The following is a 56,453-nucleotide window of genomic DNA, read 5'->3' as shown; positions in this document are numbered from 1 at the left end:
TGGTCAGAACGAACCTCTCGCAGGCGTCGATTAGAGACCTATTGGCATTGTTCAGTCGCCATCAAATACCGATGGCCCAACTTGCTCAACTACGAACGTTTAGGAACGAAAGCTGGTTTGCCGCACCACAGATGTATTGGCACGCTCGCGTGTTCGGTAAGTCTGCCCGCTAACATCGTTGTGGCCTGAGGTTTGCAGTGGGGCGACAGTCGCCGAGATCGGAGCGCACCGTAGGCGTCGAATACAATCGGCGGGGATCGGCCAATTCGGGACGTTGGCCATCTCCGTTAGAAATCTTCGTTTCTTGTATGCTCTGACCATAATGAACAAAATACCCCGCGTTAACGCAGTATCGGACCAAATGGTTTATGACAAAATCGTTTTTCCAGCCGGTGGAATTGAAAAATTTCGACTCGTCATCTGCCCTGGATTTAAGCTAATTCAGTACTCTTATGAAGGAAAATTTTTGGATCTCATCATTGAAGAGGACGATTTGGCAGATGCAACAATTGCGCTGTTGGAGCGATCTGGTGTACTAGAAATTCCTAGGGAAGCAAGGTAGGAGCATGCCGGTAAGCGTGAGCCTCACCAAACGTTCCGGCTGACGTTGAGTATCTGCTCGGCAGCATCCGAACTTCCGGTTTGGGGCGGAAGCCGCGGCCGGTCAAAAACCGACGATGTCCCCATCCAGCGGCATGCGCAGCTTGCGCCTCTGGGCTCTCGGCGCGACTTGTACAGTCGAGGTGTTGTTCATCGCCTCGCTTTCGGTGGCGTGGCCTGCGCGCGTGTAGCTGTCGAACACGAAGGGTAGGCCTTGCGAATCGGCGAAGGTGGCCTTGTCCGCGACGTGGAAGTGTAGGTGGGGCGCGCCGGCGGCGCCGGTCAGGCCTAAGTGGCCCAGCACCGCGCCGCGCTTGACGCGCTGACCCGGTTTGACCGCGACGCTGCCCTGACGCAGATGCGCGTAGTGCGCGAACACGCCGGGCGCGACCTCCAGCACGACGAAATTGCCATACAGGCCCCGGGCGCTGAGCTCTTTCGGCTCCTCCTGCGGGGACAAAGGCTTGCGGTCCGCGACGCCGTCGCGCGTGTCGCGCACGATGCCGTCGGAGACGGCCAGTACGTCGCTGTTCCAGCCTGTCCAGTCTTCGACGCGGCTCTCGGCCAATTTCTCCACCGCGACGTTTACCGCGTGTCCGCGCGGGTCCAGGCCGAAGAAGTCAATGGCGTAGCGCTGCGGGATGGTGAGGCGGCCGTTTTGTGCGATCACCCCGCCCCAGTGGTGCGATTGGGCGTGGCCCGGGCCTTCGTCGGCCAGCCACAGGCCGCCGCGCAGAGGCGCACCCAATACGACAGGCGGCTGGAGCGCGACCGTGACGGGAATGTCGTCGGCGGTTTGCACTTCGCCGTTGGCGCTCTTGAAGGTCAGCTTATGGCGTAGCGCTTGCGCCGTCTTGCGTCCATCCGGCAGCTCCGCAGCGATGAAGATCAGCGCTTGGGCGCCCCCTTTGATGGCGAGGCTGTTGTCGGCCTCCAGTTCCTTGTTGGGGCCAAGCAGGCGGGCGAGGTCTGCGCCGCTGTAGGTGGTGAGCGGCTTGGCGCTGTCACCGGCGTAGACCTCGGCCCTGATAAGGTTCAATGTCCCGGTGCCGGCGTAGAAGTTGCCGATGTCTAGCTCGTAGAACAGATAACGCTTGCCGTCGTTGCCCGCCACCGGTTGCGGCGCGTGCAGGGCGTGGACCTCCACCGGTGCCGGGGGCGGGGAGGGCTGGCCGGCCGCAAGGGATGCGGAGAGCAACAAGGCGGACGACAAGGCGGAACGGCGCATGGCGGGTACTCCGAGGGCTGGCGAAGCCCCGACGGTGTCATATTTAAACTGTACTTGTCAATCGACAGTGACCTTGAAGTAGTGTCATACATGACGATCATCATGTATGATGATGCCGATTGGTGCAGCATTTGGGAGTCGCATATGAAAGTCAGCAGGGAGCAAGTGGCGCTCAACCGCGAGCGCATCGTCGAGACGGCGGCGCGGTTGTTCCGCCAGAAGGGCTACGACGGCATCGGCGTGGTCGATCTGATGAAAAGCGCCGGGTTGACGCATGGCGGGTTTTACGGTCACTTCGCCTCCAAGGAGGATTTGCTGGCCGAAGCGACCGCGCATGCGTTCAAGAAGTCGGTCGGGCGCTGGCGCGAGAGGGCGGCGGCAGCCCTCAACGCACCGGAGACGGCGATGGCGAGCATCGGCGATAGTTATTTGTCGGTGCGTCATCGCGATGGGCCGGAATCGGGTTGTTCGATTACCTCATTGGGTCCGGATATCGCGCGGTTGGGGCCCAAGGTGCGCCAGGCGCTGACCGAGGGGGCTAAGGGACAGATCGCGGTGCTGGAGGAGTTGGTGCCGGGTGAGGACCAGGCGGCGAAGCGTAAGCAGGCGTTGACCACTTACGCGGCGATGGTGGGAGCGATCGTGCTGGCAAGGGCGGTCGATGACGAGGAGATGTCGCTGGAGATTCTGGAGACGGTTCGCGCGTCTTTGCCAGGGACTTGACGGGACCGGTGCAAACATGACACCACAACAACTGTCGTCGTTTAACGAGCAAGGGTATCTATTCCTTCGAGGAGCGATACCGAAGAAACAGCTAAGTAACGTGCGAGACGACGTTTGGGCTGAGTTAAAGCGATTGAACCTGTGGTCGTCGGGCAAACGTTTGTCGGCGGTGAACAAGACCCTTACGCCATTTCAGGAAACGGTAAAGATATCCTCCGCGATCAGGGACGAGCATCTGCACAACCGACTTTTGCCAGAGCAAGTCGTCTCCATGCTGCCTAAGCTGGCGGGACGGGAGCTAGCTTTCGCCCACCAACAAATGCTGATTTCCTTGCCAAATCAGGGCGCCTGGTCGCTAACCGGCTTGAACTGGCATACCGATGTCGCCTCGTCGTCTTCTGAACTCGTCCCGGGCATCCAAGCCTTTATTCTGATCGATCAGGTAAAGAGTCATGGTGGTGGCACGCTGGCATTGGCAGGTTCACACCTCTTCAATCGTCGCAACAATCTACGCGGACAAGCTTGCGAAATTTTGCGCGCTGGCGGCGATGTGACGCAACTGGCACCTAATATTTCTATCGTTGAAATGTCGGGCGACGCAGGTGACATCTACTTAATGGATATGCGTGTGTTGCACACACCATCGATCAATGCGACGCATAACGTCAGAATCATGGCCACGGCGCGTTATCTCAGGAAGTAAGGTCGCCCGTCGGGCTTCGGGCATCGCCCGGTGCTGCTTATGTGTTTTTCGCATTACGTAATGTAAAAAACGAGTTTGGCTCTGGACCGGCTGTGCCCGATCGCGTACGCTGGCGGTTTTCAGTTTTCCGGAACCACGATGCTGCATTGGTTGAAGCACTACCGGCGCGCGCTGCTGCCTGGCGATATCAGCGCCGGCCTGGTGGTCGCCATGATGATGATCCCGCAGGGGATGGCCTATGCGCTTGTCGCCGGAGTGCCGCCGGTGGTCGGTATTTATGCCAGCATCCTGCCGCCGGTGGTCTATGCGCTGTTCGGTAGCAGCATGACGCAATCGGTCGGGCCGATGGCCATCGTGTCGCTGATGACGGCGGCCGCCATCGGGCCGCTGGCGCCGGCCGGCTCCGCGCTGGCCACCGTGCTGGCCGCGCAACTGGCGATGGTCTCCGGCGCCGTGCTGCTGCTGTGCGGCTTGCTGCGCATGGGCTTCCTGGCCAATTTCTTCTCCCGCCCCGTGATGAGCGGCTTCACCGTCGGCTCGGCGATCGTCATCGCCTTCGATCAAATTCAGACCCTGCTTGGCGCGCCGCTGCCGCATTTCCACACCCCGAGCGCGGCGCTGGGCGTCGGCTCGCTGCTGCTGCTGGTGCTGTCGAAGTTTTATCTGGCCGGCCTGCTGCGCCGCTGCGGCCTGCCGCCGGCCGCCGCCGATATCGGCGCCAAGCTGGCGCCGATGCTGGTGGTCCTGGGCGGCATCCTGCTGATGGCGACCACCGGCCTTGCCGAAATGGGCGTGCGCACCACCGGCTCGGTGCCGCCAGGCCTGCCGCGCCTGAACCTGGCCACCTCCAGCGCCCACTGGCCGCAGTTGCTGCAACCGGGGCTGCTGATCGGCTTCATCGTGTTCCTGATGTCGATGTCGGCGGCGCAGTCGCTGGCGCTCAAGCGCAACGAGAAACTGGTCAGCAACCATGAACTGGTCGGCCTCGGCGCGGCCAACGTCGCCAGCGCGCTGTCGGGCGGCTTTCCGGTGACGGGCAGCCTGTCGCGCTCCGCCGTCAACTTCGCCGCCGGCGCCAACACGCCGCTGGCGAGCCTGATCACGGCGGCGCTGCTGGCCTGCGCGCTGCTGGCACCAACCGGCTGGCTGGCGCTGCTGCCGCTGCCCACGCTGGCCGCGACCATCATCGTCGCCGTGCTGGGCATGCTGGAACTGGGCATCCTGCGCACCGCCTGGCGGTACGACCGCAGCGACGCGCTGGCCTGGGGCGCGACCTGCCTGGGCGTGCTGGCCATGGGCGTGGAGGCCGGCGTGATCGTCGGCGTGGCGCTGTCGATGGGCACCCTGATCTGGCGCGCCAGCCGGCCGCACATCGCGGTGTTGGGGCGCATCGCCGGCAGCGAGCATTTCCGCAATATCGAACGCTATCCCGCCGAAACCAGGCCGGAACTGCTGGTGCTGCGCATCGACGCCAATCTGTTCTTCGGCAACGTCGAGGCGGTGTCCGAGCGTATCGAGTGCGAACTGGCGACCCACCCGAGCGCGCGCCATCTGGTGCTGGTGATGACGGCGGTCAGTTCGATCGACACCACGGCGCTGTTCGCGCTCTCGGAGCTCAATCAAAGCCTCAAGCGGCGTGGCATCGGCATGCACCTGGCCGAGGTGAAGGGGCCGGTGATGGACCGCCTGCGCCAGAGCGAACTGCTGCGCGAGCTGAACGGCAAACTGTTCCTCAGCACGGCCATGGCGTCCGACCATCTGCTGGCGGCCGGAAAGGACGGGTGAGGCGTTGTGCAAATAACCATTATGAATATTATTTATACATTTAATGCCTGTGGGTAATAATACGCATGGACTTCCGGTCGGTTTGAAACTATGATTTAACTCCTGGGTTCTCGGCCTCGCCAACGGAGCCCCACAGACTAACTATCGACTGGTTGCCGATGCTGTACCGACTTGCCCGCCGCGCAGGCAGAATCTCCATCGCCATGTTTGTCAGCGTCACGCTGACGGCCGTGGTGACCTTGGTATTGACCACCTTCGCGCTGTATTTCTACCAGGTGGAGAGGGCGCATCGTTGGGAGCAGCTGCGCCAGACGCTGTCCAACAGCGCCGACGAACTGGCGTCCGCCGTGGCCCTGCCGGCCTGGAACTTCGACGAGACCCAGATCACCACCATCATGCGCAGCGGTTTGAGCAACCGCGATCTGTACGCCAGCGCGGTGGTGCCGGCCGCCGGCAGCCGTCCCTTCATCCTCACCCGCGACAACGCCGGACATCTGGTGGAGGTGGCGCGCGAGCCGGACAACCCGGAGCTGCTGTCGGAGCGGCGCCCCATCGTCGCCGCCGGCCGCAACATCGGCACCATCACCGTGTACGCCTCGCCGGTGCTGCTGCTCGAGCAACTGCGCCAGCGGCTTTACACCATCATCGGCATGATCTTCGTGCTCGACGTGACACTTGTTTTCAGCCTCTATCTGCTGCTGTCGCAGCTGATTTTCAAACCCATCACCACCATCGAGCGTTACGCCGCCAACGTCAAGGCGGGCCAGAATCCGGGCGCCTTGCCGCCGCGCGACTGGTTTTTCGGCGAGCTGAAAACCCTCAATTCCTCGATCCGCGACATGGTGCGCCTGATGGACAGCCGCTACGTGGCCATGCACGCCAGCGAGGAGCGGCTGCAGATCGCCAGCAGCGCGGCGGCCATCGGCATCTGGGACTGGAACATCGTCAGCGACGAATTGGTGTGGGACGAGCAGATGCACCGGCTGTACGGCATGGACCACGCCACACCCGCCGGCGCGGCCGGCTCCATGGACGATTGGATCGCGCGCATACATCCGGACGACGCCATCCCGGTGCGCGCGCTGCTGGACCGCGCGATGAGCGGGCGCGGCGACTTCGACGTCGAATTCCGCGTGGTCTGGCCGGACGGCTCCTTGCACTACATGAAGGGCGAGGCGATGATTTTCCGCGACGCCGACGGCCATCCGGCGCGGGTGGTGGGCGTCAACTACGACATCACCGGGCACAAGGTGGCCGAGCAGGAACTGCGCCGGCACCGCATCCATCTGGAGGAGCTGGTGGCCGAGCGCACCAACGCGCTGTCGGTGGCGGTGCGCCAGGCGCAGGCGGCCAACCAGGCCAAGAGCATCTTCCTGGCCAATATGAGCCACGAGCTGCGCACGCCGCTCAATTCCGTGATCGGCTTTTCGCGCCTGATGGCCGATTCGAAGAACATGCTGCCCGAGGAAAAACGCAACCTGGCGATCATCCACCGCTCCGGCGAGCATCTGCTTACCCTGATCAACGATATCCTGGAGCTGTCCAAGATCGAGGCCGGGCGCGCGGTGCTGCAGACGGAGATCATGAGCATCGACGAGATCCTGCAGGAAGTGATGGACATGGTCAGCATGCGCGCCGGCCAGACCGGCGTCGAGCTGGAGCTCGACAGCGCCGGCGTGCCGGCCGGGGCGCGGGTGGACGGCACCAAGCTGCGCCAGGTGCTGCTCAACCTGATGTCGAACGCGGTCAAGTTCACCGGCCAGGGCAAGGTCACCTTGCGGGTGCGCGGGGCCATGGGCAAGGTCGACGGGACCTGCCAGTGCGAACTGGCGTTCGCGGTGATCGACGACGGCCCGGGCATCGCGCCGATCGACCAGACCCGCATTTTCGAACCCTTCGTCCAGGCCGAGGGGCCGGGCGCGAAAGAGGGCACCGGCCTGGGACTGGCCATCTCGCGCGAGTTCGTCCAGTTGATGGGCGGCGTGCTGTCGGTGCAGTCGGTGCGCGGCGACGGCGCCACGTTCCAGTTCACCATCAAGGTGCCGGTGGCCGACGCCGAGGCGGACGAGGACACGCCGGCGCTGGAGGCGCCGCAGCGCGGGCGCCGCGTGGTGGTCGCCGACGACGGCGCCGACGCCAATGCGCCGCTGTCGGGCGCCGACCTGGCGCGGCTCGACCCGGCGCTGCGCCGCCAGCTCAAGGTGGCGTTGCAGGAGCTTAACCTGGGCCGCGTGGCGCTGCTGTTGCGGCCCTTGCCGGCGCAACTGGGCGGCGTGGTCGTGCGCATCGAGCATATGGTGCGGCTGCACCAGTACCCGCAGCTATGCGCCTTGCTGGACCAGGCGGATAGCGAACTGGAGGCATAGGCCCGACAGGTATATGATAGTAGTTAGTATATATATTAGTAATATTAATAGTACATGTTAATGGCAAGAGTGTAGAGGCGGGCATCAGAGGCAAATAATAGAGGCAAGTAATAGAGGTAAGTAATCGAGGCAAATAAGCGGGGCGATGCGTGACATGACATCGCCGGTATCCTTTGGCGGACAGCGGCGGCGAAACAAGGCGAGAGAGTTTTACATGCACCGGGATTTATCGGAACAACACACCAAGGGCGAAGTGCTGATCGTGGAGGACACGCCGGCCTCGCTCAAGCTGCTGAGCGACCTGTTGACGGAGGCCGGCTATTACGTGCGCCAGGCCCCCAACGGCGAGCTGGCGCTGTGGACCGCCCAGTCGCGCCCCCCGGAGCTGATCCTGCTCGACATCCGCATGCCCGGCATCGACGGCTTCGAGGTATGCCGCCGCCTGAAGGCGTCGCCGGAGCTGTGCAACGTGCCGGTGATCTTCCTGTCGGCGCAGCACGACACCGACGACAAGGTGCGCGGCTTCGCGCTCGGCGCGGTCGATTTCATCGCCAAGCCCTTCCAGGCCGAGGAGATCCTGGCCCGCACCGACGCCCATGTGCGCCTGAGCCGCGCGCAGCACGCGCTGGCGGTCGAACGCTCGCTGCTTGAGCAGCGCGTGGCCGAGCGCACCGAGGAACTGGCCAAGGAGGTCGAGCAGCGCCGCGCCAACGAGGAGTTCCTGCGCCTGGCCAGCCAGGTGTTCGAGGCCACGCAGGACGCCATCGTCGTCACCGACCGCGAGGCGCGCATCGTCGCCACCAATCCCGCCTTCACGCAAATCTCCGGCTACGAGGCGCAGGAGGTGATCGGCAAGAACGTCGTCATGCTGCACGCCGGCGGGCAGGACGCGGCAGCCTTCGACCAGATGCTGCAGTCGGTGATGAGCACCGGCCTGTGGTCGGGCGAGATCATGGCGCGCCGCAAGAACGGCGACGTCTATCCCGGCCTGCTGAGCGCCTCCGTGGTGCGCGACGACGCCGGCCAGGTGGTCAACCACGTGGCCGTGTTCATGGATATCACCGAGCGCAAGGCCGAGCAGCAACTGATCGACTTCCTGTCCAACCACGACGCGCTCACCGGGTTGCCCAACCGCCTGCTGGCGCGCCAGCGCTTCGACCAGACCCTGGGCACGGCGCGCCGCGAGGGCGGCTGCGTGGCCGTCATGTGCCTGGACATGGACCGCTTCAAGGGCATCAACGACTCCTACGGCCACGATGTCGGCGACAAGGCGCTGCAGGTGATCTCGCGCTTCCTGACCGATTGCGTGCGCGAGGGCGACACCGTCACCCGCCAGGGCGGCGACGAATTCCAGATCATCGTCGCCGACGATGCGCAACTGAGCGCGACGATGCCGATGGCGCAGAAGATCCTGGCCGGACTGCGCAAGGAGCTGGTGATCGAGGGCCAGCAGATCACCGTCACCTCCAGCATCGGCATCGCCGTCAGCCTGACCGACGGCGACAGCTTCGATGAACTGGTGCGCAACGCCGACACGGCGCTGTTCCGGGCCAAGGAGATCGGCCGCGACAATTACGCCTTCTTCACCGAGCGCATGGACGCCGAGATCCGCGACAAGCTGGCGATCCAGGGCCAGCTGCGCGGCGCCATCGCCCGCAACGAGTTCGAGGTCCACTACCAGCCGCAAATGTGCCTGAAAAGCGGCGTGATGGCCGGCGCCGAGGCGCTGCTGCGCTGGAACAACGCGGTGCTGGGCCGGGTACCGCCGAACCGCTTCATCCCGCTGGCCGAGGAGTATGGCCTGGTCAACTCGATCGGCGAGTGGGTGCTCGAAAGCGTGTGCGCGCAGATCAAGGTGTGGCAGGACCAGGGGCTGGGCGACATCAAGGTGGCGGTCAACCTGGCGGCCGGGCAGTTCGCCAACGATGCCACGGTGCCGTATGTGGAGGGCACCTTGCGCAAATACGGCATCGCGCCCGCCTGCCTGGGCCTGGAGATCACCGAGGGCACGGTGATGGGCGATCCGAACAAGGCGGTGGCGGCGCTGCGCAAGCTCAAGGACATCGGCGTCAGCATCTCGCTCGACGACTTCGGCACCGGCTATTCCAGCCTCAGTTACCTGAAACGCTTCCCGATCGACGTGCTCAAGATCGACAAATCGTTCGTCGACGACGTCACCACCAGCGCCAACGACGCGGCGATCGCGCTGTCGGTGATCTCGCTGGCGCACAACCTGAACATGCGCGTGATCGCCGAGGGTGTGGAGACGCGCGAGCAGGTGCGCTTCCTGACCGAGCGCGGATGCGATGAAATGCAGGGATATTATTTCAGTCCTCCGCTCAACGGCGAGGCCTTCACCGCGCTGCTGCGCGAACGACGCAATTTGTTGGACATGTAATCAACCTTCCACCACTGGAGCTCTATGGAAAAGAAGTTCGGCGCAGTCATCGCTGGCGCATGCATGGTCTTATCGTTGAACGCGGCATTTGCTGCCACCCCGGCCACCGCGCCGGCGGCCAAGGCCGGACCGGCCGATGCGCAATTCAAAACCATCTACACCCAGGAGTGGACCTGGCGCCTGGGCCAGAAGATGGAGGAGGGCGAGGACGACGAGAAGGGCGGATCGACGACTTTGCCCCGCATCGATCCGGCCACCCAGCAAAAGCGCCTGGCTTACTGGCAGGACGTGATGAAAAAGCTCGACGGCATCAAGCAGGACAGGCTGTCGGCCGAGGAATTGATCAACTACCAGGTCTACAAGGCGCAGATCGGCGCCCTGATCGACGCCCAGAAGTTCCGCGAGTATGAAAAGCCGCTCAACGCCGACACGGCCTTCTGGTCCAACATGGCGGGCGCCGCGCGCAACGTGCTGACCAAGGAAAAGGAATACCAGGACTACATCAAGCAGCTGTCGGACGTGCCGCGCTACTTCAACGACCAGATCGTCAACATGCGCGCCGGGATGGCGCGCGGCTTCACGCCGCCGAAGGTCACGCTGATCGGCCGCGATGGCTCCATCACCTCGGTGACGGACGCCAAGACGCCGCAGGAGACGGTGTTCTACATGCCGTTCAAGGCGATGCCCGTGACCATCCCGGCGGCCCGGCAGGAGGAATTGCGGGCGGAAGGCGTCAAGGCGATCGAGACCTACGTGCTGCCGTCGTACCGCAATCTGCTGAAGTTCATGCGCGAGGAGTACGTGCCCGCGTCGCGCGAGGACCTGGCGGCGGAGAATCTGCCGGACGGTAAGGCCTACTACCAGTCGAAGATCGTCGAATTCACCACCACGACGATGAGCGCCGACCAGATCCACCAGATCGGCGTGAGCGAAATGGCCAAGATCCGCGCCGAGATGCTGGACGTGATCAAGCAGACCGGCTTCGAAGGCGACCTGCCTGCCTTCCTGCAGTTCCTGCGCACCGACTCGCGCTTCTACGCCAAGACGCCGGAGGAGTTGCTGATGCGCTCCGCCTGGGTCGCCAAGAAGTTCGACGCCAAGGTTGGCCAGTACTTCGGCTATCTGCCGCGCCGTCGCTTCGCCGTCATTCCGGTGCCGGACGACCAGGCGCCGTTCTACACGTCGGGGCGCGGTGGTCCTGGTGTTTATCTGGTCAACACCTACAATCTGCCGTCGCGGGCGTTGTACAGCATGCCGGCGCTGACCCTGCACGAATCGGCGCCGGGCCACGCGTTCCAGATGCCGGTGGCGATGGAGCAGAAGGGCCGTCCGGCGTTCCGCAACGCTTATATTTCGGCCTACGGCGAGGGCTGGGCGCTGTATAGCGAGCGGCTTGGTGTCGAGATGGGGATGTACGAGACGCCGTATGAGGTGTTCGGCATGCTCAGTTACCAGGCGTGGAGGGCTTCGCGGTTGGTGGTCGATACCGGCATCCACAGCAAGGGCTGGACACGTAAACAGGCGCAGGATTATTTGAAGGCCAATACGGCGTTGTCGGAGCACGAGATCGAGACGGAGGTGGACCGGTATATTTCGTGGCCCGGTCAGGCGCTGTCTTATTATTTGGGCGAGATGAGCATCATCAACGCGCGCAAGAAGGCCGAGGCGGCGCTGGGATCGAAGTTCGATATCCGTGCTTTCCACGACACGGTGCTGCAATTGGGTTCGGTGCCGCTGCCGGTGCTGGAGGCGCGTATCGATTTGTTCATCAAGGAGGGTGGCAAGAGTCCTTATCCGAATCTGGATTAAGGCTGCCGACGGCTCGTAGATGGCGGATTACGCTTCGCTAATCCGCCCTACGTGTTTCAGATTTTAGTAAGTGGGGTGGCCACCGCATGTTCAGCATGCGGTGGCCACTCTGGTTATAATCCCTCGTTGATCCACGTAGGGCGGATTAGGCGGTACGCCGTAATCCGCCACAGATCCGCCAGCGGCTCTTGCGGAGTCACGCGCCACCCGCGCGACCCAACATATCCTCGCTGATCCATTCGAGCACCGACGGCCGGTGCGGCTTCCACCCCAACTGCTCGCGCGCCCGCTTGCCCCGCACGCGGCTATTGGACCCCAGCCCGTACGACGCCATCTCATAACCCCATTCCTCCCTGGCCTGCTCCAGCGGCCAATCCTGCGCCTCGCCCAGGCCGAGCGCGCGTGCCATCGCCGCCGTCATATCGCGGAACGACGCCTCGCCGCTTTCGACGAAATAAAACGCGCCGGCCTCGGTCTTCTCCAATGCCAGCAGATACAGGTCAACCACATCGTCGATATGCACATTGGACCAAATGTTCAGCCCCGGCCCCACATGGCGCACGATGCCGCTCTTGCGCGCCTGCTTGAGCAGGCGAGGCAACTGCACGCTGTCGCGCGGCAGCGCGCCGTGGCCGTAGATCAGCGTATTGCATAGCACCGCCGAACGCACACCCTTGCCGGCAGCGGCCTGCACCAGGTTGTCGATGGCCACGCGGGCCGCCTTGTCCGCCGTCGGTTCCGGCAACCGGTCCTCGTAATACACCTTATCGGTGCCCAAACCACCGGAGGCGTCGCCGACGATGCTCGAACCGCTGGTGTGCAGGAACACCTTGCCCGAGCCGGAAAGACCCTCGATGATGGCTTCCACCGCCGTGCGGTTGTCACTGCTGGCCGCGTTGATGACGGCGTCCGCCGACCGCGCCTGCGCGATCAGCAGTTCGCGGTCGTCGAGCTTGCCGACCACGCCGGTCACGCCGATTTTTTTGAGCTCCTCGATTTGCTCCGGTTGGCGAACCAGCCCGATAACTTGATGGCCGGCCTTGACCAGTCCCGCCGCGATCGAACCGCCGATAAATCCCGCCGCGCCTGTGACGAATACCTTCATGTCGTGCTCCTGTTGAATTTGGATGCATCCAGTATGGCGGCGGAAGCGTTGCGCACAAAGACCTGACAGGGCAAAGCATACTTGCGGCTGAATCAATAGTTGATCCACGTAGGGCGGATTAGCGAAGCGTAATCGGCCATGCAGGCGCTTCGACGGCTCATAAATGGCCGATTACGGCGTTCCGCCTAATCCGCCCTACGTGACCATGTGGTTGTTTGCACCGCAATGGTGCATTTGCGCAAAATTGGTGCGTTAAATCCGGCTGTCCCAGGCCGTGCATCGCATTCTGCTGGCACACGGCTTGCATAGTACAGACATTATTTATAGAACCACCAACTCATGCCTGATTGCACCGCACCGTCCGACCTCGCCGCCAGCGCCGTCCACGCCGCCTGGCAGGCCAGTCTCACGCTCGGATTCGCGGACGACGCCGGCACCACACGGCTGTTCAATAACATCCACTACGGCCCGCTGCGCGTGCAGAAGGCGCTGTACCCGGAAGACGGCAAGGTGTGCCACGCCATCGTGGTTCATCCGCCGGGCGGCGTGGTTGGCGGCGACCAGCTGGCGATCGATATCGGCGTCGGCGACCGCGCCCATGCCTTCATCACCACGCCCGGCGCCGCCAAATGGTACAAGGCCAATGGCAAAGTCTCCCGCCAGGCCGTGCACCTGCACCTGAACGAAGGCGCCGCACTCGAATGGCTGCCGCAGGAAACCATCTTTTTTGATACCGCTAACGTGGTGCTCGAGCAGCACGTGGAACTGGCCGCCGGCGCCACCTTCATCGGCTGCGAGATCCTGTGCATGGGCCGTCGTGGCTCCGGCGAAGTGTTCAACACCGGCACCGTCACGCAGCGCAGCAGCATCCGCCGCGACGGTAAATTGATCTGGTGGGAGCAGGGCGCGATGGTCGGCGGTCGCCTCGGCAGCCCGCTGGCGCTGAATGGCCACACCGTCTGCGCCACCCTGATCGCCGCCGGCAAAGCGCTGCCGGCCGCCGTGCTGGCCGAGTCGTTGTCCCACATCCGCGCCGATATCGCCGCCGACGGCGACCACGCCTTCGGCATCACCCACACCAAGGGCGTGCTGGTGGCGCGCCATCTGGGCGACGACAGCGAAACCGCGCGCCGCCTCATGCTCACCGTGTGGCGCCGCGTGCGCCCGCATCTGCTGGAGCGCGAGGCCGTCACGCCGCGCATCTGGCAAACCTGATACTGGAACCCCGAACATGGATCTGACCCCAAGAGAAAAAGACAAACTGCTGATCTTCACAGCCGGCATCGTCGCCGAGCGCCGCCTCGCGCGCGGCCTGAAATTGAACTATCCGGAGGCGATCGCGTTGATCACCTGCGCCATCATGGAGGGCGCGCGCGACGGAAAATCGGTGGCCCAGCTGATGGCCGACGGCACCCAAATACTGACGCGCGACCAGGTCATGGAAGGGATACCGGAGATGATCCCGGACATCCAGGTGGAAGCCACTTTCCCCGACGGCAGCAAGCTGGTCACCGTGCACAACCCGATACCTTGAACCGCATCATGAATACCCATTTACGTTCCAACCCGAACCACCACATGACACCTTTTTTAAGGAGCTCACTATGATACCCGGTGAATATCTGCTCACGGAGGGCGAGATCGGCCTCAATGAGGGCCGCGAAACCGAGAGCGTGGTGGTGACCAACCAGGGCGACCGGCCGGTGCAGGTCGGCTCGCACTTCCACTTCTTCGAGGTGAACACGGAGCTCAAGTTCGAGCGCTGGAAGGCCTATGGCCGGCGCCTGAACATCGCCGCCGGCACCGCCGTGCGCTTCGAGCCGGGACAGCAGCGCACCGTCGAACTGGTGAAGCTGGGCGGGGACCAGAAGGTCTACGGCTTCAATGGAAAAGTGATGGGCAAGCTGGATACCAATCCACCGAAAAGCTAATAATAAAAGGCTAACATGGCTACAATCTCGCGCCGCGCCTACTCGGAAATGTTCGGTCCCACCAAAGGGGACCGCGTCCGTCTGGCAGACACCGAACTGTTTATCGAAATCGAGCACGATTACGCCATCTACGGCGAGGAAGTCAAATTTGGCGGCGGCAAAGTGATCCGCGACGGCATGGGCCAGTCGCAGCGCGTGCGCTCCGACCCGATGGTGATGGACACCGTTATCACCAACGCGATCATCATCGACCACTGGGGCATCGTCAAGGCGGACATCGGCCTGAAAGACGGCATGATCGCCGCCATCGGCAAGGCCGGCAACCCGGACATCCAGCCTGGCGTGACGATGATCATCGCCGGCGCCACCGAGATCATCGCCGGAGAGGGCAAGATCGTCACCGCCGGCGGCGTCGACACCCACATCCACTTCATCTGCCCGCAGCAGATCGAGGAAGCCTTGATGAGCGGCGTGACAACGATGATAGGCGGCGGCACCGGGCCGTCGGCCGGCACGTCCGCCACCACCTGCACGCCGGGACCGTGGCACCTGCATTCGATGCTGGGCGCGGCAGACGCCTTTCCGATGAATCTGGGCTTCCTCGGCAAGGGCAACGTCAGCCTGCCGGAGCCGCTGGAAGAGCAGGTGCGCGCCGGCGCCATCGGCCTCAAACTGCACGAGGACTGGGGCAGCACGCCGGCCGCCATCGACAACTGCCTGAGCGTGGCCGACAAGATGGATATCCAGGTGGCGATCCACAGCGACACGCTCAACGAAGGCGGCTATCTGGCCGACACGCTGGCCGCTTTCAAGGACCGCACCATCCACACCTTCCACACCGAAGGTGCGGGCGGCGGCCACGCGCCGGACATCATCGCCGCCGTCGGCGAGGGCAACGTGTTGCCGTCGTCGACCAATCCAACCCGCCCGTTCACCGTCAACACGCTCGACGAGCACCTGGACATGCTGATGGTCTGCCACCATCTGGACGCGGCGATCGCCGAGGACGTGGCCTTCGCCGAGTCGCGCATCCGCCGCGAGACCATCGCCGCCGAGGACATCCTGCACGACATCGGCGCCATTTCGATGATGTCGTCCGACTCGCAGGCCATGGGCCGCGTCGGTGAAGTCGTCATGCGCACCTGGCAGACGGCGCACAAGATGAAGGTGCAGCGCGGACCGCTGGCGCCGGATTCCTCGCGCAACGACAACTTCCGCGTCAAGCGCTACGTCGCCAAGTACACCATCAATCCGGCCATCACGCACGGCATCGCGCACGCGGTGGGTTCGGTGGAAGTGGGCAAGATCGCCGACCTGGTGCTGTGGAAGCCGGCCTTCTTCGGCGTCAAACCGTCGACGATACTCAAGGGCGGCATGATCGCCGCCGCGCAGATGGGCGACCCGAACGCGTCGATCCCGACGCCGCAGCCGGTGCACTACAGGATGATGTTCGGCGCTTTCGGCGGCGGGCTGAAAAAGTCGTTCACCTTCGTCTCGCAGGCGGCGTTCGACGACGGCATCGGCGACAAGCTCAAACTGAATAAAACCCTCATCGTCGCCAAGGACATGCGCGCGCTGCGCAAACACCACATGATCCACAACGGCGCCACGCCGAAGATGGAAGTCGATCCCGAAACCTATGAAGTGCGCGCCGATGGCGAGCTGCTGGTCTGTGAAGCGGCCTCCGTGCTGCCGATGGCGCAGCGTTACTTCCTGTTTTAAATACTTATGCTGACACTTCATACCAAACTTGCACCGGCCGACCACGCGGCGGCCAACATCGCCGCGCAGTTGGTGCTGCCTTACGAACTGCGCGAGAAATGCCGCCTGCGCGCCACGCTGGACACCGGCGAGGACGTCGCCGTCTTCACCGTGCGCGGCACCGTGCTGCGCGATGGCGACCTGCTGACCGGCGAGGACAAGCGCGTCGTCAAGGTGGTGGCCGCGCCGGAACCGACCTACAAGGTCACCTGCGCCGACGCCCACACCTTGCTGCGCTGCGCCTTCCATCTCGGCAACCGCCACACGCAGGCGCAGGTCGGCGACGGCTTCCTGCGCATCCGCGCCGACGCGGTGCTGAAGGAAATGCTGGCCGGCCTGGGCGCCAAGGTCGAGGAAGAGCAGGCCGCCTTCGAGCCGGAATCGGGCGCCTATGGCGGCGGTCATGCGCACCATGACGACGGCGGCCATCATCCGCTGGCGCCGATCCCGCTGCGCCAGAAGATCCACCGTCCGAGCGATCCGAAGTGAGCCAACGGTGAGTCAACTCTGATGCAGGCATCCGCATTATTGAATCTGCTGCAGTTCGCCAGCCCGGCCCTGCCGATCGGCGCGTACAGCTATTCGCAGGGGCTGGAAGCGGCGCTGGAAAACGGCATGGTCACCAACGCCGAGCAGGCGCGCGCGTGGATACTGCGCCACCTGCACGAGGTGGTGGCGCAGTGGGAAGCGCCGGTGAGCTGGCGGCTGATGCAAGCCTGGTCGCGCCGCGACTGGGCGGCGGTGGCCGAGTGGAGCGAGCGTTTCGTAGCCTCGCGCGACAGCGCGGAATTCCGCGCCGAGACGATCCAGATGGGCTATTCGCTGACCAAGCTGGTGGCCGAACTGGGTATCGTCGATGCCGGGATGCTGGCGCAACTGCAAGGCGAGCCGGAAGTGGCTTTGCCGACGGCCTTCGCCTGCGCGGTGGCGGCGCTGGGGATTCCGCACGACGCCGCGCTGCTGGCGATGCTGTTCGCGTGGGCCGAGAATCAGGTGCTGGTGTGCGTCAAGTCCGTGCCGTTGGGGCAGGTGGCCGGCCAGCGCATGCTGCTGTCGCTGCGCGGGGATATCGAGGCGGCGGCGCGTTACGCGCAAACCGTTTCCGACGACGACATGTGCAACTGGGCGCCGGGATTGTCGCTGCTGTCGATGCGGCACGAGGTCCAGTACAGCCGTCTTTATAGATCATAACCAGATAAACAATATAAAACATATGAATACTCCCAATCCTTTACGCGTCGGCATCGGTGGTCCGGTAGGCTCGGGCAAAACCGCATTGTGCGAAATGCTTTGCAAGGGCATGCGCGACCAGTTCGATATGGCCGTCATCACCAACGACATCTACACCAAGGAAGACATGGAGATCCTGCTGCGCGCGGACGCGCTGCCGGCCGAGCGCCTGATGGGCGTGGAGACCGGCGGCTGCCCGCACACGGCCATCCGCGAGGATGCTTCGATCAATCTGGAGGCGATCGCGCGCATGCAGGCCGATTTTCCGAATCTGGATCTGATACTGGTGGAATCGGGTGGCGACAACCTGGCCGCCACCTTCAGCCCGGAGCTGTCGGATTTGACGATCTACGTGATCGACGTTGCCGGTGGCGAGAAAATTCCGCGCAAGGGTGGTCCGGGGATCACGCGCTCCGATCTGCTGATCATCAACAAGACCGACCTGGCGCCGCATGTGGGCGCGGATCTGGATGTGATGGCGCGCGACGCCAAGCAGCAGCGCGGCACGCGTCCGTTCATCTTCACCAATCTGCGCAGCGGCGACGGTGTGGCGGCCGTCATCGATTTCATCCGCGAGCAGGGACTTTTGGGACAGACCCCGCACGCCGCATAACCACAGAGACACGTAGGGCGGATTAGGCGGAACGCCGTAATCGGCCATTCACGAGCCGCCGACGGCGCATGCATGGCCGATTACGCTGCGCTAATCCGCCCTACGTGTATCTTCTAAACGCACACTTAAACAGGAGATCACATGTCCAAAAAATCCGCGCTTGCACTCATTCTGGCACTGGCCAGCACCGCCGCCGCCGCCCACCCTCAAGCCGGCGGCGCCCACGCGCACGACTTTCTCAGCGGCTTCGCGCACCCGTTCACCGGCCTGGATCACTTGCTGGCGATGCTTGCCGTCGGCATCTGGAGCGTACGCCAGTCCAACGCCAAATGGCTGCCGGCGACCTTCATCGGCATGGTGCTGGTCGGCGTACTGACCGGCGTGGCCGGCCTGACGATCCCCGGCCTGGAAACCGGCATCGCGTTGACGGTGGCGACGATGGGTGTGTTGATCGCGGTGGCCGCGCGCCTGCCGGCGGCGGTTGGCGTGACGATGGTGGGCGTGTTCGCGGTCCTGCATGGCAACGCGCACGGCCACGAGCTGCCCGCTGCGGCCAGCGCCTTTGGGATGCTGTTGGCGACCACGATACTGGTGTATAGCGGCAGGACGCTGGGCCGCATCAGCCCCGCCCTGGCGGTGAAGGTATCCGGCGCGGCGATCGCCGCCACCGGCGTGATGCTGGCGGCGACGGTTTAAGTTTATTCGCGCGGCTCGGCGCGGCGCTCGGACAGCACGATCGGCGCCGCGTTTTGCGGATACAGGCCCTTGTGGCCTTCGAAGCCCTTGCGGATGGCGGCCATGTCGGTTTCCTGGTCGCCGGTCAGGAAAACATGGTCGACCATGCCCAGCGTCTTGGTCGCGTAATCGAAATACACCAGGACCAGCGGCACCTTGGCTTCCAGCGCCAGATGGTAAAAACCGCTTTTCCAGTTGGGGCGATAGGCGCGCGTGCCCTCGGGCGTGATGCCCATCCAGTAAAAGTCGGCCGCGTTCATGCGCGCCGCCTGCGTCTTGATGGTGCCGCTCGGCGTGCCGCGTTCGACCGGCTCGCCGCCCATCGCGCGCAGCCATCTGCCCAGCGGTGATTTGAACAGCGAATCCTTGGCCAGAAAGCGCAGCGGAAGATTCAACGCCCATTTGCACAGCAACCCGATCGGAAAGTCCCAGTTCGACGTGTGCGGATAGATCACCATGATGCCGCGCGGCCCGGGCAGGGGGCGGAACAGCACGCGCCAGCCGACCAGCTTCAGCGCGCGCAACGACAGGCGCTGCGAGAAGGTCGGCAGCGCCGCCGGTTTCAATTCAAAATCGCTCATCCATTCCACCCTGTCTTTGTTTTATCTTTTTGTCACTCTTGACAGGCTGGTATGGACCTGGTCAAAAACCGCGCACGCATTCTATATTGGCGACCTCGACTGGGCAAGCTGTTCCGGCCTTACAGCTTGTAGTGCAAGGTCACGGTGGCCCCGCGCGGCGTGCCGTAGGAGTTGCCGCCGGCGGTCCAGCCGATCTGGTGGTACGACTTGTCGAAGGCGTTGTTCACGTTCAGGCGCAGGCTGAGATGGTCGTCGAACTGGTAGGCCGCGTGCAGCCCGACGACCGTGTAGCCACCCTGGCGGATGTTCGGATTGTCGGACGAGTAGACCGCGTTCTGCGTCGACAGCGAGCCGCCGACACGCCAGCGGTTCAAATCACCGGGCAGACGGTAGCTGGTCGATGCCTTGAACTGGTGGCGCGGCAGATCCGCGTCGAACAATTTGCCGATGTTGGCGGCGTCGGAATCGCTGACGAATTTGGCGGCGACATAAGTGTAGCCTGCCGTGGCCTGCCAGCCAGGCGACAGTTCGCCGCTGACCTCCAGCTCGATGCCCTTGCTTTCCACCTCGCCCGCCGCGCGCGAGCACCAGGTCGAGGCGGTGCCGGGGCAGGGCGAGGGGCCGGTCAGATCGGTCATCGCGCGGTTCTCCTGGCTGACCTGGAACACCGCCAGGCTGGCGTTGAGCAGGCCGTCGAAATACTCGCCTTTGATCCCTGCTTCGTAGTTGGTGCCGGTGACGGGCTTGAGCAGGTCGCCGTTGACGTCCACCGCGCTTTGCGGCTGGAAGATTTCGGTCCAGCTGGCGTACAGCGAGTGGCGCGCGTCCAGGTCGTAGACCATGCCGGCGTACGGCGTGATCTCGCGTGCGACCTTGTAGCCGGTGTTGTTGCCCTCGTTGGTGAATTGGTACCAGCTCGAGCGCGCGCCGACGATGACCGACAGCGGATCGGTAATGCTAAAGCGCGCCGATCCATACAGACCGCTCTCGCGCACCGTGCTTTGGGTGCGCCAGCGCTGGTAGTTGGCGCCTGGACGCTCGGCGGCGTGGGGATTCCAGTTGAACGGGTCCACCGCCAAAGGCGTGGCGCGCGCGCCCCAGTCGCCGAAGTTGTCGTTCTGGGCTTTGCGCCGGCTCACGCCGACGGACACCTCGTGCGCGCGTCCCAGCAGCGAGAAGGGACCGCCGACCGTCGCGTCGAAACTGCTCTGTTGGTTGTCCAGCTTGTAGGCCTGGGTGTTCTGCGTGGTTGAGCCCTCGCCGCCGCCGAAGCCGGAGAACATGGTGTCGACATCCTGCCATTTGCGGATCACCGAGACGCGGGCCTTCCAGCCTTTGCCGAAGCGGTGATCGACGTCGGCGAACACGGTCTTGTCGGTCTGGTCCCAGAAATCATAGGCGTTGCCGAGATTCGCCGTGCGTGGCAGGTTCAGGGACGATCCATCATCGCGGGTTGGAAAATCCGGGTAGCCGCCGGTGTGTTCGAGCTTGCGGTAGTGGGCGCCGACGGTCAGTGTGGTATCGCGGGCGAGGTCGGCCTCCAGGATGCCGTACAGCTGTTCGGTGCGGTCGTGCGCGACGTCGTAGAACATGTCCTTGTCCTGAACGCTGACCACGGCGCGCCCGCGCAGTGACTTGGCCTCGTTGAGGGCGTTGGCGGCGTCGAGCTGCAACTGATAGTCGTTCCAGCGTCCCGCGCTGGCGGTCAGCGATACCTGGCGTTCGGCGGTAGGGCGCTTGCGCACCAGATTGATGGCGGCCGACGGGTTGCCGCTGCCGCTGGTCAAGCCGTTGGCGCCGCGTACCACCTCCACCCGGTCGTAGATCACCAGGTCGGCGTTGTCGGCGTTGAAGGTGCCGTTGGCGCCCATGCTGGTGGGCACGCCGTCGAGCATCATGTTGGTGATCGGGAAGCCGCGCGCGCTGAAACTGCCGGAGTTGCCCGCGTAATAGCCCTTTTGCATGACCAATCCGGTGATGCTCTGGACCGCGTCGTCCAGCGTGACCAGGCCCTGGTCTTCGATTTGCTGCCGCGTCAGCACGCTGACGGATTGTGGCGTTTCGCGTGGCGACAACTCTAGCCGGGTCGCGGTGTTGGTCGCGGCGGTCGTGTAGGAGCCGGTGCCCTCGGTTGTCATCGGGCGCGTCGAGCTGACGGTCACCGTCGGCAGCGCGGTTTCCCTGGCGGCCTGTGGCCCGATGGCCCGCAGTACGTAGCCGCCGTTGTTCATCCGTACCGCTTCCAGCCCGGAGCCCTTCAGCAACTCGGCAAAGCCGTCCTGTGCGATGAAGACGCCGTGCAGGCCGGCGGTGTGTTTTTCTCCGGTCTGGTCGGCGGTGAAGGTCAGCGGGATGCCCGCCGTCATGGCGAACTGGCGCAGGGCGGGACCCAGCGGGCCGGCGGCGATGTTGAACTGCTGCGCCTGGTTCTGCGCCGGCGTGTTTTGCGCCTGCGCCGGCGGCAAGGCGCCGCCCAGACACATCAACAGGGAAATAGCGCAGGCGATCGGCCGCCGCTTGAACTGGTTTTGCATGGTTGTTCCTCAAGTAAGTGAAAGTGGGGTGCTTACCTGATAGGTGCCGCGAGAAAGCAAATCGGGCAGGAAAAGTTTTATTTTTTTTCGACGGTGACCCAATACGCCGTGCGCGAGCTGATGCGGACGGGCAGGGAGTTCGGCAGCATGGACAGGATCGCGCCGGTATCGGTGAGCGGAAACACGCCGGAGAAGCGCAAATCGGCCACCGCCGGATCGCAACGCAGCACGCCGTGGCGGTGGCGGCCCAGTTCGGCGAGGAAATCCGCGAGGCGCATATTGTCCGCGACGATGGCGCCCGCGGTCCAGGCGGCGCTGCCGGTGGAGGCCGGCGTTGGCGCCTCGATGTGGGTGGACGAGAACGTGGTTTGCTCACCGGCGCGCAGCATGCGTGCGGCGCGCGGCGCGTCTGCGGGCGTGGCTTGCACGGCGCCTTTCTGTACGCTTACTTCGGTTTGGCCGGCATGGCGGCGCACGGTGAAGGCGGTACCCAGCGCTTGCACGCGGCCGTCGGCCGTTTGCACGAGGAAGGGGCGCTCGACGCCGGCCTCGGCATGGCCGGTCACGATCATGATCTCGCCGGCGACCAGCTTCAGCAGCCGCCGCCTTTCGTCGACCTCGACGTTGACCGCGCTGGCGGTGTTGAGCATCAGGCGCGTGCCGTCCGACAAAGTCCACGCGCGGCGCTCGCCGACGCCGGTGTGCATGTCGGCGGCCAGCCGCTGGCAAGGCTCGGAGCGGAAAGCCAGCGCGCCGGCCGCGCCGGCCATGCCGATGCCCAGCAGCAGCGCCATCGTCTTGCGCCGGTCGGTCGCCACCGGCGAGAGGGCGCGGTAGGCGGCGGCGCCATGCAGGTCCCGCAGCCGGGCGCTGACGTCCTCGAAGACCTGGCGGTTGGCGCGCGTCAGGTATTGCTTGACCGAGCTGGCCGACACCCGCAGGCGCGCGGCGATCTGGTCGTAGGTCAAGCCTTCTAGCTGCGCCAGCAAGAAAGCCTCCTTGACGGCGGGCGGCAGGCCGTCCAGCGCGCGATCGATTTCCTGCAGCGCCTCGACCGCCATCAGGCGCTGCTCGGGCGCGGGCATGTGGGCGTCGGGCAGGGCGGCCAGCGCCTCCAGATAAGCGCTCTCCAGCACGTGGCGGCGGTGGCGGTGGGCCAGCAGGCGGCGGGCGATGGTGGCGAGGAAGGGGCGCGGCTCGCGGATGTCGCCCGCGTAGCCGGTGGTGATGACGTTGACGAAGGTATCCTGGGCCAGGTCGGAGGCGTCGCTGCTGTTGTTCAGCCTGCGCTGGAGCCAGCCGCGCAGCCACGTGTGGTGATCATGGTAGAGGGTTTCGACGGGATTGGAGGTAAGCTGATCGACGGACACCGGCTGCGTTTAAATGAGAATGATTATTATTCATAATATGCGACGGCAGGTGTTTTGTCGATGGCTTTTTGGACCGGGCGGGGCGGATTTACCACGGGCCGGCACAAAATAGTGCATTTGAGGTATTGTAGCGTTCCTGATAATTCTCAAAAAAAAGGGCTCCCATGATCTCGACAACCTTGACCCAACGTGCCGCCGTCGTCGTGGCCATCGCCGGCGCTTTCGCGGCAACGGCTGCCCAAGCCGCCGCGCCGATGGCCAAGTTCCAGGCGCCGGGCTTTTATCGCACCACCTTGGGCGACTTCGAAGTGACCGTGCTGAACGACGGCACCCTGGACCTGCCGGTCAACAAGCTGCTCAAGCAGCCGCCGGCCAAGACCGACGCGGCGCTGGCCAAGGTATTCGAGAAGAGCCCGATTCAAACCTCGGTCAACGGTTTCCTGATCAACACCGGCAGCAAGCTGGTCCTGATCGACGCGGGCGCGGCCAGCCTGTTCGGTCCGACCTTGGGGCAGTTGCTGGGCAACCTGAAGGCATCCGGCTACAAGCCGGAGCAGGTCGACGAGATTTACATCACGCACATGCACGGCGACCACCTCGGCGGTCTGGCTAGCAACGAGCAGCGCGTGTTCCCGAACGCAATCGTCCGCGCGGGCAAGCTCGACGCGGATTACTATCTGAGCCAGGCCAATCTGGACAAAGCGCCGCCGGAAGGCAAGGACGATTTCCTGGGGGCGATGTTGTCGATCAATCCGTACGTTAAGGCCGGCAAGTTCCAGCCCATCGTCGCCAACACCGAGCTGGTGCCGGGGATCAAGTCCTACTTCAACGGCGGACACACGCCTGGCCACATCACGTATGTGATCGAGAGCAAAGGGCAGAAGCTGGTGTTGCTGGGGGATTTGTTGCACGTGCAGGGCGTGCAGTTTGACGATCCGGGCGTGGGCATCGAGTTCGACACCGACAGCACGATCGCCATCGCCCAGCGCAAGGAAGCGTTCGCCGCCGCCGCCAAGGGAGGATATTTGATTGGTGCCGCGCACCTGTCGTTCCCGGGACTGGGCCACGTGCGCGCGCATGGCAAGGGGTATCAGTACGTGCCGGTCAATTACACCCAGCCGCGTTGATGGTTTGGGCCGTTGGCGGCTCGTGGCGGATTACGGCGTGCCGCCTAATCCGCCCTACGTGTCTCCTCGGATGATTTGATGTATATGTCATCTCGACAGACGGCGGATTTGCCGGGGATCACGTAGGGCGGATTAGCGTAGCGTAATCCGCCACGAGCCGCCAGCGGCCCACCCGAATTACGACGCCAAGGCTGGGTAGTCGGTGTAGCCGACGCCGTCCTGGCCGTAGAACGTCTCCGGCTTCCACTCGTTCAGCGGCGCTTCGCTTTGCAGGCGGCGCGGCAAATCCGGATTCGAGATGAAGGCCTTGCCGAAGGCGACCGCGTCGGCCGTGCCGGCGTCCAGCAACTTCTGCGCGCTCTGCTTGTCCAGGCTTTCGTTGGCGATGTAGACGCCGCCGAATTCCTTCTTCAGCAACGGCCCCAGGCTGTCCTCGCCCACCGCTTCACGCGCGCAGATGAAGGCGATCTTGCGCTTGCCCAGCTCGCGCGCGACGTAGCCGAACGTGGCCGCCGGAGTGGAGTCGCCCATGTCGTGCGAGTCGCGGCGCGGCGCCAGGTGCATGCCGACGCGGTCGGCACCCCATACTTCGATGCAGGCATCGGTCACTTCCAGCATCAGGCGGGCGCGGTTTTCGATCGAGCCGCCGTAGTTGTCGGTGCGCTGGTTGGTTTTGTCTTGCAGGAACTGGTCCAGCAGGTAGCCGTTGGCGCCGTGGATTTCCACACCGTCGAAGCCGGCCCTCTTGGCGTTTTCCGCGCCTTGCTTGTAGGCGGCGACGATGCCCGCCAGTTCTTCCGTTTCCAGCGCGCGTGGCACCGAATACGGGCGCATCGGACGCAGCAGGCTGACGTGGCCTTCGGCCGCGATCGCGCTTGGCGCCACCGGTGCTTCGCCGTTCAGCAGCTCCGGATCGGAGATGCGGCCCACGTGCCACAGCTGCGCGAAGATCACGCCGCCGGCCTTGTGCACCGCCGCCGTCACTTCCTTCCAGCCTTCGACCTGCTCGTCCGACCACAGGCCCGGGGTGTTGGCGTAGCCCACACCCTGCGGCGTGACCGAGGTCGCCTCGCTCAGGATCAGGCCGGCGCTGGCGCGCTGCTCGTAGTATTTGGCCATCAGCGCGTTCGGCACGCGGGCGCCGCCGATGGCGCGGGCACGTGTCAGCGGTGCCATGATGATGCGGTTTTTCAGCGTGAGGTCGCCGATGGTGATCGGGTCGAAGAGGTTAGGCATGTCGAATTCCTATAGTGTCATTTGGTCGATGAAGGCCTGGATGGTTGCTTCATCGCGTTTAAAGTAGTTCCATTGCCCGACCCGGTGAGAGGTGATCAGGCCGGCCTTGAGCAGAATGGACAAGTGCGCCGATACGGTCGATTGCGACAGCGCGGCGCGATGGTCGATCTGGCCCGCGCACACGCCGAACTTGTGCGGGTGCGCCTGCTCCGGGAAATAGTGCTCCGGGTCCTTCAGCCACGCCAGAATCTGGCGCCGCATCGGGTTGGCAAGGGCTTTGTGTATCGCGTCTATGTCCATCTGAGGTTTACCTGGGTCAACAATGAAATCGTCTTATGACGATATATGTATCGTGTTTTTCCGATTTCAATATCGGTATCTTACGATATAAGCGAAATTCGTGCTTGTGGCTGGCTTGCGGCCGAAAAATCCTTTATGTTACTGGAACATTGACCAAATTCTAACGGGGGCTGTATGTCGAGTCATTATCTGGATGTGGCCATCGGCTTGTCGTACACCTTCCTGGCCGTCAGCCTGCTGTGCAGCGCGACGCGCGAGGCGATCGCCTCGCTGTTCCAGACGCGCGCCAAGGTGCTGCTCGACGGTGTGCTGACGATGCTGCACGAGCCCGCCGGCAAACCGCGCCTGCGCGGCATTATCCCATCGATCAAGCGGCTGCTGCGCATCGACACCGGTTTCGGCCTCGACAAGCTGGGCGCCGGTTCGCTGACGGCCGCCATCATGGAGCATCCGCTGATCCAGGGCATGGCGCAGCAGGGCCGCATGCCGTCGTACATCCCGTCGACCATTTTCGCGCGCGCCTTCGTGTCGACCCTGACGTCCAAATACGGCAAGACGCAAACGGCGGCCATGCTACTGGCCCACGTCGGCAACGAAGGCCTGACCCGCACCTTGCTGGCGATCATGGGGGAGGGGCCGGACGACGTGGCGGCGCTCGAAAACGCCGTGCGCATCTGGTACGAAACCGTGATGGAGCGCATCACCGGCTGGTACAAGCGGCGCTCGCAGCTGGTGCTGTTTTGCGTCGGTCTGTTCTATGCCGCCTCGATGAATATCGACGCGATCGAGTTGAGCAAGCGTCTGTGGGGCGACGACCAGGTGGCCGCCCAACTGGCGCAGCAGGGCGCAGACGATGTCGCCAGCGGCCGCGTGAAGCCGCCGGCGGCGCCGGTCGCCGACGCGCCGGCCGCCACGCCGATGGAACGGGCCGCCATCGCCAAAAAAGAATGGCAGATGGTGGAAAAGCTGCCGATCGGCTGGCCGTCGGCGCGCTTTGACGCCGCCGCCGGCAAGGGCGTCGGCGCCTTCTTGGCCGCGTTGGCGTTCGCGTTGATGGGCTGGATCGTCACCGCCTTCGCCTCGTCGCTGGGCGCGCCGTTCTGGTTCGACGGTATCGGCTGGTTGCTGGCGCTGCGCGGCAGCGGCTCGCGGCCGCAGACCGAAACCACGCCGGTGGTGGTGCAGACCATCGCGCTGCCGAGCATGTCGGTCGTCAAGCCTCCGCTGGGGAGCTGACTACCGGTTCACCTCTTTATACTGTTTTATATTGTTTTACTCGCCCCGCCCGATGCCGCGCGCCTAACATGCTCCTACCCCCGATCCCCGCGACGAAGGAGTACATCATGTTCGGCCTGACCACACTCGGCGTTATCCATACCCTCATCAGCCTGGTCGCCGTCGGCGCCGGCATCGTCGGCTTCGTGCGCGACAAGCGCATCGACCTGGGCAACGGTGCCGGCAAAACCTATCTGGTCATGACGATCCTGACCTGCCTGACCGGCTTCGGCATCTTCCAGCATGGCGGCTTCGGCAAGCCGCACGCGCTCGGCGTGATTACTTTGCTGGTGCTGGCGGTGGCGTGGAAGGTTGCCGCCAGACCGGCGCTGCAAACGGTGCTGCTGTCGCTGACGTTCTTCTTCCACATGATTCCCGCCGTGACCGAAACCTTGACCCGCGTGCCGATGGGCGCGCCGATCCTGCCGAACGCGGAGGCGCCCGAGCTCAAGGTCATCACCGGCGCGATGTTCATGCTGTTCGTCATCGGCGCGACCTTGCAGGTGCGCCGGCTGAATCAGCTCGCCCGCAAACCGTTCGGCGGCGCGGCGGCGGCTTGAAGACCAGGCGGTGCGCGGACCTCGCTCAAACCCTCATGGACTGCAGTAGTGAGAGGATGTCATCGCCGCCGCACGCCGTGGCCTCGGCGGCGGCGAGTTTTTCGGTCGTCGGTGATTGGGGCGATGTCTGCAAAGTAGATACGTGTGCCGAAGATCGGCGTCAGCGCCTCAGCTACCATCAGCGCGACTGTGCTGTTGCCGCTGCCGCCCGCACCGACGATGGTGACGCACCGATGCTGGTGGCAGAGCGTCGTCAGTTGTTTGAGGGTTGGGTCGCGTCCGAGAATGTCGCGCGGCGGCTGTGGAAGCATCGGGTTACGCTGCATCATGGCGGCGTGGACGGAAAGGGTCACTGGCGCGACAAAACTGTATCCCCGGCCCACGACGTTCTCAATATACCGAAGGCCGTTCGGGTCGTCGGAGAGCGCCTTGCGCAAGGTGCCAACATGCACGCGCAGATTGTTTTCCTCAACGACCGTGCTGGGCCAGACGCGGGCGATCAGTTCTTCCTTGCTGACGACTTCCCCAGCCCGCTCGACCAGGGCCAGCAACAGGTCGAAGGCGCGTCCGTTCAGCGGTAGCGGTTGACCGTTTTTGGACAGGGTTCGGCTGGATGGCGCCAGCCGGTAGGGGCCGAAGGCAAGCTCCGGTTCGATCGGTGTACAACTGGTGTGTTGCATGAGCGTCTCCCGGTGCAGGTGTCCAACGATTGTTCCACGGTTGTGAACGAAATGACAATCTGCATTTGGAGAGAGGCGCCGATCGGACTCAGGCGGCGAAATGTAGCGCCAGCGCGATCACCGCCGGCAGCGTCTGGATCAGCAGGATGCTGCGCTTGACCGTCAAGCCGCCCCACACGCCGGCCACCGCCACGCAGCACAGGCCGAACACAGTGAAAGCCGACGCGATCGCCGGGTTCGGATGGACGAAGCCGATCACCAGCGCGGCGACCAGAAAACCGTTGTAGCACCCTTGGTTGGACATCGCAGGCCGCACGATGTCGGCCTTTTCCTTGCTCAGGCCGAAGACCTTGCGCCCGCGCGTCTCGAACAGCGCCGTCTCCAGCAGGACGATATAGATATGTATCAGTGCCACGACGGCGGTGACGATCTGGGCCAGTAAAAGCATGGTCGCTCCTTTTTATAGTTGAGCGCTGATTATCCCCGAGGCAAGACCGGCGTGGGCATAATTTTGTTGCAACTGTTATAGTTTCGCCTCACGCGAACTGGAGTAGCAATGACCTGGATCATCCTCATCATCGCCGGCCTGCTGGAAGTCACCTGGGCGGTCGGACTCAAATACACGCACGGCTTTACCAAGCTGATGCCGACCTTGTGGACCTTGACCGCGATGCTGGGCAGCATAGGTATGCTGGGTCTGGCGTTGCGCACGCTGCCGCTGGGCACGGCCTACGCGATCTGGACCGGCATCGGCACGGTCGGCACCGTTATCTACGGCATCGTCGCGCTGAACGAGCCGGCCAGCGCGGTGCGGCTCGCGTGCATCGCCATGATCGTCGGCGGCATCATCGGGCTCAAGCTCACCACCACCTAATCTAAAGCGTCAGAAGCCCGGATTGGCGCGGGTGAGGTAGTACCACTCGCTGTTGGCGCCGGCCGCGCTGTCCGGGAACAGGATGCGGCCTTCGAACTCGGCCAGCACCGGCGTGCCGTCGGCGCGCGTGCCGATCTGCTCGTCCTTGCGGACCGGATCGAAGCTTGACCAGGCGCGGGTGAAGGTATCGTCCGCGCTGACCTTGTCGTAGACGGCGACCATGCTCAGCGCCTCCATCGCCTCGTCGGCGATCGGTTGCGGCGAGGGCGCGTCGATCAGACCGAGGAAAGCCAGCGTGTTCATGATGGCGCGGTAGGCGACTTCGGGCGCTTGCGGATCGGTGTGTTCGCCGCATTCCAGCGTCAGGGCATAGCCGCCGGTGCTGCGCATGTATTCGGTGGTGCCCATGCCGTAGCGCAGGACGGTTTCCAGTTGGCTGTCGCCGCGCAGGCGGCGTTGCACGCCGGCGCCGTAGGTGCGCAGCCAGCCGTCGACGAAGCGGCGCACGCCGAGGCGGCGCGCCATCGCGCGTTCCTGTTGTTCGTGTTTGAAGGGTTCGAGCGGGCCGTCGTTGTTGCGCGGGCCGACCATGACGAACGGTTCGCCGGCGGCCTTGAACGAATGCAGGTCGAGCAGCACGTCGTGGCGGGCGAGGAGGGGGCACAGCCAGTTGGCGACGCGGTCCTCGAAATCCTGCGGGTTCTCGTTGGGGAATAGATTGCGGTTCAGATTGCGCTCGCCGAAGCGTTCGCCTTTGGCGTAGGCCAGTGGATTGGCGATCGGGACGAAGGTGACGGCGCCGTTACGGATGACGAGGGCGCCGCTGTCGAGTTCCTGCATCACGCGTTGGATGGCCTTGGTGCCGCAGGTTTCGTTGCCGTGGACCGCGCCGGTGACGATCAGGCGCGTGCCCGGGTGCTGGCCGCCGTATTCGACTGACTTGAATTGCAATTGTTGGGTAAGGGTCATGCAGTATTTATACCAGCTAAGGTCTGCCGACGCTATTCTACTGGCGCCGGCAGGAATAAAATGTTTAGGCTGGTGGACGGTTGCTGATCTGCGGATCGTGACTGAATACGATCTCTGGCGTGAGCCTGTCCTGGAATTTGAGAGTGATATTCAAGTTCATCTTTTCTGTGTTTGCGTCGCTGAACGTCAGCAATTTTCCGCTGACGCTGACACTGGCAGTGCTTAGTTGATTGTTGCTCTCCGGAATAGCGGACATGCCCGTGAAGATAATGTCGTACCCATCGGTGTCGAAAATCTGGTAGTTGACGACCGTGTCCGTTTCAGTGATCACTGGCACAGCTGGCGCCGTCACAACGTCGTAACTACCCGGGGTAATCGCACTAGGCTTGACGAACACCAGAATGTTGACGAACGAAGTAGATGCTGGAAATGTAATCATGAGGTCGCTTTCTTTGCTGGGTGGGTGGATAAATACTGCAGGTAGTACACGTCGCGATAGGACATCGCCTCGAGTTGTTTTTTGACGGTTTTTACTTGATCGTTTTGGTTGAGGCACGCATGAGCTTTAACCCATGGAGCGAGTAGTTGGAAATCCGAGCTTCCTGGGATAGACCGAACCAGTATTGCGCGCACGCTCTCGCAATGTTCAGTCCCATCTGATTCCTTTTGCAGGGAGCGCAGATCGGCAGCGAGCAGCAGGGCGTCAATCCGCGCGTCGCGAATAGTTATGTCAGTCGGAGATGTTGAGCTGAGTCGTGTTAGCGTATTGAGGGTGGGCTGCAAGCTTTGTGAAGCGAGCATCAACTGGCCTTGTTGCATCAGTAGCGCGGCTTTTCTTTGGTTTAGTTTCGCTATCGTTATTTGCAGGTTGACCGACTTGGGCTCGAGATTGCTCATTTCGGTAACAGCTTGCAGCAGCCTCTCCAGCCGATTTAATAATTGGGCTGGTTTTTGTTCGTTGTCCGTATCAATCACGCGCAGTTCAGCAACATGCATTTTGCGGCGCCAATCCAGATTGCCCGGGTCTTTCTCGACCATTTTTTGTGACAGCGAAAATGCAATTTTTGCATCTTTAAAACTGCCGCTTAGGTCGCCGCGCGCTTGTTTCAGCTCGGACTGACGCGACCATACGCCGGCCAGCTGTTCAATCCACAATGTATCTTCTGGATGGCTTTTGTGCAGCGATTCCAATGTGGCCAGGGCACGGTGGTAAAGAGACTCTGATTGAACAAGTTGTCCCAATCGCATTTGGGCGCTGGCTTGCCAGGAAAGGCTGTCTGCCAGGTCTGCCGCTAGTTGCTTTTCATCGGGCGTGATGGCGTAAGCGCGCGTTTTGAGCGCCACCGACAACCCAAACTCGCTCGCCGCGCTTCGGGTATCGCCACGTTGCAAAGCCAAGGTGCCCAAGCTGTTATGCGCATAGGATTGCTCTATCCAGGCACTAACGTCGTCGGGATACGCTTCCGATTGGCGGTTCGCATATGCCAAATACTCGTCGAAGTATCGCCGCGCTTCCGGCCATTCTTTTTGTTCATAATGAATCTGTCCAAGCCAAAATGCGTTTTCTCCAGCACTTTTTAGCAAGGCAGCGTCTATGGGCTTCGCTTGGAGCTGTTGCTGCAGAATCTGACGCCCCGCTAACAGGGCGGTCTTCGCGCCGGCTGGATCGGAGCGCGCGATCCTTACTTCGGAAATCAGCTGCAGTGATTTTGCGCGCTGCGCCAGCGCCGCCTCGTTATCGCCGACGCGCGATGAATCGGATAAATACGACAGAGCGCGAACACTGACACTGTCGAGCAAGTCCAGCTTTCCTAGCGGGCGCAGTTTCTCAACGAATTCGCCTAGCATATAACCCATAAGCCCCTCGGCTTCGGTCCTGTGCGTTTCTGCCTGGGTTTGGGCCGAGCGTGCTGCTAGGCCAAGGCCAACGGCTAACACTGCCAGCGTTGCCATTGCAAACGTGATTCCTAGTCGCAGCCGTTCGCCACGGCGTACGCCCATCAGGGAGGTCTGGACGAAGTCCTGCTCTTGTTGGGTGAAGCTGAATCCCGTTGTTTTTATTAACTGGCGCGCCTGATTTGCCTGGGTCCCGGACGGCAGCAGCATGTCGCGCTTGCGGCCGCTGTCTTGCCAGCGTTTGGCTTGGGCGCTGATGCGGCTACGGGTCTGCAGCGCTTGGCGGTGCTCGTCGATCCAGGCGACCACGCGTGGCCAGCGGCGCAGCAGCGCTTCATGGGCAATACCAAAAGCAGGGGCTCCGGCGTGTAGATCGCTGACGAAGAGGTGGGCGTCAACCAGTGCCTGTACGAGCTTGGTCTCATCGTCGCTGCTCAATGACGACCACAACACGCGGCGCGAGGTGACGGTCGATTCGTCTTCAGCCACGAGCACCAATCGCGACAAGAGCTGGGGTAGGGCGGCGATCTGGGATGTGCCCAACTCGGAAATCACTTGCTCGGCGCGCGCGCCGATGGCGCCCTCGAGACCGCCCATGTCATGGTAAGCCTCATGACTCAATTCCCCATCTTGACTGCGCTGACGATACAGCTCTTGCAGACAGTATTGCAATAACGGCAGCGTGTCCGGCCCGGCCTTTGCTGTATTGATCAGCAGTTCGTCCAAGCTTTCGCCATGCCCGTCAACCGTGTAGCGCAACTGCGCCACCTGCGCAGGATGGCGAATGATCTGCGCGATGTCGGCGCTACCCGGGGGCGTCAGGTCGAAATGGCCGCCGCGCAGTTTCATGCTCATCAGCGCGGGGTAGGCAGTCAAATGCGGGTAGAAATCGTTGCGGCAGGCTAAGACCAACAGCACGCAGCCGGAGCGAGCCAGTTGGTCCAGCACGTTGATGAAGACGGCGCGCTCTTGCTCACTAATATGTGGCAGGCGGAAGATCGCTTCGAAACGGTCGATGAAAACCGCCAGCCGGATTGTTGGCAGCCGCTTTTGGAGCTGTTCGATCAAACCGGGCAAATCCTGCGTCATATATTGCGCGAGGGTGGCGGCGCTGGTGTTTTCAAACAGCAGGCGATCGTCGATTTCCGCGTCGAGCAGCACACTGGCCAGCGTTTCCAGCAGACCAGATTGCCCCATGTCGGCGCAATCGAGCTGCACATGGTCGCTGATCGCCAGTCCGGATTCCGCCGGCGCGGCGCCCGCCTTGAGCGCGGGAATGAGCCCGGCCTGGACCAGGGACGTCTTGCCGGCGCCCGACGGTCCGAGCACCAGCACCATCGAGCAAGCGGCTTGGACCTGGCTCACCACCACCTGCACCAATTGGTCGACGCTGAGCTTGCGGCCGAAGAAGATGGCCGCGTGTTGTTCCTCGAAAGGTTCCAGTCCCCGGAACGGGGAGGCGTGCAGCCAACTGCCGTTGCTGACGTCGTCGTCGTAGCTGAGCTCGGCCAGCAGGCGGTAACCACGCTTACGAATAGTTTCGATATAGCGCGGCTCGGCGGCCGAGTCGTCGAGCGCCCGGCGCAGTTGGGTGATGATTTTGTGGACCGCGTTGTCGCTCGCCGGCGTGTCGCCCCAGCACGCGTCCAGCAGTGTGTCGGCGGAGATGACGTCGTGTGGATGCGCACAGAAATGTAACAAAACATCCATGGCGCGTGGCTCCAGTTGCCTGCTGAGCACACCAAAACTAAGCGTGTTGGTGGCCGGATCGACGCGCCACTGGCCAAAACGGAAGCTTTTACGGTTCACACTAACCTTCTTCGCCTATGAATAACAACTTTTAAATCAACGAGTTAGCAATCCGAAGGTTTCCAGAAGGCCATTTGTATAGCTAATGAGTACAGTTGCTTCAAATCTGTACCTTTAGTGAATATTAACATTAGGCTGGGGAAACTATTAAACATTCTGCTCTCACTGTTGTGTCTTCGCGCGGCGGCTACGCCGGCGCCGCATTCGCTCCCCATCCGGACGATGTGCGTGCAGAGCTGCGCCGTATTGCGGTCAGTCGCACCTTCGCCGCGTCACAGCGTTGCTGCGCGCTACTAGACCGTTTGGTCCGGGATATTTGTAACCAAAAGTATCAAGCTGGGAATGCGGCGATCACTCCCGGCAACCGTCCAAGGTCGGGTTCCGGTTTTGGAATGGATCTGGCCGCCGCAGTCCAGTTGGCGCGTTTGCGCAATCGGCTGAGTGATTATTACGAGGTCGAAGGCCAGCAAAATCCCTTGCGCATCCTGGTGCCGGACGACGGTTATCAGGTCAGCATCGAAGTCGCCGAGCCGGCCCAAAGAACATGAATTCCGACATCACCCTGCACCCCACGGAGGTCCCATGGTTGTTTTAACCGGTGTGAAAGCGCCGTTCGAGCTGACCCAGCACGCGATACCAATTAAGCAACAGGGAATCGATTTTGCGATCCGCTACTACAGTCATCAGGCCGGCAAGAACTTGTCGCTGGCCGAGGCCAGGGCGCTGACCGACGCTGGCATCCAGATCGGCGTGGTCTGGGAGACCATCGGCGCGCATTTGCATTCGTTCAGCAGGGCGCAAGGATTGGCGGACGGCGCCGCCGCGTATCTGATGGCGCAATCGGTCATTACGCAGCCGTCGGGTTCGGCAATTTACTTCGAGGTCGACTGCCATCCCACCGCCGAGGATATCGCCGGTCCGATCACGCGCTATTTCGAAGGCGTCAATCAGGCGTTCAACGCGGCGCGGCCGGGCGAGCCGCGTTATCAGATCGGCATCTACGGGTCCGCCGCCAGTTGCCAGGCGATTGTGGCCAACGGCTTGGCGTCGTTGAGCTGGCTAGCGCCATCGGAGCGGGAGGCGGTGGTGGGCGGGGGCTACAATCTCAGGCAACTCTCCCCGAGCATATTGCCCGTGGATGACGGCAAAAAAATCCATGTCGACCTGGCCCGTAGCAACGACGGCCTGCCAACCGGTTTATTCAGGGTGCTGTAGTGGCGACCATACAATTTACCGAAGTACCAACACTCAAGACCGTCAAGCCGTCCAAGACCGTCTTCCTGAACAACACCGGGCAGGACGTGGTGCTTAAGTTCGTCACCGCGCCGGATCTGATGCTGCCGGCGTACACCATCAGCACGCGCATCAGCGCGGCGATTGATTGCATTTGCCTGGGCGCGACCAATTATTATTCGACGCACAGCCAGAACTACGCGATCGCCGAGGATTGCACCGCCGTGCTGACCCTGGCCGATCAGGCGTTGGTCATGGTGATCTCGCCCTAACTTTGGGAAAACGGCGCGGCGCTGTAAGATGCGGGGCATGAATCTTCAGCTTACTGGCCGCGACCACGGCCGCAATTCCGGGCTCGACACCTTGCGCGCGCTTGCGATCGTTCTGGTGTTCATGAACCACTATATGATCTTTGTCAGCTTCCGCCCGACCTTCGGCTGGATGAGCGAGATCGGCTGGGCAGGCGTGGACCTGTTCTTTGCGCTGAGCGGTTATTTGATCGGCAACCAGATCCTGTCGGGAATACGGCGCCAGCAGACCGGGCCTGAGCGGTTTTCGTTGCCGCGCTTTTACGCTCGCCGCTTCCTGCGCACGCTGCCGAATTTTTACTTCGTGCTGGCGCTGTACGCCTTGTGGCCGTATTGGCGCGGCGACGCCGTGTTGCCGCCGCTGTGGAAGTTCCTCACTTTCACGCAAAATATTCAGCTGACGCCGGGAACGGCCTTTTCCCACGCATGGTCGTTGTGCGTGGAGGAGCAGTTCTACGTGCTGTTGCCGGCGGTCGCGTTATTGATTGCCGCTTGCCGTAAGTCCCTGCTGTGGGCGTGGGTGGCGGTGATCGGCAGCCTGCTGGCCGGCATGGCGGTACGTGGCTATTTGTGGAACGAGCAGGCGGGCGTCGGCGGCCTCTATTACTACACCAATATCTACTACGCCTCGTGGTGCCGCTTCGACGAACTGGTGTTCGGCGTGGCGGTGGCGCTGGTGAAAAACTACCACGCTGGCGCATGGAAGGTCATCACGTCGCGCGGCAACTGGGCGCTGGTTGCGGGCGCCGGCGTGCTGGCGCTGACCTGGTCGATGTTCCTGGAGGATCACTACGGCTACATGATGACGGTGATCGGTTACCCGATGCTGGGCGTGGGCTTCACCTTGTTGCTGATCGCGGCGCTGAGTCCCGGATCGCTGCTGCAGCGCTGGCGCGTGCCGGGGGCGGCCAGCATCGCGTTGTGGTCGTATGCGATTTACCTGACGCACAAGCAGCTGTGCGTGCTGTTGCGCGTGCCGTTGCGCGGTTACGGCTGGGGGCCGGACACGTGGCAGGCGATCGCCATCATGAGCCTGGCCAGTATCCTGGTCGGCTGGCTGCTGTTCCTGCTGGTGGAGACGCCGTTCATGAAATTGCGCGACCGTTTCGTTCCAGGCAATTTCGCCAGGCCGAAGGCGGCGCCGGAAGCGCTCACCGCCTAGTTCATCTCGATCACGTCGAACGGCGATTGCGTCGATCCAAGGAAGGCCATGACGCTACGGGCGCGCTCGCCCATGTCGTCCTGACGCGTGCCGGCGATGGCCGCGCGCAGGCCGGGGATGACTTCGGTGATGTGCGGGCTGTCGTAAGCGTTGACCAGCAAAACGGCCAGTTCGCTGGCGCGGCCACGGTTGTTGCGCATGCGCTCTTCCAGCATCGCCAGCAGGGTGCGCTGCATGCGCGGCGTGGGATTGGTGATATAGCCGAACACCAGCGGTGTGTTGCTGATGGCGTCGCACAGGCGGCTTTCGATCTGGTCGGGTTTGACGTCCGAGGCGATGTCGAAATAGGCGCCGTTCCAGCGCGTGCGTTCGTACGGGTGGCCTGGCGGGAAGGAATCGGCCGTCTCGAAGCCAAGGATGTGGCTGAGATAGCGTAACCATTTGAGAATAGTGGGGATCATGGCAGCATTTTAACGTAGGGCCGATTACGGCGTGCCGCCTAATCCGCCCTACGTTATTTAGACGACCTGGGCTTCCTCACCCAGTTTGCCGGCGCGGAAGTCCTCGACGGCGGCGAAGATCTCGGCCTGCGTGTTCATCACGAACGGGCCGTATTGCGCGATCGGCTCGTTCAGCGGCTTGCCGGCCACCAGGATGAAACGGCTGGCGTCGGTCGCATGGATGCTCACGCCGTCGGCGCCCGCCGTGTTGGCCAGGATCGCCATCTTGCCCGACGCCACATCCTTGTCGCCCACGCGCACCGAACCGCGATACGCGAAGATGAAGGCGTTGTGGCCTTCCGGCAGCGTCTGGCTGAACGAGGCGCCGGCCGGCAGATCGACGTCAATATAGATCGGCTCGGTCACTTCGCGCTGCACGGCGCCGTCGACGCCATGGCTGCCGCCGGCGATGACTTTCACCTTCGCGCCGTTTTCAGTGGTGAAGACGGGCACCTCGTCGCCGTTGAAGTCGCGATACCACGGCGCGCGCATCTTGTCCTTCGCCGGCAGGTTCAGCCACAGCTGGAATCCCGACATCATGCCTTCTTCCTGCTCCGGCATTTCCGAGTGGATCACGCCACGGCCGGCGGTCATCCATTGCACGCCGCCGTTGGTCAGCAGGCCTTCGTTGCCGCTGCTGTCCTTGTGGCGCATGCGGCCTTCGAGCATGTAGGTGACGGTCTCGAAGCCGCGATGCGGGTGGCTCGGGAAGCCGGCCAGGTAATCGCTGGCCTGGTCGCTGCCGAAGTTGTCCAGCATCAGGAACGGGTCGAGGCGGCGCTGCAGGGGCTGGGTCAAGACGCGGTTGATCTTGACGCCGGCGCCATCGGACACGGCCTGGCCGGTGATGATGCGTTCCACTGTGCGTTCTTGTTGTACGCGATCGCTAGTTACGTTGTTCATGACTCTCTCCTTTGCCGACCGCGCCACCCGGCGCGATCGATGAATTTATACCAGTACCGCGTTGATGTCGGCGTCAGCCTGGGCTTGCGCCTTGGCCACCGCGTCAGGACCCATGCCCATGCCCTCGGCGAAGAAGAACTGGACGTCGGTCAGGCCGACAAAGCCCAGGAAAGTCTTCAGGTGCGCCAGCTGGATGTCGCTGGGAGCGTCCTTGTGCATGCCGCCACGCGCCACGGCGACGTAGACTTTTTTGCCGGTCAGCAGGCCGACCGGGCCGGTCGGGCCGTACTTGAACGTCACGCCGGCACGGGCGATCGCGTCGAACCACGATTTCAGCTGCACGGTCACGCCGAAGTTGTACATCGGCGAGCCGATGACGATGGCGTCGGCCGCTTGCACCTGGGCGATCAGGGCGTCGTCCAGAGCCACGCGGGCGGCTTGTTCGGCGCTGCGCTGGTCGGCCGGGGTGAACAGCGCTTGCAGGGTCGGCTCGTCCAGCACCGGGTGCGGATTGGCTGCCAGATCGCGGCGGACCACGGTCGCGCCGGGATTGCCGGCTTGCAGTTTGGCGACGATGCTGTCGGCCATGCGGGTCGATTCGGAACCGGTGCTGCGGGCGCTGGAGTTGATTTGCAAGATGTTCATGGTGTTGCTCCTGTATGTGGGTTGTTTGTTTTGCTGCGATGGAGTTACTTTAATCGTTTCAAAACCAATGCGGAAGCCGTTAAAATGGATAACATTAGTCCATTGGTGGAACAATCGAGGAGGGTAGTGTGGAGATAGATCCTGGCGACCTGCTGTTATTCGCCCGCATCGTCGAGTGCGGCAGCTTCAGTCTGGCGGCGGAGCGGGTGCAGCTACCGAAGTCGACGGTGTCGCGCCGGATTTCGCTGCTGGAGGCGCATCTGGGCGAGCGCCTGCTTCAGCGCACCACGCGCAAGCTGGTGTTGACCGAGTTCGGCGCCAGCCTGCTGGAGCACGCGCGCAAGGTGGCCGATGAAACCGAAGCGGCCGGCGCGCTGGCGCAGCACCGGCAGGGCGCGCCGAGCGGCTTGCTGCGGGTGTCGATGCCGGCGGACTTCGCCAGCGTTAGTGTCAACGAAATGCTGGCCCGGTTCATGCACCGCTATCCGGCCATCTCGCTCGAACTCGATTTATCTCCGCGCCGGGTGGATCTGGTTGCCGAGAATTTCGATCTGGCCATCCGCATGGGTAATCTGCCGGACGACGCTTCGCTGGCCGCGCGGCGCATCACCTTCAGCTCGCTGGCGCTGTATGCCTCGCCCGCGTATACTAGCTTGCGCGGCCTGCCGGAGCACCCGGACGATTTGTTCAAGCATGATTTGCTGAGCTTGCCGCCGAGGGTGAACGGCTTGATCCGGTGGACGCTGTTGCGCGCCAAAGTGCGCTGGGAGCGCGATTTGCCGGTCAGGTTGTTGGGCAATTCGCCGGAGATGATCGTGCGCATGGCTAGCAACGGGGTGGGCATCGGCGTCTCGACCGAGGCGATCGCGGCGCCGTTTTTGAAGGCGGGGACGTTGGTGCGGGTGTTGCCGGAATGGTCGTTCCCCGAGGTGACGGGGTGGGCGGTGTTCCCGGGCCGGCGCTTGATGCCGGCCAAGACCCGGGTGTTCCTGGATATGCTGGAGGAGGCGTTCGACCGGCAGCTGGCTTAGTCGCTGGCCGCGCATGCAATGGCGGATTACGGCTTCGCCTAATCCGCCCTACGTGTCTCCGTTGATCAGTTAAAGCTTGAGGGCAATCGGAAACACGTAGGGCGGATTAGCGAAGCGTAATCCGCCATCTCCGCGCCGGCGATCACTTCAAATCGGCCATCATCTCGCCCAACTTGACCGGCCCGGCCGGCTGCCACGCGGGGTTGAAGCTCATCGTGTCCTTCGGGAACAGCATCACCACGGTCGACCCCAGCAGGAACCTGCCCAGCTCATCGCCTTTCTTCAGCACGATGTTCTGCTCGTCGTACTTCCACTCGCAAATCTGCGGCGCGCGCGGCGGGTTGACCACGCCGTGCCAAACCGTGGCCATGCTACCAACAATGGTGGCGCCAACGAGGGTCATGACGAACGGGCCGTTGGCGGTGTCGAACACGCACACGACGCGCTCGTTTCGGGCGAACAGCCCCGGAATGCCGCGCGCGGTGGTCGGATTGACCGAGAACAGCTCGCCCGGGATGTAGATCATGCGCGTGAGCTTGCCGTCGCACGGCATGTGGATGCGGTGGTAGTCGCGCGGACTCAGGTACAAGTTGGCGAAGCTGCCATGCTGGAATTTGGCGGCCAGCGCGGCGTCGCCGCCGACCAGCGCGGTGGTGCTGAATTTATGGCCTTTGGCCTGGAAGATCTGGTCATCGTCGATGGCGCCGAACTGGCTGATGCGGCCATCGACCGGACAGATGAAGTCGGCGTTGGCGAGCGGGCGCGCGTCCGGGCGCAGCGCACGGGTGAAAAACTCGTTGAAGCTGGAATAGCTGGCGATGTCCGGATTGAGCGCCTCATCCATATTGACGTTGTATTTGCCGACGAACCAGCGGATCAGGCGCGTGGTCATGGCGCCGCCCTTGGCCCCGGCCACGCGGCCGGCGAAGTTGGTCAACGCTCCCTTGGGAAGCAGATATTGCGGCAGTACGGCAAGACGGTCGGACACGATGGGAATCCATACAAAATAGCGATCGAGCATTATAGCGCCCGGATCGGCGCTACCAGCTCCTGCCGATTCGCGCCCATTCATTTTTTCACGACATATGATTATGAAATTTCTCTAAAACGGTCTCAAGTTATCTTGGATTAAGGAAACTTTTGCTTAAATCAGGGCATAATGAGCGATCTCCCTTCGTCTCCCGATGCCATTTTATGATGCCTGCCCGCCAACTCCGTTTGACGCAGACCGCTGCGGCCGTCCTTTGCCTATGTTTCGCCGCCGGCGCCCGAGCCGACATCGTGGCTGCCGCGACCGACACCGGCGACGCGGCCGCTGCGGCCGACGGCAAATCGACGCCCGTCCGGGCCGCCGTCGTGCCGATGCAGACGGTGCGCATCAAGGGCAGCGCCGCCAGCTACGACGCGCGCCGCGATGATACCGCTAGCAAGATCGTCGTCGGCAGCGAGGAGATCCAGAAATACGGCGACACCTCGGTCAACGACGTGCTCAAGCGGCTGCCCGGCATCACCGTCGGCGGCGCGGCGGGACGCCCGGGCGGCGAGATCCGTATGCGCGGCCTCGGCGCCGGCTACACCCAGATCCTGATCAACGGCGAGCGCGCGCCGGCCGGTTTTTCCATCGACAACCTGGCGCCCGACGTGATCGAGCGCATCGAGGTGCTGCGCGCCGCAAGCGCCGAGTTCAGCACCCAGTCCATCGCCGGCACCATCAACATCGTGTTGAAAAAAAACGTCAAGGTGGATCAGCACGTGCTGAAGGTCAGCGGCGCCAAGGGCAGCAAGTTCAGCTCGCCGAGCGCCAGCATCCAGATGTCGGACAAGCGCGACAACATGTCCTACTCGTTGGGCGCCAACGCCTGGCGCTATATGTACAACCGCATGACGCCGTCGACCGAGAGCGGCTTCGACGCCATGGGCGTGCCGAACGTGGACCGTACCGCCACCTGGCAGGACCAGGGCCGCTCGGACGGCTTCAACCTGTCGCCGCGCATCAACTGGACCTTGGCCGGCGGCGATACGCTGACCTCGCAGACCTTCTTCAACCTGAACAAGTTCGAAAGCAACAGCCACGGCCGCACCACGGTGAACCTGGCCGGCGACGAGGGGCCGAATTACGACCGCATCGACAACACCTTCAACAGCCACAACGGCTACGGCCGTACCGATCTGAACTGGGTGCACAAGATGGCCGAGGGCGCCAAGCTGGATATGAAGGTTGGCGTCTCCAAGAACCGCAACACCGGCAAGTCGCTGCAGTTGGGCGGCAACCGCGACGGCTCGCCCAATTTGTACCGCACCGTGGAGTCGCACAGCGGCGAAACTGGTTTCAGTACGCAGGGCAAGTACTCGACGCCGATGACTTTCGGCATGCAGGCCGAGGGATCCGAGGAAGCTCCGATCGAACACGCGCTGGCGCTGGGCTGGGACGCCGGCGTCATCGATCGCGACGATACCCGCATCCAGCGCGAGCTGCCGATCGCGGGCAGTCTGCCGCCCGACAACAACGACGAGGATTTTTCGGCCAGGGCGACCCGGCTGGCCTTCTATGGGCAGGATGAGTGGAACGTCACGCCGCAATGGTCGATCTACACGGGCGTGCGCTGGGAAGGACTGCAAACGGAGATCGAGGGCGCCAATCTCGAGCGCGTCAGCCAGCGCTCCAGCGTGCTTAGTCCGCTGTTCCAGACGCTGATCAAGCTGCCCAACAAAAAGGACCAGGTGCGCGTGGCGCTGACCCGCACCTACAAGGCGCCGTCGACGGCCAACCTGGTGCCGCGCCGCTTCACGTCGGCCAACAACAGCCGGCTGGACCCGGACCGCCGCGGCAATCCGCGTCTGAAGCCGGAGGTGGCGCTGGGCATCGACGCTTCGTTCGAGCACTATTGGGGCGACGGCGGCATGCTGAGCGCGAGCGCGTCGATCCGCCGCATCGAGGATTATATGCGCCAGGGCCTGGTGCAGGAGGGCGACCGCTGGGTCTCGACCATGATCAACGACGGCCGCGCCGAAACGCGCGGCATCGAGCTGGAGGTCAAGTTCCCGCTGCGCGTGGTCATGGACAACGCGCCGGCCCTCGATCTGCGCGCCAGTATCAGCCGCAACTGGTCGGAGGTGGACAGCGTGCCCGGTCCGGACAACCGCCTGGACCAGCAGGTGCCGCTGAGCGCCACGCTCGGCGTGGACTACAAGAGCCCGGACGGCATGCTCAGCACCGGCAGCAGCCTGAGCTTCCGCAACGGCGGCATGGCGCGTTTGAGCGAGACGCAGAGCGCCTACAACTCGGTGCGGCGCGACCTCGACGTCTACGCCCTGGTGAAGCTGGACCCACAAAACAGCTTGCGCTTTGCCGTGTCCAATTTGCTGGCGCAGGACTATACGACGGAAACCATTTATGCGGACGCGCGCGGCACGCTCAACCGCGCGTCGGTGGCCGACGGCGAGACCCAGTTCCGGGTGACGGTGGAACGGCGCTTCTGATCCGGGCGCGGGGAGCGGTGGTATGATTCCTCGCTGAACTTCAGGCGCGGAACACCGATGAAAATCCCCAAGAGCACGCTGGAACAATGGCAGGTGCTGCAAGCGATCGTGGAATGCGGCGGCTACGCGCAGGCGGCCGAGGCCCTGCACCGCAGCCAGTCGTCGGTCAGCTACATGGTGGCCAAGCTGCAGGAGCAACTGGGCGTCGAACTGCTGGAAATCGACGGCCGCCGCGCCCGCCTCACGCCCAACGGCAAGGCGCTGCTGAACAAGGCGCGCGAGCTGCTCGGCGGCGCCTTCCAGCTCGAACAACTGGCCGGCAGCCTGGCCGAGGGCTGGGAGCCGCAGGTAAGCATCGCCGTCGACAGCCTGTTCCCGGTCCAACTGCTGGTGCAGGTGCTGCGCGAGTTCGAGCCGTGGGCCCGGCACACGCGCGTCAATCTGGAAGAGACCGTCCTGTCCGGCTCCGAAGACGCGTTGGTGGAAAAGCGCGTCGACATCGCCATCGCCAGCCGCATTCCGGTCGGCTTCCTGGGCGACGCGCTGATGGATATCGATTTTGTCGCCGTCGCCCATCCCTGCCATCCGCTGCACGCGCTTGGCCGCGAGCTGGAAATGGACGACCTGACCCGCAACCTGCAGATCGTCGTGCGCGATTCGGGCACCTTGAATCCGCGCGATCACGGCTGGCTCAACACGGATCAGCGCTGGAGCGTGACCAATCCGCAAACCCGCATGGAAATGATCTGCAACGGTATCGGCTTCGGCTGGCTGGCCGAGCACAAAATCCAGGCGCAGCTGGAACAAGGCCAGCTCAAACCGCTGCCGCTGCGGGTGGGGCAACGCCGCAAAATGTCGTTGTCGCTGATCGTCGCCAATCCCGAGGTGGCCGGTCCGGCCACCTGCCGGCTCGCCAATTTGATACGCAAGGTGGTGGCCGAAGGCATCGAGCCACGGCCCCTGTGTGCTTGATCGCCGTATGAGCAATTAATCGGGCGGACAAGCGCTCGGCAGACATTCCCTTCCCGGTTTATTCCCCCGCATTTACGCCTGATTAGCATGGTCCGGACCCGGGCAATGGTAATGTCGGGAGCGTGCCGTCACTATTCTTTATTACTGGACTTTCGATCCGATTATCCGCAGGGGAGCGCGAAATTCGTGGCGTTTCGATTGCGGCGTTGTGGAAAATATTCGTTTTTATCGCTATATTGGTATTTCTCACGCATATGTCTGGAGAATCAAGGCAAAGTTATGGTAAATTGCGCTTTATAAAATTCTCACACATTCTCACATGTGGTTTTTTAGAAACTAACCAGCCGATAAGAGGAAATAAGATGACGACTTACCAAGAATACAAAGCGAAGATCGCCGAACTCGAAAACCTGGCGGAAACCGCGCGCAAAAACGAAATCTCCAAGGCGAAAGAGCAAGTCACCGCCATCATGCGCGAGTATGGCCTGACCGTGGCGGATCTGGGCGCTGTGACCAAGGTCAAGCCGGTCAAAACCCGCGCGCCGGTGCCGACCAAATACCGCGACGACGCCACCGGCCAGACTTGGACCGGCCGCGGCCGCGCGCCAAAATGGCTCGAAGGCAAAGACAAGAATCAGTATCTGATTAAGTAATTCATTGAGGGCCGGTGTTTTCAGGTTTATCTTCGATAAACCCGGCACCGGCTTTTCTTTTGGTGGCACCGTTCCACCGGGGCGGTGTCGAACCGCCATATAGTCGCCTCTGTCCGAGTGCGCTTATTCTCGTTCCCCAGCTTGCTGTTTCCCCGATTGACATGGCGGCGCCAGCCGCGACCCGCATAAGCAATGCCGGTACGCGGGCGCTCGAATAATCCGCCGTCGTAACCGGCCATGACAGCGGCCGCCACCTGCCGCCGGTGCCGCAAACGCGGGCCACCGCGTATGCGGCTACCGCGCGCGTTGCTTTTGTGATGAAAGGAGCGGCGGTTTCCCTCAGTCTTACACGCGTCCCGCAAGTCATGTCAGCCGACCCCAGCTGTTTCATGAGATGATAATGGCATGTCGTCAATTCCCTTATTCCCGCTGAATACAATCCTGTTTCCGGATGGACATTTGCCTTTGCAAGTGTTTGAAGTGCGCTATCTCGATATGATCAAGCGTTGTATCGCCCGTGGTGAAGAGTTCGGCGTGGTCTCGCTGCTGGAGGGGACGGAAATCCGGATTCCGGACAAGCAGGAGACGTTGTCCGACGCCGGCACGATGGCGCGCATCGTCGACTGGACCGCGCCGTTGCCGGGACTGTTGCAGATCTCGTGCATCGGCACTACGCGTTTCCAGGTCAAGTCGGCCGAACAGCTCAAGCACGGGTTGTGGATGGCGGAAGTCGACGCCGTCGCCGAGGACATGGTGGTGCCGGTGCCCACCGAGCAGCAAGACGTCGCCAACGCGCTGGGTGCGCTGATCCGCTCGCTGCAGAAGAAGCAGATCTCCACCGCCAAGATGCCGTTGGCGCCGCCGTACCGGCTCGATGAAGCCGGCTGGGTGGCCAACCGCTGGTGCGAGCTGTTGCGGCTCGACCTGGAAGAGAAGCAGCGCTTGCTGCTGCAGGAGAATCCGGTGCTGCGGCTGGAGCTGATCCAGGATGTGCTGAGCGAGAATGGTTTGCTGGATTGAATTCGGGATGGTCCCTGGCGGAGCCGGGCTTGGCGGATTACGCTGCGCTAATCCGCCCTACGTGGAGCAACACGTGGCATGCGGCAGGGTGGGCAGGCGCGTACACCACGGGACGCCGCGTCACCACGGAAACACGTAGGGCGGATTAGGCGGCACGCCGTAATCCGCCACGAGCCGCCACCGGCTTCACCGCCTAACCGGCATGCGTCCCGCTGGCGTCGTCCAACGCGTGGATGCGCACCGACCACATGACCCCAACGGCCAGCAGCACCATCGCCGCGACCTCCAGCCCGCGCGGCAGCTGCTGCTTGTAGATAAACCCGTACAGCAGCGCGAACAGCGTCTCGAACAGGATCAATTGCCCGGATAACGTCAGCGGCACCTTGCGGCTGGCGACATTCCACAGATGGTTGCCGATCACCGACGCCCCCAGCGCGAGCAGGCCGTTGACGATCCAGAACAGCGTCCAGTCCCGCCCGCTGGCCACCGCGCCGGCGCCGGTGACGTCGGCATGGAACACGGCCAGCATCGGCAGCGCGATCACCAGCGCGATCAAACCGCTCGACACGCCATACAACGCCGACCACTCGCCGCTGCTGAAATGCGGATTGCGCTTCAGGTAGCGCGCGTTGTCGACCGAATACCAGGTCCAGCACAGCAGCGCGCCGACCGCGCACAACACGCCGAGCAGCTTGTCCGCCAGCGGCGCGCCGTTGCCCGGGTCGTGGGTGAACACGTCGACGTTGATGCAGGCGATGCCCGCCGCCACCAGCAGCAGGGGCAGCACCAGCTGCTTGAGCGGCACCGAGCCGTGATCCTTTTGCCCCATCAGCGTGACCGATATCGGCAACACGCCGATGATCAGCGACGTCGCCGACACGCCGGCCAGCTGCACGCCCAGCGCGAGCAGCATGTAGTAGACGATGTTACCTGCCAGCGCGTGCTTGATCATCGCGACGACGTCGCCGTGATCGAGGCGGCGCAGCAGCGCGGGCAGGCGGGGCAGCATCAGGCCGGCGGCGATGGCCCCGTAGGCGATATAGCGCCCGCAGGCCATCTCCAGCGCCGTGAAGGACGTCAGGAAGGCCGGCACGATGAACACCATGCCCCACATCGCCCCGGCCAGCAAACCGCATAAGACGCCTTGCCACATCGGTTGATTTCCTCAATAGAGAGTGCACAGCCACCAGACGGTGGCCACGTTGACGGCGACGCTGCACCAGAAGGCGATCTGGAACGAGGTCTTGGCGGTTTTATGGCGCAGCCAGCGCTGCGCCAGCAGGCCGCCCGGCCAGCCGCAGGCCAGTCCCAGTAGCAGCAAGGTGCGTTCCGATATGCGCCGCCGATGTTCGACGGCGGCCGATTTGTCGGCCGCGTAGACGATGAAACACACCACGCTGGCGACGCCGTACACGGACGCCAGCCAAAGCAGCAGCAATGGCAGCATCGGTGGCGCGAGCGCCGCGCCGTCGGCCGTCACCGGGATCAGAAGTAGCGCAGGCCGAGGGCGGCCTTGACTTCATCGGTGGTCTGCGCGGCCACTTCGCGCGCGCGCATCGTCCCTTCCTTCAGCATCTGCATGATGTAGCCGTGGTCCTTGGCCAGTTCCTCGCGGCGCGCGCGAATCGGCGCCAGCATCTCCTGCAGCACCACTTCCAGGCGCTTCTTGACGATGGAGTCACCCAGGCCGCCACGCACGTAGTGCGCCTTCATTTCCGCCAGCTGGTCCTTTTCGGGATCGAAGGCGTCCAGGTAGATGAAGGCGACGTTACCCTCCAAGTGGCCCGGATCTTCGACGCGCAGGTGCAGCGGATCGGTGTAGACCTTTTTGACGGCGGCGGTGATCTCGGCCGCGGTGGCGCCCAGGTTGATCGTGTTGCCCAGCGATTTGCTCATCTTGGCCTTGCCGTCGGTGCCCGGCAGGCGGCCGATTTCCGGCACCAGCGCCTTGCACTCGACCAGGATGTCCTTGTTGGCGATGCGGTTGAAGCGGCGCACGATCTCGTTGGTTTGCTCGATCATCGGGATCTGGTCTTCGCCGACCGGCACGATCGAGGCCTTGAACGCCGAGATGTCGGCCGCCTGCGAGGCCGGATAGGTGAGGAAGCCGGCCGGGATGTCGCGCTCGAAGCCGCGCAGCGCGATCTCGGTCTTGACGGTCGGGTTGCGCTCCAGGCGCGCCACGGTGACCATGTTCAGGTAATAGAAAGTCAGTTCGGCCAGTTCCGGGATCTGCGACTGGATCAGGATCGTCGACTTGGCCGGGTCGATGCCGACGGCCAGGTAGTCGAGCGCCACTTCCACCACGTTGCGGTGCACCTTGTTGGTGTCGTCCATGTTGTCGGTCAGCGCCTGGGCGTCGGCCAGCATGATGAACTGCTTGTAGTCGTGCTGGTAGGCGACGCGGTTGCGCAGGCTGCCGACGAAGTGGCCCAGGTGCAGGGGGCCGGTCGGACGGTCGCCGGTCAGGATCACGGTCGGACCCTTGGCGGCGGTGGCGGCAGGGGCCGAGGCGATAACTTGGGACTGGTCAGGCAGACTCATCAGGGGTTCCTTTACGTTGCCCCATCCGGCGCGACGAATAAAAAACGCCACCAGAAGAGGGCGGCGTTGATAAAAATATCACATCACTATGGGTAGACAGTGGCCGCGCGCTAGGAGCGGCGCCAATTCAGGCTGGCGTGAGGTGTGGTGGAAAAAATCATGCGCGTATGGTTGCAGTTCGGCGGCGGTCTGTCAAGGTCCGGCGGGGAACCAAACAGGGGCGGCGCCGGTCTAAACTAAAAAGGAGAAGAACATGGCGAACAACTTCAATTCGACTGAGTTTATTGGCACGTTGATCGAGGGCGGCTTTTCCGATAAACAAGCGACTACGTTGACGTTGGCGCTGGTTCAGTTGATGGACAGCCATCTCGTCACCAAGAGCTATCTGGACATGAAGCTCACCGAGTTGCGCGCGGAATTTCGCACCGAGCTGGCTCAGCTTAAGTCAGAGCTCATACAATGGATGTTCACCATCCTCATAGTACAAACTGGCGCAACGGCATTGATGTTCAAATTCCTGCACTGAAGGCTGTTTCATTGCGGAATCCTCAATCCATAAGGTAGTATTGCCCATCTTACAAGGCAATCCCTTTTTGGAGTCTCCATGCGTCGTCCCGTCGTTGCCGTATTGTCCGCGTTGTTGTCCACCCTGATCGTTCCCGCCGCCGTGGCGCAAACGGCGCCGATGGCCCCCGATATCCCCGCCAAGTTCGAAGCCGACATCCCCGACGCCGACTACGTCAAGCGCGACGTCATGGTGCCGATGCGCGACGGCGTCAAACTCCACACCGTCATCGTCATCCCGAAAGGCGCGCAGCACGCCCCCATCGTCCTGACCCGCACCCCGTACAACGCCAGCGGCCGCGCCCAGCGCAACATCAGCCCCAGCATCGCGGCCACGGTCGGCCAGGGCGACGAGGTGATGGTGAACGCAGGCTACATCCGCGTGTTCCAGGACGTGCGCGGCAAGTACGGCTCCGAGGGCGACTACGTCATGACGCGCCCCCTCAAGGGCCCGCTTAACGACACCCGCACCGACCACGCGACCGACGCCTGGGACACCATCGAATGGCTGGTCAAGAACATCCCAGAGACCAACGGCAAGGTCGGTATGATCGGTTCCTCGTACGAAGGCTTCACCGTCCTGATGGCGCTGACCGATCCGCACCCCGCGCTGAAGGTGGCGGTGCCGATGAGCCCCATGGTCGACGGCTGGCGCGGCGACGACTGGTTCCACAACGGCGCCTTCCGCATGCCCAACCTGAGCTACATCGCCAACCAGACCAGCGCCAAGGGCAGCGGCAAGGCCCTGGCCACCGGCGTCTATGACGACTACGAAGGCGTGCTGCGCGCCGGTTCGGCGGCCGACTACGCGAAGCAGTTCGGCCTCGACAAGCTGAACTTCACGCGCAAGCTGTTCGAGCACCCGGCCTACGACAGCTACTGGCAGCACCAGGCGCTGGACAAGATACTCGCCCAGCGCACGCTCAAGGTGCCGACGATGACGGTGGTCGGCTACTGGGACCAGGAGGACATCTACGGCGCCTACGCCACCTACGCGGCGGTCGAACCGCAGGACAAGGCCAACAACAAGAACTTCCTGGTGGTCGGGCCGTGGCGCCACAGCGGCGTCAATTACGAGGGCTCGACCCTGGGCGCGCTCAAATTCACCGGCGACACCGCGCTGGAATTCCGCCGCGACGTCATGCTGCCGTTCCTGGATCAATACCTGAAGGACGGCGCGCCGGCGGCCGACACGCCGCCTGTGCTGTTCTACCAGACCGGCGTCAATCGCTGGCAGCGCCTGCCGAAATGGCCGCTGGCCTGCGCCGAAGGCTGCGCGGCGCCGCTCAAGCCGATCTATCTGAAGCCGGATTTCAAGCTGGGCTTCGAGGCGCCGCAGGGGGCCGCCGTCGACAAGGCCGGCGCTTATGACGAATATGTCTCCGACCCGGCCAAGCCGGTGCCGTTTGTCGCGCGTCCGGTGCGTATGGGTGATGCGAACGTGTGGCGTCCATGGCTGGTCAGCGACCAGCGCGGCGTTTCCGACCGCACCGATGTCCTCAGCTATGTCACCGAACCGCTCAAGGCGCCGCTGCGGATCGCCGGCGCGGCCATGGTCAACCTGTTCGCCTCGACCACCGGCACCGACGCCGACTGGGTGGTCAAGCTGATCGACGTCTACCCGGACGAGGTGCCGTCGCAGCCGGAGCTGGGCGGCTACCAGCTGGGCATCGCGATGGACATCTTCCGTGGCCGCTATCGCAACAGCCTGGAAAACCCGTCGCCGATCACCGCCAACGCCGTCGAGAAGTACCGCTTCGCGCTACCGAACGCGAACCACGTGTTCCTGCCGGGCCACCGGGTGATGGTGCAGATCCAATCGAGCTGGTTCCCGCTGTACGACCGCAATCCGCAAACCTATGTACCCAACATCTTCCACGCCAAGGCGGGTGACTACAAGAAGGCGACCCTGAAGGTGTTCCACGCCGGCGCGAAGGCCAGCGCGATCGAATTGCCGGTGGTGGAGGCGAAGTAAGCGCGGGCCGTGGCTCCCGCCACGGCGCTAGCGCGGACGCACGTTGCCGTTCAATAGGTCCGCGCTGAAGTAGCGCAGGTAGGTATCCATCACCTGGCTCGACTTGGCCATCTTTTCCAGCGCCTCGTGCAGCGTGCGCTGGTCGTCCTTGTTCAACGCGTGCGAGACGTAGGCGCCACTGTATTTCCATGGCAGCTCCGGGATGGCCTCCACCCGCAACCGGTCCGCCATGCCTTGCACGCGCGGTTCGCCGCGAATGGCGCCGGCGATCAGCGTCGGCCCCAGGATGGTCAGGTCGACCGCGCCCGCGTGCAGCAGGCGCGCCACGGCCGTCACATCGACCTCGCTGAACAAGCGGCCCTGCTTGCCCAGTTCATTAACCAGCGAGGTGTACTCCCCGCCGTAGTCGAAGCCGCGCACCACCGCCACCCGCAACTCGCGCCGCGCCAGCAGCTCGCGGGCGCTGGCGATGGGCGCGCGGTCGCCGGCGATGGAAATGAGCATGGGACGGTTATTCACCATCGGCACGAAGGTGCCAAGCTTGTCGCGTTCCGGCGTGCGCGTCGCCGGCAGCAGGATGTCCGCCTGGCCGACCCGGTACAGCGCCACCAGGCGCGCGCGCGGCACCACGGTAAAGACGAATTTGCAGCCGGTCTTGCGCGACATGTCGCGCAGCAGATCGGGGAAGATGCCTTTGATTTCCTGTCCCTCGACGACCACGCCCGAGCCGCTGGCCGAGACGGGAACGGCGATATCGCGCGAGCAGCCGGCGGCCGCGTGCGGCGGCAACAGCGCCGGGAACAATGCCGCCAACGCGGCCGTGAGCAGGCGCCTGGTCATGATCGGGTCTCCATGTGATGGCTGATGAAATAGCGCCGCGCCACGACGATGGCCGCCGCCTGCATCGCCGCGCAGGCGAAGAAGGTGGTGCCGATGCGCCAGTCGCCGGGCTGCAGGTGGCTGACTTTGCCGAGGATGGCGGCGCCGATCAGCGGCATGAAGATGATGCCGATGCTGCTGATCGATTGCAGGGAACCCATCAACTCGCCCTGTTCGTCATGCGGGGTCTGTTTGGAGATGATGGCCTGCAGCGCCGGGCCGACTGCGAACGCCAGCACGTTACACAGGATGAGCACATACATCATCCAGCCGTGGGTGGCGAGGCCGTACAGCAGGTAGGTCAGGCAGCCCGAGGTCAGCCCCAGCAACGACAGGCGGATTTCGCCCAGGCGTTTGATCAACACGCCCAGCAGGCCGGCCTGCACCACGGCGGCCGTGACGCCGACGCAGAACAGCGCCGCGCCGTTCTGGCCCGGGGTCCAGTCGAAGCGGAAGGTGGTGTACAACACCCAGGTCGTTTGCAGCATCATCTGCGCGCAGGTGACCAGCGCGAAGGTGACGATCAGGCCGCGGATGTCCTGGCGGCGCGCCAGCTTGACCAGCGCGGCGAAAGGATTGATCCTGGCGATGCTGAACGGCGCGCGGCGCGACGGCGGCAGCGATTCGGGCACGGCGAAGTAGCCGTAGGCGAAATTGGCCGCCGACAGTGCGGCGGCGACGTAGAACGGTAGGTGCAGGTCGACGCTGCCCAGCAGGCCGCCCAGCATCGGCCCGCAGATGAAACCCAGGCCGAACGCGGCGCCGACCTTGCCGAAGCTCTTGGCGCGGTTGTCCGGCGTCGAGATGTCCGAGGCGTAGGCCGACGCCACCGACATGCTGGCCGACGACATGCCGCCGATGACCCGGCCTATGAACAGGCAGGCCAGGTTGGGCGCCCACGCCGTGGTCAGGAAGTTGATGCACATGCCGGCCATCGAATACAGCAGCACCGGGCGGCGGCCGACCCGGTCGCTGAAGGCGCCCAGCATCGGCATGAAGATGAACTGCATCAGTCCAAAGGTGGCGCTGAGGATGCCGAACCAGTAGGACTGGTCGTCGCGCGAGCCGGTGAATTCGCCGACCAGCAGCGGCAGCACCGGCACGATCAGCCCTATCCCCAGCATGTCGATGAACACGCATATCAGGACGAAGTTCAGATTGCCCGGCGCCGGCGGAGTTCCGGTGGCAGGCGCGGTGGCAGGCGCGGCGTCGGGCGCGGCGGAGTCAGGGGATGTCATAAGCGTGGGGCGACGCGAAGTCGGAGCGCAAGGTCATGAAGTAAGGTCGTGAGGCCGGGTCACGATGCGTGGGCATGACGCGAGGTCAGGGCGCCGCCGGACTGGCGGCCCATTCGGCGATGAAGTTGTCGCGGAAGGCCGTCAATTCGTTCAGGCGCGTTTGCGCCAGGCGGCGGCCGGCTGCGGTCTGCATCTTGCCGGGGAGGGTGGCCAGCTTGGTGTCGATGTGGTCGAGCGCATAGGCCTTTTCATCGAGCTCGCGGTGCAGCGCCATCGGATCGTCGGCGTGCGCCAGCGCGGTGCCCATGCGGCCGGCCGTGTAGAACAGCCGCGCCAGGCCGACGGCGCCGAGGGCGTCGAGGCGGTCGGCGTCCTGCACGATCTTGGCCTCGATGGTTTCGGGGCGGATGCCGGCCGAAAAACTGTGGCTCTCGATGGTGTGGGCGACGGCGGCCAGCTTATTGGGCGGGAAGTCGAGTTCCGCCAACTGGCGGCTCGCCAGCAGCGCCGCCTTGCGCGAGGCCAGGTGGCGCTCCGGATCGTTCTTGGGAAGGTTGACCAGATCGTGAAGGTAGCAGCCGGCCAGCACGATCAGCGGATCGGCCTCGGGATAGTCGTCCAGCAGCAGGTTGGCGTTGCGCCAGACGCGGTGCAGGTGGTTGGTATCGTGCGCTCCATCAGACCCCTGGGCGGCGCTGGCCAAAGCGACCAGGCGGGGGTGCCAGCTGTTCAGCAAGCTATTCATCGTTCTCCCATGACGTATCAGACGATTGATTTTTTAATCATACAGCCTGCCGCCATGGTTGTGCTGCCGAACTGGGTCCAGGACAAAAATTGTTTGCTTACCAAGTTGTCACAACACTTGCAAGAAATCTAATTTTTGGAATGCAACCGCTTTATCTGTTGCTTTGCCGCATTTTCTTGCTGCTATAAATCTTGACTTGAGGTAACATTGGGGCAATAAATTTAGCAATGAAGGAACTCAAATGTCCAGCAACGTCAGCGAATTGCGCGCCAACATCCCCGCCAGCGAGTACCTGGCCTTTACTCTTGGTCAAGAAGAGTACGGCATCGATATACAAAAAGTCAGCGAAATCCGCAGCTACGAAACGCCAACGCGCATCGCCAATGCGCCGGAATTCGTCAAGGGCGTCGTCAACCTGCGCGGCATCATCGTGCCGATCGTCGACATGCGCATCAAGTTCAATCTCGGCGCGCCGACCTACGACCAGTTCACCGTCGTCATCATCCTTAACATCGGCCACCGCGTAGTGGGCATGGTGGTGGACCGCGTCTCCGACGTGACCACGCTGCTGCCCGAGCAAATCAAGCCGGCGCCGGAAATCGGCTCGGCGCTCAACACCGACCATATCGTCGGCCTGGGCACGCTCGACGAGCGCATGCTGATCCTGGTCGATATCGACAAGCTGATGTCGAGCGCGGACATGGGCCTGATCGAAAACACCGCGCTGGCCGCGTAAGCGACAGCCCTTCATGCCGGCATGCCCCGATGCTGACTTAATTTGCACTATTGTTTTTGATCGAGAGGTACAAGAATGAATATGTTGGAAAACATCAGCATCGGCAAACGCCTGGCGTTCGGCTTCACCGTCATCCTGGCGTTCGCGATGCTGATCACCGGCATCAGCGTCTGGCGCCTGCAGGGCGTGGCCTCGGCCACCGCCGACATGATGCAGGTGCCGCTGGCCAAGGAGCGCCTGATCGGCGATTGGTCCAGCAACATTGATAGCGCTATCCGCCGCACCACCGCGATCGCGCGCAGCACCGACACCACGCTCGGCCCGTACTTCGCGGACGAAGCCAAGGCCTCGTCGGCCAAATCGGGCGAGTACCAGAAGAAGATCGAGGCGCTGATCACCGACGCCGACGAGAAGGAGCTGTTCGCGCGCATCGGCGAGCAGCGCAAGATCTATTTGTCCTCGCGCGACAAGCTGACCAAGTTGAAGGCCGCCGGCGAGCTCGAGGAGTCCAACAAGGTCTTCGAGACCGTGTTCCGTCCGTGCACCGTCGCCTATCAGGCGCTGGTAGGCGACCTGCTGAAAATGCAGCGCGCGAAGATCGACGCCACCGCCGCCCATATCGACGCCGTCGCCGCCAGCAGCCGCAATCTGCTGTACGTGCTGGCCGCGCTGGTGCTGACGTTCGGCGTGGTGTGCGCGTGGCTGCTGACCACCGGTATCACCCGTCCGCTGCGTGAAGCGGTGGTGGTGGCGCGCCGCGTCGCCAGCGGCGACCTGACCGGCCATATCGACGCCAGCGCCAAGGACGAAACCGGCCAGTTGCTGGCCGCGCTGAAGGAAATGAACGCCAGCCTGCTGGGCATCGTCACCGAGGTACGCAGCGGCACCGACCATATCACCACCTCGTCGAGCGAAATCGCCGCCGGCAACCAGGATCTGTCGCGCCGCACCGAGCAGCAGGCCGGCGCGCTGGAGGAAACCGCGTCGTCGATGGAAGAGCTGACGTCGACCGTCAAGCACAACGCCGACAACGCCCGCCAGGCCAACCAGTTGGCCGCGTCGGCCGCGCAGGTGGCCGTCAAGGGCGGCGCCGTGGTGGCCGAGGTGGTCGGCACTATGGATTCGATCAACGAGTCGTCCAAGCGCATCGTCGACATCATCTCCGTCATCGACGGCATCGCCTTCCAGACCAATATCCTGGCGCTGAACGCGGCGGTGGAAGCGGCGCGCGCGGGCGAGCAGGGACGCGGCTTCGCCGTGGTGGCGTCGGAAGTTCGCAACCTGGCGCAGCGCTCCGCGTCGGCCGCCAAGGAAATCAAGGCGCTGATCGGCGACTCGGTCGACAAGGTCAACCAGGGCAGCCGCCTGGTGGCCAACGCCGGCGTGACGATGGAGGAAATCGTCAGCAGCGTGCACCGCGTCAGCGACATCATCTCCGAGATCACCGCCGCCAGCTCCGAGCAAAGCGCCGGCATCAACGAGGTCAATCAAGCCATCGGCTCGATGGACGCGGTCACGCAGCAGAATGCCGCGCTGGTCGAGCAGGCCGCCGCCGCCGCCGAATCGATGCAGCAGCAAGCGGCGATGCTGGCGCGCACAGTCAGCGTATTCAAGGTCAACGACTCGACAAAGCCGTACCAGCAAAACAAGGCCACGGTCCCCGCGCG

The 56,453-nt window shown here is 63.3% G+C and carries 54 protein-coding genes (1 of these 54 cut by a window edge); 32 read left to right on the top strand and 22 right to left on the bottom strand.

All coding sequences use genetic code 11. The features are described from left to right. The first annotated feature begins 322 nt into the window (after positions 1–322). Positions 323–562 carry a hypothetical protein gene (locus AC07P1_RS22030; RefSeq protein WP_494697842.1) on the top strand — a complete coding sequence of 80 codons (240 nt, stop codon included), beginning with the start codon at positions 323–325 and terminating at the stop codon, positions 560–562. A 102-nt stretch (positions 563–664) separates the two neighbouring features. Here AC07P1_RS22030 and AC07P1_RS22025 read toward each other — a convergent pair whose 3' ends face one another. Further along, on the bottom strand, positions 665–1,828 hold the full coding sequence (locus tag AC07P1_RS22025) for a M23 family metallopeptidase (protein WP_494697841.1): 1,164 nt from the start codon (positions 1,826–1,828) through the stop codon (positions 665–667). Positions 1,829–1,918: 90 nt separating this feature from the next. Here AC07P1_RS22025 and AC07P1_RS22020 point away from each other — a divergent pair, with 90 nt between their 5' ends. The 6 genes from AC07P1_RS22020 (at position 1,919) to AC07P1_RS21995 (ending at position 11,612) form a co-directional block, all read left to right on the top strand. After that, the gene (locus AC07P1_RS22020; RefSeq protein ID WP_494697840.1) at positions 1,919–2,551 is read left to right on the top strand and encodes a TetR/AcrR family transcriptional regulator; all 633 of its coding nucleotides are present in this window, start codon (positions 1,919–1,921) and stop codon (positions 2,549–2,551) included. 16 nt (positions 2,552–2,567) lie between these two features. Further along, positions 2,568–3,254: a phytanoyl-CoA dioxygenase family protein gene (locus tag AC07P1_RS22015; protein ID WP_494697839.1), complete on the top strand. Its 687-nt coding sequence runs from the start codon at positions 2,568–2,570 to the stop codon at positions 3,252–3,254. A gap of 138 nt (positions 3,255–3,392) precedes the next feature. Continuing rightward, positions 3,393–5,039, top strand: a complete 1,647-nt coding sequence (locus AC07P1_RS22010; protein WP_494697838.1) for a SulP family inorganic anion transporter — start codon at positions 3,393–3,395, stop codon at positions 5,037–5,039. Between the two features lie 203 nt (positions 5,040–5,242). Then, positions 5,243–7,405, top strand: coding sequence for an ATP-binding protein (locus tag AC07P1_RS22005; RefSeq protein ID WP_494697837.1), 2,163 nt, complete (start codon positions 5,243–5,245; stop codon positions 7,403–7,405). A 214-nt stretch (positions 7,406–7,619) separates the two neighbouring features. After that, a complete protein-coding gene (locus tag AC07P1_RS22000) occupies positions 7,620–9,803 on the top strand; it encodes an EAL domain-containing response regulator (RefSeq protein ID WP_494697836.1) in 2,184 nt (727 codons plus the stop codon). Between the two features lie 63 nt (positions 9,804–9,866). Next, entirely contained in the window at positions 9,867–11,612 is a 1,746-nt protein-coding gene (locus AC07P1_RS21995; protein WP_494697835.1) for a DUF885 domain-containing protein, read from the top strand. Between the two features lie 196 nt (positions 11,613–11,808). On the opposite strand, the gene AC07P1_RS21990 is transcribed toward AC07P1_RS21995, so the two are convergent. Beyond that, positions 11,809–12,717 (bottom strand): NAD-dependent epimerase/dehydratase family protein, encoded by a 909-nt coding sequence (locus tag AC07P1_RS21990; RefSeq protein ID WP_494697834.1) that lies wholly within the window; start codon positions 12,715–12,717, stop codon positions 11,809–11,811. 339 nt (positions 12,718–13,056) lie between these two features. Between AC07P1_RS21990 and AC07P1_RS21985 the strand changes: the two genes are divergently transcribed. The 8 genes from AC07P1_RS21985 to AC07P1_RS21950 all read left to right on the top strand — a co-directional run bounded on the left by AC07P1_RS21985 (position 13,057) and on the right by AC07P1_RS21950 (position 18,948). After that, positions 13,057–13,932, top strand: a complete 876-nt coding sequence (locus AC07P1_RS21985; RefSeq protein ID WP_494697833.1) for an urease accessory protein UreD — start codon at positions 13,057–13,059, stop codon at positions 13,930–13,932. A 16-nt stretch (positions 13,933–13,948) separates the two neighbouring features. Beyond that, positions 13,949–14,251: an urease subunit gamma gene (locus AC07P1_RS21980; protein WP_209718341.1), complete on the top strand. Its 303-nt coding sequence runs from the start codon at positions 13,949–13,951 to the stop codon at positions 14,249–14,251. Between the two features lie 70 nt (positions 14,252–14,321). Next, positions 14,322–14,648, top strand: coding sequence for an urease subunit beta (locus AC07P1_RS21975; RefSeq protein WP_315212619.1), 327 nt, complete (start codon positions 14,322–14,324; stop codon positions 14,646–14,648). A gap of 15 nt (positions 14,649–14,663) precedes the next feature. Then, the gene (gene ureC / locus AC07P1_RS21970; protein ID WP_494697832.1) at positions 14,664–16,370 is read left to right on the top strand and encodes an urease subunit alpha; all 1,707 of its coding nucleotides are present in this window, start codon (positions 14,664–14,666) and stop codon (positions 16,368–16,370) included. Between the two features lie 6 nt (positions 16,371–16,376). Beyond that, entirely contained in the window at positions 16,377–16,898 is a 522-nt protein-coding gene (ureE, locus tag AC07P1_RS21965; RefSeq protein ID WP_494697831.1) for an urease accessory protein UreE, read from the top strand. A gap of 21 nt (positions 16,899–16,919) precedes the next feature. Further along, complete coding sequence (locus AC07P1_RS21960; RefSeq protein WP_494697830.1) at positions 16,920–17,600, top strand: urease accessory protein UreF; 681 nt, start codon at positions 16,920–16,922, stop codon at positions 17,598–17,600. A 22-nt stretch (positions 17,601–17,622) separates the two neighbouring features. Beyond that, entirely contained in the window at positions 17,623–18,252 is a 630-nt protein-coding gene (ureG, locus tag AC07P1_RS21955) for an urease accessory protein UreG (RefSeq protein WP_494697829.1), read from the top strand. Between the two features lie 141 nt (positions 18,253–18,393). Then, positions 18,394–18,948 carry a HupE/UreJ family protein gene (locus tag AC07P1_RS21950; RefSeq protein ID WP_494697828.1) on the top strand — a complete coding sequence of 185 codons (555 nt, stop codon included), beginning with the start codon at positions 18,394–18,396 and terminating at the stop codon, positions 18,946–18,948. Positions 18,949–18,950: 2 nt separating this feature from the next. Here the strand turns inward: AC07P1_RS21950 and AC07P1_RS21945 are convergent, their stop codons facing one another. The 3 genes from AC07P1_RS21945 to AC07P1_RS21935 all read right to left on the bottom strand — a co-directional run bounded on the left by AC07P1_RS21945 (position 18,951) and on the right by AC07P1_RS21935 (position 23,472). Continuing rightward, complete coding sequence (locus AC07P1_RS21945) at positions 18,951–19,568, bottom strand: 1-acyl-sn-glycerol-3-phosphate acyltransferase (RefSeq protein WP_494697827.1); 618 nt, start codon at positions 19,566–19,568, stop codon at positions 18,951–18,953. 119 nt (positions 19,569–19,687) lie between these two features. After that, positions 19,688–22,102, bottom strand: coding sequence for a TonB-dependent siderophore receptor (locus tag AC07P1_RS21940; RefSeq protein ID WP_494697826.1), 2,415 nt, complete (start codon positions 22,100–22,102; stop codon positions 19,688–19,690). Positions 22,103–22,179: 77 nt separating this feature from the next. Further along, the gene (locus AC07P1_RS21935; RefSeq protein ID WP_494697825.1) at positions 22,180–23,472 is read right to left on the bottom strand and encodes a sigma-70 family RNA polymerase sigma factor; all 1,293 of its coding nucleotides are present in this window, start codon (positions 23,470–23,472) and stop codon (positions 22,180–22,182) included. A 164-nt stretch (positions 23,473–23,636) separates the two neighbouring features. Here AC07P1_RS21935 and AC07P1_RS21930 point away from each other — a divergent pair, with 164 nt between their 5' ends. Then, positions 23,637–24,599, top strand: a complete 963-nt coding sequence (locus tag AC07P1_RS21930) for an MBL fold metallo-hydrolase (protein WP_494697824.1) — start codon at positions 23,637–23,639, stop codon at positions 24,597–24,599. A 177-nt stretch (positions 24,600–24,776) separates the two neighbouring features. Here the strand turns inward: AC07P1_RS21930 and AC07P1_RS21925 are convergent, their stop codons facing one another. Together AC07P1_RS21925 and AC07P1_RS21920 are read right to left on the bottom strand one after the other, a co-directional pair. After that, positions 24,777–25,835, bottom strand: coding sequence for an alkene reductase (locus AC07P1_RS21925; RefSeq protein WP_494697823.1), 1,059 nt, complete (start codon positions 25,833–25,835; stop codon positions 24,777–24,779). Positions 25,836–25,844: 9 nt separating this feature from the next. Continuing rightward, complete coding sequence (locus tag AC07P1_RS21920; protein WP_494697822.1) at positions 25,845–26,135, bottom strand: ArsR/SmtB family transcription factor; 291 nt, start codon at positions 26,133–26,135, stop codon at positions 25,845–25,847. Positions 26,136–26,309: 174 nt separating this feature from the next. On the opposite strand from AC07P1_RS21920, the gene AC07P1_RS21915 reads away from it, so the two are divergent. Next, positions 26,310–27,371, top strand: a complete 1,062-nt coding sequence (locus tag AC07P1_RS21915) for a hypothetical protein (protein ID WP_494697821.1) — start codon at positions 26,310–26,312, stop codon at positions 27,369–27,371. Between the two features lie 107 nt (positions 27,372–27,478). Next, a complete protein-coding gene (locus AC07P1_RS21910; RefSeq protein ID WP_494697820.1) occupies positions 27,479–27,970 on the top strand; it encodes a DUF2306 domain-containing protein in 492 nt (163 codons plus the stop codon). Between the two features lie 59 nt (positions 27,971–28,029). Here the strand turns inward: AC07P1_RS21910 and AC07P1_RS21905 are convergent, their stop codons facing one another. Next, entirely contained in the window at positions 28,030–28,650 is a 621-nt protein-coding gene (locus AC07P1_RS21905; protein WP_494697819.1) for a winged helix-turn-helix domain-containing protein, read from the bottom strand. A gap of 88 nt (positions 28,651–28,738) precedes the next feature. Beyond that, entirely contained in the window at positions 28,739–29,098 is a 360-nt protein-coding gene (locus AC07P1_RS21900; RefSeq protein WP_494697818.1) for a DUF1304 domain-containing protein, read from the bottom strand. 108 nt (positions 29,099–29,206) lie between these two features. Between AC07P1_RS21900 and sugE the strand changes: the two genes are divergently transcribed. Then, entirely contained in the window at positions 29,207–29,524 is a 318-nt protein-coding gene (gene sugE / locus AC07P1_RS21895; RefSeq protein ID WP_315212634.1) for a quaternary ammonium compound efflux SMR transporter SugE, read from the top strand. 9 nt (positions 29,525–29,533) lie between these two features. Here sugE and AC07P1_RS21890 read toward each other — a convergent pair whose 3' ends face one another. From AC07P1_RS21890 to AC07P1_RS21880, 3 genes are all read right to left on the bottom strand, one after another. Further along, on the bottom strand, positions 29,534–30,493 hold the full coding sequence (locus tag AC07P1_RS21890; RefSeq protein WP_494697817.1) for a M14 family metallopeptidase: 960 nt from the start codon (positions 30,491–30,493) through the stop codon (positions 29,534–29,536). Between the two features lie 64 nt (positions 30,494–30,557). Continuing rightward, positions 30,558–30,932 carry a DP-EP family protein gene (locus AC07P1_RS21885; RefSeq protein ID WP_494697816.1) on the bottom strand — a complete coding sequence of 125 codons (375 nt, stop codon included), beginning with the start codon at positions 30,930–30,932 and terminating at the stop codon, positions 30,558–30,560. Then, complete coding sequence (locus AC07P1_RS21880; RefSeq protein WP_494697815.1) at positions 30,929–34,198, bottom strand: nSTAND1 domain-containing NTPase; 3,270 nt, start codon at positions 34,196–34,198, stop codon at positions 30,929–30,931. Before AC07P1_RS21880 ends, AC07P1_RS21885 begins: the two co-directional genes overlap by 4 nt. Before the next feature lie 392 nt (positions 34,199–34,590). Between AC07P1_RS21880 and AC07P1_RS21875 the strand changes: the two genes are divergently transcribed. From AC07P1_RS21875 to AC07P1_RS21860, 4 genes are read left to right on the top strand one after another with little or no spacing between them, the layout of a single operon-like run. Beyond that, the gene (locus AC07P1_RS21875) at positions 34,591–34,746 is read left to right on the top strand and encodes a hypothetical protein (protein ID WP_363506043.1); all 156 of its coding nucleotides are present in this window, start codon (positions 34,591–34,593) and stop codon (positions 34,744–34,746) included. A gap of 34 nt (positions 34,747–34,780) precedes the next feature. Next, a complete protein-coding gene (locus tag AC07P1_RS21870; protein ID WP_494697814.1) occupies positions 34,781–35,413 on the top strand; it encodes a DUF1906 domain-containing protein in 633 nt (210 codons plus the stop codon). Next, the gene (locus tag AC07P1_RS21865; RefSeq protein ID WP_494697813.1) at positions 35,413–35,703 is read left to right on the top strand and encodes a hypothetical protein; all 291 of its coding nucleotides are present in this window, start codon (positions 35,413–35,415) and stop codon (positions 35,701–35,703) included. Before AC07P1_RS21870 ends, AC07P1_RS21865 begins: the two co-directional genes overlap by 1 nt. A gap of 37 nt (positions 35,704–35,740) precedes the next feature. After that, positions 35,741–36,901: an acyltransferase family protein gene (locus AC07P1_RS21860; RefSeq protein WP_494697812.1), complete on the top strand. Its 1,161-nt coding sequence runs from the start codon at positions 35,741–35,743 to the stop codon at positions 36,899–36,901. Here AC07P1_RS21860 and AC07P1_RS21855 read toward each other — a convergent pair. The 3 genes from AC07P1_RS21855 to AC07P1_RS21845 are packed head-to-tail and all read right to left on the bottom strand — an operon-like array spanning position 36,898 to position 38,949. Then, a complete protein-coding gene (locus tag AC07P1_RS21855; protein ID WP_494697811.1) occupies positions 36,898–37,362 on the bottom strand; it encodes a hypothetical protein in 465 nt (154 codons plus the stop codon). The two genes, AC07P1_RS21860 and AC07P1_RS21855, sit on opposite strands and share 4 nt — an antisense overlap. A gap of 57 nt (positions 37,363–37,419) precedes the next feature. Further along, positions 37,420–38,304: a pirin family protein gene (locus tag AC07P1_RS21850; RefSeq protein ID WP_494697810.1), complete on the bottom strand. Its 885-nt coding sequence runs from the start codon at positions 38,302–38,304 to the stop codon at positions 37,420–37,422. Between the two features lie 45 nt (positions 38,305–38,349). Continuing rightward, positions 38,350–38,949, bottom strand: a complete 600-nt coding sequence (locus AC07P1_RS21845) for an FMN-dependent NADH-azoreductase (protein WP_494697809.1) — start codon at positions 38,947–38,949, stop codon at positions 38,350–38,352. 128 nt (positions 38,950–39,077) lie between these two features. Between AC07P1_RS21845 and AC07P1_RS21840 the strand changes: the two genes are divergently transcribed. Beyond that, positions 39,078–39,980 (top strand): LysR family transcriptional regulator, encoded by a 903-nt coding sequence (locus AC07P1_RS21840; RefSeq protein ID WP_494697808.1) that lies wholly within the window; start codon positions 39,078–39,080, stop codon positions 39,978–39,980. A 142-nt stretch (positions 39,981–40,122) separates the two neighbouring features. Here the strand turns inward: AC07P1_RS21840 and asd are convergent, their stop codons facing one another. After that, the gene (gene asd, locus AC07P1_RS21835; protein WP_494697807.1) at positions 40,123–41,001 is read right to left on the bottom strand and encodes an archaetidylserine decarboxylase; all 879 of its coding nucleotides are present in this window, start codon (positions 40,999–41,001) and stop codon (positions 40,123–40,125) included. A gap of 260 nt (positions 41,002–41,261) precedes the next feature. On the opposite strand from asd, the gene AC07P1_RS21830 reads away from it, so the two are divergent. From AC07P1_RS21830 to AC07P1_RS21815, 4 genes are all read left to right on the top strand, one after another. Then, positions 41,262–43,460 carry a TonB-dependent receptor plug domain-containing protein gene (locus tag AC07P1_RS21830; RefSeq protein ID WP_494697806.1) on the top strand — a complete coding sequence of 733 codons (2,199 nt, stop codon included), beginning with the start codon at positions 41,262–41,264 and terminating at the stop codon, positions 43,458–43,460. 57 nt (positions 43,461–43,517) lie between these two features. Next, entirely contained in the window at positions 43,518–44,432 is a 915-nt protein-coding gene (locus AC07P1_RS21825) for a LysR family transcriptional regulator (RefSeq protein ID WP_494697805.1), read from the top strand. A gap of 362 nt (positions 44,433–44,794) precedes the next feature. After that, positions 44,795–45,085 carry an H-NS histone family protein gene (locus AC07P1_RS21820; RefSeq protein WP_315212655.1) on the top strand — a complete coding sequence of 97 codons (291 nt, stop codon included), beginning with the start codon at positions 44,795–44,797 and terminating at the stop codon, positions 45,083–45,085. A 405-nt stretch (positions 45,086–45,490) separates the two neighbouring features. Beyond that, the gene (locus tag AC07P1_RS21815) at positions 45,491–46,105 is read left to right on the top strand and encodes an LON peptidase substrate-binding domain-containing protein (RefSeq protein ID WP_494697804.1); all 615 of its coding nucleotides are present in this window, start codon (positions 45,491–45,493) and stop codon (positions 46,103–46,105) included. A gap of 193 nt (positions 46,106–46,298) precedes the next feature. On the opposite strand, the gene AC07P1_RS21810 is transcribed toward AC07P1_RS21815, so the two are convergent. Genes AC07P1_RS21810 through trpS form a run of 3 tightly spaced genes read right to left on the bottom strand, consistent with a single transcriptional unit; the run spans position 46,299 to position 48,649 of the window. Further along, the gene (locus AC07P1_RS21810; RefSeq protein WP_494697803.1) at positions 46,299–47,258 is read right to left on the bottom strand and encodes a DMT family transporter; all 960 of its coding nucleotides are present in this window, start codon (positions 47,256–47,258) and stop codon (positions 46,299–46,301) included. Positions 47,259–47,270: 12 nt separating this feature from the next. Then, positions 47,271–47,585: a DUF1294 domain-containing protein gene (locus AC07P1_RS21805; protein WP_494697802.1), complete on the bottom strand. Its 315-nt coding sequence runs from the start codon at positions 47,583–47,585 to the stop codon at positions 47,271–47,273. A 5-nt stretch (positions 47,586–47,590) separates the two neighbouring features. Beyond that, entirely contained in the window at positions 47,591–48,649 is a 1,059-nt protein-coding gene (gene trpS, locus AC07P1_RS21800; protein WP_494697801.1) for a tryptophan--tRNA ligase, read from the bottom strand. 253 nt (positions 48,650–48,902) lie between these two features. Between trpS and AC07P1_RS21795 the strand changes: the two genes are divergently transcribed. Further along, a complete protein-coding gene (locus AC07P1_RS21795) occupies positions 48,903–49,175 on the top strand; it encodes a hypothetical protein (RefSeq protein WP_494697800.1) in 273 nt (90 codons plus the stop codon). Between the two features lie 78 nt (positions 49,176–49,253). Next, positions 49,254–51,188, top strand: a complete 1,935-nt coding sequence (locus AC07P1_RS21790; RefSeq protein WP_494697799.1) for a CocE/NonD family hydrolase — start codon at positions 49,254–49,256, stop codon at positions 51,186–51,188. A gap of 27 nt (positions 51,189–51,215) precedes the next feature. On the opposite strand, the gene AC07P1_RS21785 is transcribed toward AC07P1_RS21790, so the two are convergent. From AC07P1_RS21785 to AC07P1_RS21775, 3 genes are all read right to left on the bottom strand, one after another. After that, the gene (locus tag AC07P1_RS21785; protein WP_494697798.1) at positions 51,216–52,028 is read right to left on the bottom strand and encodes a substrate-binding periplasmic protein; all 813 of its coding nucleotides are present in this window, start codon (positions 52,026–52,028) and stop codon (positions 51,216–51,218) included. Further along, the gene (locus AC07P1_RS21780; protein ID WP_494697797.1) at positions 52,025–53,305 is read right to left on the bottom strand and encodes a TCR/Tet family MFS transporter; all 1,281 of its coding nucleotides are present in this window, start codon (positions 53,303–53,305) and stop codon (positions 52,025–52,027) included. The genes AC07P1_RS21785 and AC07P1_RS21780 overlap by 4 nt, the downstream gene beginning before the upstream one ends. A gap of 85 nt (positions 53,306–53,390) precedes the next feature. Then, complete coding sequence (locus tag AC07P1_RS21775; protein ID WP_363505993.1) at positions 53,391–54,050, bottom strand: HD domain-containing protein; 660 nt, start codon at positions 54,048–54,050, stop codon at positions 53,391–53,393. 241 nt (positions 54,051–54,291) lie between these two features. Between AC07P1_RS21775 and AC07P1_RS21770 the strand changes: the two genes are divergently transcribed. Both AC07P1_RS21770 and AC07P1_RS21765 read left to right on the top strand, forming a co-directional pair. Beyond that, on the top strand, positions 54,292–54,786 hold the full coding sequence (locus tag AC07P1_RS21770; protein WP_494697796.1) for a chemotaxis protein CheW: 495 nt from the start codon (positions 54,292–54,294) through the stop codon (positions 54,784–54,786). A gap of 75 nt (positions 54,787–54,861) precedes the next feature. Continuing rightward, on the top strand, positions 54,862–56,453 hold the 5' portion of the coding sequence (locus tag AC07P1_RS21765) for a methyl-accepting chemotaxis protein (protein WP_494697795.1). It continues 37 nt past the right edge of the window; only the first 1,592 of its 1,629 coding nucleotides appear in the window; the start codon lies at positions 54,862–54,864; its stop codon lies off the right edge, out of view.

This window comes from Duganella sp. GW821-FHT07F09 (assembly GCF_059418705.1).
Note: the sequence above shows the minus strand (reverse complement) of the source record. Positions and strands in the feature narration are given on the sequence as shown.

Bases quoted from the DNA above. Each gene is read 5' to 3' on its own strand.
- AC07P1_RS22030 (WP_494697842.1), top strand. From the start codon at position 323: ATGAACAAAATACCCCGCGTTAACGCAGTATCGGACCAAATGGTTTAT.
- AC07P1_RS22025 (WP_494697841.1), bottom strand. From the start codon at position 1,828: ATGCGCCGTTCCGCCTTGTCGTCCGCCTTGTTGCTCTCCGCATCCCTT.
- AC07P1_RS22020 (WP_494697840.1), top strand. From the start codon at position 1,919: ATGACGATCATCATGTATGATGATGCCGATTGGTGCAGCATTTGGGAG.
- AC07P1_RS22015 (WP_494697839.1), top strand. From the start codon at position 2,568: ATGACACCACAACAACTGTCGTCGTTTAACGAGCAAGGGTATCTATTC.
- AC07P1_RS22010 (WP_494697838.1), top strand. From the start codon at position 3,393: ATGCTGCATTGGTTGAAGCACTACCGGCGCGCGCTGCTGCCTGGCGAT.
- AC07P1_RS22005 (WP_494697837.1), top strand. From the start codon at position 5,243: ATGTTTGTCAGCGTCACGCTGACGGCCGTGGTGACCTTGGTATTGACC.
- AC07P1_RS22000 (WP_494697836.1), top strand. From the start codon at position 7,620: ATGCACCGGGATTTATCGGAACAACACACCAAGGGCGAAGTGCTGATC.
- AC07P1_RS21995 (WP_494697835.1), top strand. From the start codon at position 9,867: ATGGTCTTATCGTTGAACGCGGCATTTGCTGCCACCCCGGCCACCGCG.
- AC07P1_RS21990 (WP_494697834.1), bottom strand. From the start codon at position 12,717: ATGAAGGTATTCGTCACAGGCGCGGCGGGATTTATCGGCGGTTCGATC.
- AC07P1_RS21985 (WP_494697833.1), top strand. From the start codon at position 13,057: ATGCCTGATTGCACCGCACCGTCCGACCTCGCCGCCAGCGCCGTCCAC.
- AC07P1_RS21980 (WP_209718341.1), top strand. From the start codon at position 13,949: ATGGATCTGACCCCAAGAGAAAAAGACAAACTGCTGATCTTCACAGCC.
- AC07P1_RS21975 (WP_315212619.1), top strand. From the start codon at position 14,322: ATGATACCCGGTGAATATCTGCTCACGGAGGGCGAGATCGGCCTCAAT.
- ureC (WP_494697832.1), top strand. From the start codon at position 14,664: ATGGCTACAATCTCGCGCCGCGCCTACTCGGAAATGTTCGGTCCCACC.
- ureE (WP_494697831.1), top strand. From the start codon at position 16,377: ATGCTGACACTTCATACCAAACTTGCACCGGCCGACCACGCGGCGGCC.
- AC07P1_RS21960 (WP_494697830.1), top strand. From the start codon at position 16,920: ATGCAGGCATCCGCATTATTGAATCTGCTGCAGTTCGCCAGCCCGGCC.
- ureG (WP_494697829.1), top strand. From the start codon at position 17,623: ATGAATACTCCCAATCCTTTACGCGTCGGCATCGGTGGTCCGGTAGGC.
- AC07P1_RS21950 (WP_494697828.1), top strand. From the start codon at position 18,394: ATGTCCAAAAAATCCGCGCTTGCACTCATTCTGGCACTGGCCAGCACC.
- AC07P1_RS21945 (WP_494697827.1), bottom strand. From the start codon at position 19,568: ATGAGCGATTTTGAATTGAAACCGGCGGCGCTGCCGACCTTCTCGCAG.
- AC07P1_RS21940 (WP_494697826.1), bottom strand. From the start codon at position 22,102: ATGCAAAACCAGTTCAAGCGGCGGCCGATCGCCTGCGCTATTTCCCTG.
- AC07P1_RS21930 (WP_494697824.1), top strand. From the start codon at position 23,637: ATGATCTCGACAACCTTGACCCAACGTGCCGCCGTCGTCGTGGCCATC.
- AC07P1_RS21925 (WP_494697823.1), bottom strand. From the start codon at position 25,835: ATGCCTAACCTCTTCGACCCGATCACCATCGGCGACCTCACGCTGAAA.
- AC07P1_RS21920 (WP_494697822.1), bottom strand. From the start codon at position 26,135: ATGGACATAGACGCGATACACAAAGCCCTTGCCAACCCGATGCGGCGC.
- AC07P1_RS21915 (WP_494697821.1), top strand. From the start codon at position 26,310: ATGTCGAGTCATTATCTGGATGTGGCCATCGGCTTGTCGTACACCTTC.
- AC07P1_RS21910 (WP_494697820.1), top strand. From the start codon at position 27,479: ATGTTCGGCCTGACCACACTCGGCGTTATCCATACCCTCATCAGCCTG.
- AC07P1_RS21905 (WP_494697819.1), bottom strand. From the start codon at position 28,650: ATGCAACACACCAGTTGTACACCGATCGAACCGGAGCTTGCCTTCGGC.
- AC07P1_RS21900 (WP_494697818.1), bottom strand. From the start codon at position 29,098: ATGCTTTTACTGGCCCAGATCGTCACCGCCGTCGTGGCACTGATACAT.
- sugE (WP_315212634.1), top strand. From the start codon at position 29,207: ATGACCTGGATCATCCTCATCATCGCCGGCCTGCTGGAAGTCACCTGG.
- AC07P1_RS21890 (WP_494697817.1), bottom strand. From the start codon at position 30,493: ATGACCCTTACCCAACAATTGCAATTCAAGTCAGTCGAATACGGCGGC.
- AC07P1_RS21885 (WP_494697816.1), bottom strand. From the start codon at position 30,932: ATGATTACATTTCCAGCATCTACTTCGTTCGTCAACATTCTGGTGTTC.
- AC07P1_RS21875 (WP_363506043.1), top strand. From the start codon at position 34,591: ATGGATCTGGCCGCCGCAGTCCAGTTGGCGCGTTTGCGCAATCGGCTG.
- AC07P1_RS21870 (WP_494697814.1), top strand. From the start codon at position 34,781: ATGGTTGTTTTAACCGGTGTGAAAGCGCCGTTCGAGCTGACCCAGCAC.
- AC07P1_RS21860 (WP_494697812.1), top strand. From the start codon at position 35,741: ATGAATCTTCAGCTTACTGGCCGCGACCACGGCCGCAATTCCGGGCTC.
- AC07P1_RS21855 (WP_494697811.1), bottom strand. From the start codon at position 37,362: ATGATCCCCACTATTCTCAAATGGTTACGCTATCTCAGCCACATCCTT.
- AC07P1_RS21850 (WP_494697810.1), bottom strand. From the start codon at position 38,304: ATGAACAACGTAACTAGCGATCGCGTACAACAAGAACGCACAGTGGAA.
- AC07P1_RS21845 (WP_494697809.1), bottom strand. From the start codon at position 38,949: ATGAACATCTTGCAAATCAACTCCAGCGCCCGCAGCACCGGTTCCGAA.
- asd (WP_494697807.1), bottom strand. From the start codon at position 41,001: ATGCTCGATCGCTATTTTGTATGGATTCCCATCGTGTCCGACCGTCTT.
- AC07P1_RS21825 (WP_494697805.1), top strand. From the start codon at position 43,518: ATGAAAATCCCCAAGAGCACGCTGGAACAATGGCAGGTGCTGCAAGCG.
- AC07P1_RS21820 (WP_315212655.1), top strand. From the start codon at position 44,795: ATGACGACTTACCAAGAATACAAAGCGAAGATCGCCGAACTCGAAAAC.
- AC07P1_RS21815 (WP_494697804.1), top strand. From the start codon at position 45,491: ATGTCGTCAATTCCCTTATTCCCGCTGAATACAATCCTGTTTCCGGAT.
- AC07P1_RS21810 (WP_494697803.1), bottom strand. From the start codon at position 47,258: ATGTGGCAAGGCGTCTTATGCGGTTTGCTGGCCGGGGCGATGTGGGGC.
- trpS (WP_494697801.1), bottom strand. From the start codon at position 48,649: ATGAGTCTGCCTGACCAGTCCCAAGTTATCGCCTCGGCCCCTGCCGCC.
- AC07P1_RS21795 (WP_494697800.1), top strand. From the start codon at position 48,903: ATGGCGAACAACTTCAATTCGACTGAGTTTATTGGCACGTTGATCGAG.
- AC07P1_RS21790 (WP_494697799.1), top strand. From the start codon at position 49,254: ATGCGTCGTCCCGTCGTTGCCGTATTGTCCGCGTTGTTGTCCACCCTG.
- AC07P1_RS21785 (WP_494697798.1), bottom strand. From the start codon at position 52,028: ATGACCAGGCGCCTGCTCACGGCCGCGTTGGCGGCATTGTTCCCGGCG.
- AC07P1_RS21780 (WP_494697797.1), bottom strand. From the start codon at position 53,305: ATGACATCCCCTGACTCCGCCGCGCCCGACGCCGCGCCTGCCACCGCG.
- AC07P1_RS21775 (WP_363505993.1), bottom strand. From the start codon at position 54,050: ATGAATAGCTTGCTGAACAGCTGGCACCCCCGCCTGGTCGCTTTGGCC.
- AC07P1_RS21770 (WP_494697796.1), top strand. From the start codon at position 54,292: ATGTCCAGCAACGTCAGCGAATTGCGCGCCAACATCCCCGCCAGCGAG.